The following is a 46,335-nucleotide window of genomic DNA, read 5'->3' as shown; positions in this document are numbered from 1 at the left end:
CTTGCACTGGGCGGAACAAGTGTGATCATCGATAATGACACTGTTCTTGATGTAGAAAGATTTATTGATGTTATTAAGACAGAGAAGGTAAATATGCTTGAAATCGTTCCTTCATATGCAGCAATGATGCTTGACTATATGAAGATGAACGGAGTAAGACTTACCGAATTACAAAATGTTCTCGTTACAGGTGAAGCTGTTAAGAAGGACATTATAGAAAAATGGTTCAGTCTCCAGGATACCAGAGTTATCAATGCTTACGGACCTGCCGAAGCATCTGATGACGTTGTGCAGTATGTTATGACAAAGGTTCCTGAAGAAGCTTCGATTCCAATCGGTAAACCTCTGAATAATAACAGTATTTATATAGTAGATAAGCATATGCAACTTTGTCCGATAGGCGTCGAAGGAGAAATCTGCGTAGCAGGTATCGGCGTCGGAAGAGGATATGTAAATCAGCCTGAAAAGACTGAAAAAGCCTTCATGATAAATCCATTTAATACGGATACTGAGGAAAGACTTTACAAGACAGGAGATATGGGAAAATGGCTTCCTGACGGGCGTATAGCGTTCGGCGGAAGAGAAGATTTCCAGGTTAAGATAAGAGGATTCAGAATCGAACTTGAAGAGATCGAGAACCAGCTTATTGCTATAGACGGTATAAGTGAAGCGGTTGTCGCACCTGTAGAAGGTCAGCTTCTTGCGGCTTACTATACAGTTAATGATAGTCAGGGCGTCGGACAGAACGACAGTCAGAATGACAGACAGGGCGTTGGACAGAGTGTAGGACAGATTACCGCACAGAACAACAGTCAGAACGACAATCGGGATGCCGGACAGGACGACAGTCAGAACAGCGCGAGCAAGACTCTCGATACAGAGATGATCAGAGCTGTCTTAAAGGACAAGCTTCCTGAATATATGGTTCCTTCGTTTTATGTTGAGATGGAAAGTCTTCCGCTCTCAGCAAATGGAAAGGTGGACAGAAAGAAACTTCCGAAGGTGGATATTTCAGAAATAAATATCTATGTTGCACCTGAAAATGAAACTGAAGAAGAGCTCTGTCATTTATTTGAAGAGATTCTCAAACTTCCTAAGATCGGAACGGAAGATGATTTCTTTATGAATGGAGGTCACAGCCTCAGAGCTACAAATCTTATCAATAAGATCGAGTATAAGTTTGGCGTTCGTCTCATGCTTAAGGATGTATTTGAAAATCCTACAGTTAAGAAGATTGCGGGCATGATAAATGATGCCCTTGCCGGAAAGAACAGTTCATCTGATAAGGGAAGTGATGGCGGTTATGAAGAGATAAGCAGGATTGAACCTTGCGAAGTTATGGATTATTATCCGCTTTCAGCAGCTCAGAGAAGAATGTTTATTCTTAATCAGTTGGCGAAAAATAGTATCAATTACAATATTCCTTTCATGTATCGTATCGAAGGTGACATTGATCCTGTAAAGGCAGAAGAAGCGCTTAGAACGATAGTGAAAAGACATGCATCCTTAAGAACAGGATTTGAAATGCTCGGTAGCGAGACTGTACAGAAGATTAAAGATGATCTTGTTTTTGAAATGCATTATGAGGATTCGGAAGATACAGAGGAAGCTATTAAAGATCTTGTCAGAAGATTTGTGAGACCATTTAAGCTTTCGGTTGCACCTTTATTTAGAGCGAAGCTGGCAAAACTTAAGGAGAAGACATATTTCCTTATGCTTGATATCCATCATATTATCTGCGACGGTATTTCGAATGAGATAATCATTGATGAATTCCTCAAACTTTACAGGGGCGAATCACTTTCTGATGTTCCTGTTCAGTATATTGATTATGCATGTTGGGAAGCAAAGGAGAAGGATAAGGCTTGGTACAAAAAACAGGAGAAATACTGGCTTGATAGATTTGAAGAGGAAGTGCCTAAATTAAGCATTCCTTCAACATATACCCGACCACTTATGCAGAGCTTTGAAGGAAGAAGCATTGATTTCGAGATAAGCGGCAGCTTGTATGAGAAGATTTCGGATGCTGTTAAGAAGAATCAGGTAACACTTCAGATGTTACTTATGGCAGTATATGACATCCTTCTTGCAAAATACAGTGTTTCAGACGATATCGTTGTTGGAAGCCCTGTTTCTGGAAGAAGCAGAGAAGAACTTTCCGGAGTTGTGGGAATGTTCGTAAATATGCTTGCTATAAGGAATAATCCTTCAGGAGATAAGAGCTTCACACAGTTCCTTAAGGAAGTGAAGAATAATTCCATCGATGCATATGAGAATCAGGATTATCCGTTTGATGAGCTTGTTGAAAAGCTTTCTCTTGCAAAGGATATAAGTCGAAATCCAATATTTGACACTGTCCTTAATGTTATAAATATCGACGAAGTCAGTGGAAAGTTCGGAGACCTTCAGGTTGACAGTTACATTCTCGGAGAAGTTACTTCTAAGTTTGATATGACTTGGACATTTGCTGAAAATGACGGAAAGCTTATGCTTGAAATTGAGTACTGCAACAAGATATTCAGCGAAGAAGATATCGAAAAGTATTATCAGAGTTACGTAAATATACTGGAAAAAGTTCTCAGTGAACCGGAGATAAAGATTTCCGATATCAGCGTGATGAGTAAGGAAGAGGAAAAACTTGTTACGGAAGGATTCAATGACAATAAGGTTGATTATCCAAATGATATACTCCTTCACGAATTATTCGAAGAGCAGGTTAGTAAGAATCCTCTTCAGAAGGCAGTCATCTACGAGGATAGTTATATAACATATGATGAAATGAATAAGAAGGCAAATTCTCTTGCAAATATGCTCAGAGATAAAGGCGTCGGACCGGATACCATCGTTGCGGTTATGCTTGAAAGAAGTCTTGAAATGGCTATTTCACTTATGGCTGTTCTTAAGTCGGGTGGTGCATATCTTCCGGTTGATCCATCTTATCCTGATGACAGAAAAGAGTACCTTCTTGAAGACAGTAAGGCAGAGGTTATTATCACTGACAGTTCATTTGCAGGTGCATATACAGAAGGAAGAAAATGTATCCTGATCGATAAGGACGATATCGATAGATTTGATAACAGCAATCCGGCAAGGATCAATGATTCAAGTGATCTGGCATATATCATTTATACCTCAGGTTCCACAGGAAAACCTAAGGGCGTAATGATAGAACATAGAAATATTGTAAATACACTTCTTTGGAGAAGAGAAGATTACGGCTTTGACAAGAACTCAGTTGCAATGCAGTTTTTCTCATTTGCATTTGACGGCTTTGTCAGCAGTTTCTTCACACCGCTTGTTTCCGGATCGACTACATTTATTCTCAGTGATGTGCATACCAGAGATGCGGTATACCTTGCGAAGAAGATCATTGAAGAGAAGGTTACTCATATGTTCCTTGTACCTGTTCTTTATAAGGGAATCCTTGCTACAGGACTTCTTTCTCAGGACAAGGTGAAACTTAAGACGGTAACCCTCGGCGGTGACAGACTTGATTCCGAACTTGCGGAAATGACGGCTTCTTATCTTCCTGAAGTTGAGATCGCAAATGAGTACGGTCCTACAGAAAATTCTGTAAACAGTACCTGCCTCAGAGATGTTATCCATAAGGATGTGATAACTATCGGAAAGCCTATCTCAAACTGCAGTGCTTACATAGTTGATAAAAATATGAAGCCTGTACCTGTTGGAGTAAAGGGTGAGATATGTGTTGCCGGACGAGGAGTTGCAAGAGGATATCTTGGAAGAGAAGAACTTACCAAAGAAAAATTCATCACATGGGATTATAACGGTGAAAGAATTTACAAAACAGGAGACATGGGAAGCTGGACTGAAAATGGTGAGATCGCATTTCTCGGAAGAATGGATAATCAGGTTAAGATCCGTGGTTACAGAATCGAGACAGGAGAAGTTGAAGAAGCAATGCTCCGTATTCCTGAGATAAATGAAAGCGTTGTCATCGTGAAGGAATTTGAAGGCGGAAGAAAAGAACTTCACGGATTCTATGTCAGCGATGAAGCTATGAATGAAAACGAGCTGAGAGCTAGACTCGGAAGTATCATTCCGAAATACATGGTTCCGTCGAGACTTATTCATTTTGCAGAAATGCCTGTAACACCGAATGGAAAGCTGGATCGAAAAGCGCTGGAAGCTTATGTTCCACCGAAGGAAGAGAAGATTGAGACAGATCCTCCTAAGAATGAGGAAGAGGCTGTTATAGCTAAACTTTTCAGTACCATCCTTCATATAGATGGTATCGGAAGACATGATGACTTCTTTGATCTTGGCGGAGATTCGCTTGGAATGATAGTGCTTCAGTCAAAGCTTCTTGAGCGAAATATTAAGCTTAGCATAGCTACATTATATGAAAACAGAACGGTTGAACAGATCGGAAAATGCATTAGGGGAGGTGCTTAAAGATGATTATTGATTATAGACCTGTGAATCTGGAGGACAGCCTGGTAGATTATCCGGATCATCTTGAACTGCCTGTAGTAATGCAGAGGGAGATGACAACATATCTTCACAGAAGTCTTCCGATGTGTATCATGCTCACAAATGATAATTACAGGGGCTGGTTTAATACCAATTTTGTTCAGATATTTTCAAATAAATTGGAGAATGGTGAGATCGAGCTTAACTATCTTACTCCAAGAGATGGTTACTGTGAGATAGCTGAGGTTATATCCCTCGGCTATCCACTGCTGGATCATGTGCCGGATTTTGTATCATACATGATCGAATGTATCAACAAAGGATATTATTTTGTAGTACATATCGATGAATTTTATATTCCTGATAAAGGGATGTACGAGGAAACTCATTTCGTTCACGCCTCTCTTTGTTATGGCTATGACATGACAAAAAGAGAGTTTTACGGCATCGGTTTCGATGAAGATATGACATTCAGAAAGATGACATTTTCATTTGATGCATTTAGAGAGGCTTATGAGGAAAGTAAGAGTAACTACATGCCGGAAGCTTTCTGGTGTGAATGGTCTGCAGTTCAGCTTATCAAGCCGAAAACACCGGATGTTGCATTTCCTTTTGATCTTAGAAGATTCACGGATGAACTTTCGGATTATCTTACTTCGAGAGCTGATATGTATAAATATTATTCATTTGAATTCGATGTGAAAAATGCCGTTTTCGGAATGGATGTATATAAGCTGGTTGAAGAAAAACTTGAGGAGATGAAGCAGGGGGATATTTATATTGATTATCGTGCGATACATCTTCTTGCAGAGAGGTCGAGAGGTCTTGTGGACAGATTCTCGTATATTTCAAAGTTATATAAAATTTCCGATGAATTAAAAAATGATTTTAAGAAGTATGAAGAAATAGGCGAAAGATTCAATAAAGTGAGACTTAGGTTTATGGCTGAATTCTCTCATGTGGAGAAGAGGGAACAGATAAATGAACATAAGAGAGAAGAGTTGGATTGGGCGATAAAAGAGCTGAGGGGACTATCGAAGGACGAGAAGGAAATTCTTGGAAAGATACATAGTGAATTGCTGCTTATAAAATAATGGAGGGTTAAAGTGTGATTAAGTATAGTTTTATTATTCCAACATATAATAACGCAAAACTTTTGAAGAATAGTCTGGAAGCTCTTAATTATCTTAGTGTTCCGGAAGGAATTGAATATGAAGCGATAGTTGTTGATGACGGTTCGGAATGCGATACATACAGTGTTATTTCCGGAATCAACAAAAAGTACGAGCTTCATTATATCTATCTTGAAAGATGTGAGAATTCAAGCCGTGCCAGAGCCAGAAATAAGGGAATCGAGAAGGCTAAGGGACAGATTGTTGTATTCATAGATGCGGATATAATAGTGAATAAAGATTATATCATGGAGCTTGAAAGGGCATATAGATTCGATGATGATATCATTGTGGTAGGAACAAGAAAGCTTCTTCAGAATGATGTTGATATTGAAGATATAAGAAATAAAAAGATCTTCGAGAAGGAATATCTTGAAAATGCACATGCTGAGCAGGAGTTCCGTAAAGATGTATTCCAGGATCTTTCTTATAATGCCGGAAATATGAATAATCCGTGCCTTTTCTGCTATACATGCAATCTCGCCATGCCGAGAAATAAGATCAATAAAGTACATGGATTTGCAGAAGAGCTTAAGAAATGGGGAGTTGAAGATGTTGAACTTTCCTACAGAGTTGCAAAGGAAAATGTAAAGATTGTTATTAACAGTAAAAATGAAGTGCTGCATCAGTTCCACGGAATAAGACAGGGTAAGTTTGTTAAGAAGGAACAGGTAAATGAAGTAGACTACAATGCAGAAGTATTTGCCAAGATGCATAAAGGAGCGTTTGGCCTTTCTGAAGATGGAATAAAGAAGCTTTTCAGAAGCATCGCAACAAGATATAAGGATCTTGAGCCGGATGATTCCGGAAGAAAGGACAGGATGATCCTTGAGATAAACAGCGATACAAATCAGGAAACCTTTAAGGGAATCATCGAGAAACTTCTTCCTCTAAAGGATGTGGAGATAATTGTCATAGATTATGTTGAAAATTCGGATATTGATATCTGGATTCAGCTGCTTGACTGCAGAAAAGGACATTTGAAATATTATCCGGCTTCCCAGACGGATGTTGAAAAAGTTCTTGCAAGTTAAAAATATAGACAAAATTGTCAGACACCTTTATAATCAAAAGTAGTAATTTTGCTTATTGATTATGTATATATTTCCAAAGGAGGTAAGTCTTGGATATCAGAGAAGCTATCAAAAACAGACATTCTGTAAGACAGTTTAAGAGCGATTCAATTGAACTCGAAAAACGTGATGAACTCGATATGCTTGCGGAAGAGTGCAATGGGCTGAGCGGATTGAATATTCAGGTAATCTATGATGATGCTGAATGTTTTGATACCCTTTTGGCACACTATGGCAAGTTCACAAATGTTAGAAATTATATAGCTATAGTCGGCGATAAGTCAATTGATGATCTTGAAGAATTGTCGGGATATTTTGGTGAGAAAATGGTTATCCGCGCTCAGCAGCTTGGTCTCAATACCTGCTGGGTTGGACTTACCTATGGTAAAGGAAAATGTAAAGCAGAGATTGGTAAAAATGAAAAATTGGTCTGTGTCATCGCACTCGGTTACGGAGAGACGGAGGGCACAGGCCATAAATCTAAATCTGTAAGAGAACTCTGCAATGTTGAACCAAATGACATGCCTATATGGTTCAAGAATGGTATGGTTTCAGCCATGAAGGCACCAACCGCAATGAATCAGCAGAAATTTTATATTACTTTAGGCGAAGATGGAGAAGTATCCATCGACGCCAAAAAAGGTTTTTTTGCTGAAGTAGATCTGGGAATCGTCAAATATCATTTTGAAGTCATAAGCGGACGAAAATGTAAAATCTAATCTAGCTTATCTTCTTCTTTATAAATAATACAAATTGATTGAAATGTATTAATTTCTTTATTAGTTCAATAATAACCGATAAGATAAAGCATATAACCAATGAAACTATCAAGAGCAGTGCAACACTGTCGATTTTGTCATGAAGCAGATCACACTTGATGACAAAAATATGCAGATAGAAGATATTTCCGGAATATTCTCCAAGAACTTCAAGTGGTTTAAGAAGAATATTCTTATGGAAGATAGAAACCAGCATGCATATTATTAAAGCGGCAAATGCAAAGCCAACCATATGTGTGCCTTTGTAATCAAATTTTGAGTAAGAAGCAGCTCTTTTAAAATACAAAAGTCCTAATAGAATTACAAAAAGAGAAAATGCTAAAATGTATTTATGCTTATATTTTAACTTATCAAACAGACATTCACTTGCGAATAAGCATCCCAGTATTGAGATAAAAATATAATTCACATAATCACCACCGAAGGAAGATACCATATTTCCCTTCAGTAATATCATAAGAATATATGCGAAAAACAGTGAGGCCTTTCCGTAATTTTCAATCATTTTACATACAACCGGTGTGAAAATGATGATTAACTGCGCAAGGAAGATATACCAGTTTATACCGGCAATCATTGGAGTTTTGAAGAAATCTCCCCATCCCATGAAATCAAAAAAGGCATATTTAAAACTATGTTTATAGATTGAGCCGATTGTATTTCCACGAAGGGTATAAGCCAGTAGAAGCTGGAAAGGATAAATGAACCATCTTGCAGACATGAGAATGATAAGTCTACTGCAGATGAATCTGAAAACAGACATTTCATTTTTCTTAGCGATATATATCTTTGCAGTTCCGAAGGCTGAGATAAATATAAATATAGGAACACAAATACGTGCAAGCACCGCCATGTCCACAACGATTCTTTGTGGCAAGATGCTCTTCATACTGTATGTTTTAAAGAAAGAATTCATAAAACATAGATGATGGAAAACAAGAAGTATTATTGCTATACCTTTGGCTTTGTTTGATTCGCTTTTGCCGAAGATAAATTTCTCGGCAACACGTGTTTTATTTGAACCGCTTGGTTTATCGGATTCATTTGTTTTATCTGATTCAAGTATCTTCTTGTTATCTATTGGTTTTAATGATTTTTCATCGCTTTTCATGTTGAATCCTCTCAATTGAATGGTATTATAAAGAAGAATATCGCAAATAAAACTATACAGTATTTTCCGGAAAACATCAAATTTTAGCTTGCAATATGCGGTCATTGGGCATGGATTTTGGTAAAAGAGGGATATAGCATAGCAGAGGCTCACGAAATAACTGAAAAGGTGTATAATTACGCAAAAGAGGTGGACGAATTCAATGGTAAGAATAGAAAAAATAAAAATAAAAAATAATATAATTGAGTGCGTCTTATTTCCAGAGGACAATAAAGATGGGTTTATATTGAAATACAATCCGGAGACGAGAGAAAAGGATTATCAATTACCTAAAGGATATGAGCATTGCGATGTTCATGTGACTATGGCTTGTGTTTATTTGAGAAATAATTACAAGAAGAATTTACCCGAATCAAAAGTCGTTATTTGGTATTAGGGGGTGTCGTAATGTTAAATAATATTCGTATTGAACATCACTCTCCTGAAGTCATAAAGGACCATAACCTATACTTCCCATCTTGGATGAGTTAATGGAAACGATACAAGTGCTGTTACCCAAACTATACTTTGCAACTATAGACAAGTTAAAATCTTAAGAAAGAGCAGGCTAAAAACCTGCTCTTTTTGGTTACATTTTGGTTACATTAGAGTCAAAATGGAGGCTTGGTTACACGTTGGTTACAATTGCTTATGCTTACATATAATTACTTTTTATTACTTTACAAACAAGAAAAAACAGCCAACAAACAACGTAAATGCGTTATATTGGCTGTTTTCTAGGCTTAAGCTTCTGATGGGACTCGAACCCACGACCTATTGATTACGAATCAATTGCTCTACCAACTGAGCCACAGAAGCAATTATAAATATAAATGTTAATTTTTATATAAAAAAACAAAAAACTAACGTCAGTTATTATACATTTTTTCATAATATAATTCAAGAACATCTTTATATATGTTTAATAGAAAAAAGCTAGTATTATCTGTTAACGAATGTTATCATTTAAGTAGTTCGATTCAAAAAATATTATGAGAGGAAGAGGGAAAATGATTAAATTATCTTGCGTAAAGAGAATCGTTTTAACTGGAGTATTCAGCATGACACTCCTTTTTGCCGGTACAGCAGTAGGTGCAAAAAAAGTATACGCGGCAACAGATGAAGTTAATCATGTTGAGGTTGAATCAGAAGAACATGATAACGAAGAATCATCAGATATTGATGATGATTCAAAAGCGAATGATACTGAAGCAGAAGAGGTATCTTCGACAGAATCAGAAAGCGAAACTTCAGAAGCTGAAGATGGTAAAACTGAAGAAGTAACTGATCCGGAGGAAAAAACAGAAGAAGCTTCAGAAGAGAAAAAAGATGAAGCTGAGGACGGTGTGGATGCACCAACAGAAACAGAAGAAAATGCAGATGCTGTTGAAGAAAAAGCAGCAGATGAAAAGACGGTTGAGGAGAAGAAAGTAGAAGTTGAAAAAGAATCTGCAAAAAGTATAGTCAAAGAAACTCAGCCGGAGAAGCTTGATAGTGTTGATGACACAAAAAATGTAAAAGAAACAAAAGACGTTAAAAAAGAAACAAATGATAAGAAAAAGCCTAACAAAAATGTAACAAAAAAGCCTACAGGACTTGTTAAAAACAATGGTGTTTGGAATTATGTAGTTGATGGTAAAGTGCAGAAGAATTTCACAGGAGTTAAGAGCAATCAGTACGGATACTGGTATGTTGAAAATGGTGCTGTAAACTTCGGTAAAAACGGTTTTGTTAAGGCTAAATTCAACAACAAAAATTCTTGGCTTTATATCGTAAATGGCGAAGTAATGACTAAGACTACAAGCGTTTTACAGGGAACTGTTAAAGGTGAAGATGCTTGGTGGTATGTTGAAAACGGAAAAGTTAATTTCACTGATACCATAGCAAAGAATGATTATGGTTGGTGGAGAATTAAAAATGGTAAGGTAGACTTCAGCTGTAATACAATCGAAAAGAACCAGTATGGATGGTTCAAGTGTAAGAACGGTAAAGTAGACTTTAGCTGTAATACAATTGAGCAGAACCAGTATGGATGGTTCAAGTGTAAAAACGGTAAAGTAGATTTCAGCTGTAACACAATCGAGAAGAATCAGTATGGATGGTTCAAGTGTAAGAATGGTAAAGTAGACTTTGATTGTAATACAATCGAGAAGAACCAGTATGGATGGTTCAAGTGTAAGAACGGTAAAGTAGACTTCAGCTGTAACACAATCGAGAAGAACCAGTATGGATGGTTCAAGTGTAAGAACGGTAAGGTTGATTTCAGCTGTAACACAATCGAAAAGAACCAGTACGGATGGTTCAAGTGTAAGAATGGTAAAGTAGACTTTGATTGTAATACAATCGAGAAGAACCAGTATGGATGGTTCAAGTGTAAGAATGGTAAAGTAGACTTTGATTGTAATACAATCGAGAAGAACCAGTATGGATGGTTCAAATGTAAGAACGGTAAGGTTGATTTTTCATTTAACGGAGTTGGTGAGAATCAGTATGGACGTTTTTATTGTAAAGACGGTAAGGTTGTATTCTACACTAACGGATATTTAGTTAAGGGTGGAAAGACATACAAATTCAATGGTAAGGGACATGTTATCGATGAGATAGACGGTCTCGTTCCTATGACAGAGATGCCTGGATTCTTTATCAGCAATATGTATGCAGGTAACCTCAATACAAGAGAAGAGAGAATCGAAGCTATGATCAAGAGAGCTTACGAGTATCTCAATACAGAATATGCTATCTGTAAGTCAGAAAGACCTGGTGAGCAGGTTGACTGTAGTGGACTTGTAATGCAGTGTCTCTATGCAGCCGGATTTGATCCATCACCTGCTAATCCGGAGCACCATTCACATCCTGAAAATGAATATGACTCAAGAACACTTTGGTCAAGCGTTCCTATGAAACATATCAATGTTTCTAAGGACGGATCGAAATACACAGAAAAGGGTAATGTTGATTACTCTAAGCTTAGAAGAGGAGATCTTATTTACTATAAGAGTCCTAATGCAGATATTATCAACCATGTAGCTATCTATCTTGGTGATGATAAGGTTATTGAAGCTGTTGCACCATATGTTATGGACTGGCTTGGACTTATCCATGAAGTTCACGGAACAATCTACGGAGTAACAAGACCTTTCGAATAAAATACATTTTACCTTAACTTAGAAGAGGTAATAAGGAAGAGAGCGCACTCACTATCATTTTGGCGGGTGTGCTCTCTTTTTGTAAAAATAAGTAGATATTGTTAAAAAAATTAAAAACAAAAAAAGGTATTTCGAAAGTTTTATAGAAGAATATATTGTGACACTTTATTCACAAGATATGAATTGGTGAGAAAATGACTGTAAGAGAAGAGATTGAAAAAAGAGAACATAAGATATTCAGTCCTTTTGCGGCATTTAGTGATGAGTCGAAGGGCAGAAAAGTATACGAAGAGCACTGTGATCTGAGAACTGTTTATCAAAGAGACAGGGACAGAATTCTGCACTGTAAGTCATTCAGAAGACTTAAGCATAAGACACAGGTATTTCTGTCACCTTACGGCGATCATTACAGAACAAGACTTACACATACTCTTGAGGTTTCGCAGATAGCAAGAACTATTGCCAGGAGCCTTAGATTAAATGAAGATCTGACGGAAGCCATAGCTCTCGGACACGATATAGGGCATACTCCATTTGGCCATGCCGGAGAGAGAGCACTTACGGAGGCGTTGAACAGACCATTTTTTCATAACGAGCAAAGTGTAAGAGTTCTTGAAAAACTTGAGAAAGAAGGAAAGGGACTTAATCTTACCCAGGAAGTACTTGACGGGATTCTTAATCATAAGACATCACTTATGCCATCGACACTTGAGGGAAAGATTGTAAGAATTTCCGATAAAGTGGCTTATATAAGTCATGATATAGATGACGGCATAAGGGCAGATATCCTTAAAGAAGAGGATATTCCGGCCGATATCAGTAGTATACTTGGCCACAGTACCAGAGACAGGATCAATAATCTGATACATGATGCCATAAATAATTCTATGGACAAAAATGATGTATCACTTTCGAAGGAGTATGAGGATGCACTTCTCAGACTTAGGGAGTTCATGTTCAAGAATCTTTATACCAACATGAAGGCCAAGAGCGAGGAAATAAAAGCTACTAAGATAATCCGTATACTGTTTGAACATTATATGGAACATACGGAGGAAATGAGTATTGAATTCCTTGCGATGATAGATGGTGGCGAGAGACAGGATACGGTAGTCTGTGATTACATAGCAGGTATGACTGATAATTATGCTATCATGAAATTTCAGGATATTTACGTTCCTCATTCATGGAACATTTTATAGATTATAATTTGGCTGAATTGGAGAGAATATGTTTTATTCCGAAGAATTGGTTGAAGAGATAAGAGAAAAAAATGACATAGTCGATGTTATCGGCAGTTTTGTCGGTCTGAAGAGGGCCGGTAATTCATATATGTGCTGCTGTCCGTTTCATAATGAAAAGACACCGTCATTTCACGTAAGCAGAACAAAGCAGATTTATCACTGTTTTGGTTGCGGTGTAGGCGGAAATGTTATTACATTTCTTATGCAGTACGAGAATTATACATTTGCGGAAGCTTTGAAATATCTTGCTGACAGAGCAGGCATACCTCTTCCGGAGAATGAGATGTCGCCGGAGCAGAAAAAGGTAGAAAACAGGAGAGAGCTTCTTAGAGAAGTAAGTAAGAGCGCAGCCGCATATTATCACTATATTCTCACTAAAACGGAAAATGGTATTAAAGGCCGGGATTATTTTATGGAAAAGCGTGGTTTCACGGAAGAGACCATAGCGAATTTCGGATTGGGATATGCGGACAAATACAGCGACGGCCTGTATAAATATCTTAAGAGCAGAGGTTACTCTGATGATCTTATGAGAGACAGCGGACTGGTGAACTTCACTGAAAAGTATGGTGCTCAGGACATTTTCTGGAACAGGGTAATGGTTCCGATAACAGATATAGGCGGAAAAGTCATAGCATTCGGTGGACGAGTGCTTGGAGATGCAAAACCTAAGTACCTCAATACCAAAGAAACCGACATCTTCAACAAGAGAAGAAATCTTTTCGCTATGAATATTGCGAAGAGAAGCCGGCGGCGAGGCATTATACTTTGCGAAGGATATATGGATGTTATTTCCATGCATCAGGCGGGATTCGATAATGCTGTTGCTTCCCTCGGAACTGCATTTACAGAAGAGCAGGCGCTGATCATAAAGAGATATACTTCAGAGGTTTATCTGGCATATGATAGTGACGGGGCCGGAAGGCAGGCAACGCTTAAAGCTATAGAAATACTTAGAAATGCTGATATGACTCAAAGAGTTATAGATATGAGTCCTTATAAGGATCCGGATGAATTTATCAAAGCATTGGGAGCGGAAGAATACGAACAGAGGATTAAGGATGCAAAACCGGGACTTCTGTTTGAAACCGAACTCCTTGCAAAAGAATATAAACAAAATGATCCTGAGGAAAGAACGGAATTTATAGGCAGAGTTGCAAGACTTCTGAAACCTATTGAAGATCCGGTCAGGATGAATAGTTATATTGAGATCATCAGCAATAAATATCAGATAGAAAAAGAATATTTACGAGGGGCTGTAGATACAACAGTACTTGTAGACAGTAGAGACAGTTCACCGGTAAATGATCCGGGAGTCAGGGACATTTCGCCTGATGGGGCAGCGGTTGAAAGTCAGAAACTTCTCCTTACCTGGATGGTAAATGAACCGGAGCTGTTCAAAAAACTTGAAAATGTCATTTCCGTGGAAGACTTCACTGATGATAATATAAATGCAGTTGCGAAGCTCCTTTATGAGCAGTATGAGAAGCAGGGAAAAGTCAGCCCGGCGGCTATAATAGACAGATTTGAAAGTCTTGAAAGTCAGCAGGTGGTTGCGGCGATAATGAATACCGAGCTTCCGAGAATGCTTGATGGAAATGAGAAAAATAAAGCATTTACAGAGATTGTAAAGCGTGTAAAGAGCAACAGTATAGAAAGTGCTCTTAAAAACAATAAAGATCCGCAAAAACTGATGGATCTTATACAAAGGAAAAAAAGTCTTGATAGACTGGAGGTAAAAATATAAATGGCAAGAAGAAAGAGTTTAGATGATGAAATGCAGTTCATTAGCAGTCGTGAGCTTGAGGCAGCAGCAGATATGCTCCTCAGAGAAGCGGATATGAAGGATAAGGCTGGTAAGAAAACCACAAAGAAATCCAAGGCTGATAAGGACTCAAAGACCGAAAAGGTTACAAAGACAAGAACAGTTAAAGTGCTTAAATCAGACAAGAGTGAAAAGACTGAGGAAGGAAATACTGCTGAAGGCGAAGAAAGCACAAAGGCAGAAGCTCAGAAGCTCAGTGAAGAAGATGAAAAGCTCTTTAATGATACACTTGAAAGACTTCTTGCTATAGCTAAAAGCAGAAAGAGTGTTATCGAAGATACAGAAATCATAGATGCATTTAAGAATAAGCAGGAATTCCTTACAGATGATAATATGAACAGAGTTATCGAATTCTTTGAGCAGAACAAAGTAGACGTGCTCACTATCACAGATGACGATGATGATGTTGAACCGAACGATCTTTTATTTGAACTTGATGACGAAGAAGAAATCGATATGGAACAGATTGATTTGAGTGTTCCTGACGGTGTAAGTATCGAAGATCCTGTTCGTATGTATCTTAAGGATATCGGTAAGGTTCCTCTTCTTACAGCAGAAGAAGAGATTGAACTTGCAAGAAAGATGGAAGATGACGGACCGGAAGGCCTTGCTGCTAAGAAGAAGCTTGCTGAGGCAAACTTACGACTTGTTGTAAGTATCGCCAAAAGATATGTAGGTCGTGGTATGCTCTTCCTTGATCTTATCCAGGAAGGTAACCTTGGTCTTATTAAGGCTGTAGAAAAGTTCGATTATACAAAGGGATATAAGTTCAGTACATATGCTACATGGTGGATCAGACAGGCTATCACAAGAGCTATTGCGGATCAGGCAAGAACTATAAGAATTCCTGTACATATGGTTGAAACTATCAATAAACTTATCAGAGTTTCAAGACAGCTTCTTCAGGAACTTGGACGTGAGCCATCTCCTGATGAAATCGCTGAAGAGATGAATCTTCCTGTAGAAAGAGTAAGAGAAATCTTAAAGATCAGCCAGGAGCCTGTTTCTCTCGAGACACCTATCGGTGAAGAGGAAGACAGCCACCTTGGAGACTTTATTCAGGATGAAAATGTACCTGTTCCGGCTGAAGCAGCAGCATTTACACTTCTTAAGGAACAGCTCGTTGAGGTGCTCGGAACCCTTACAGACAGGGAGCAGAAGGTATTAAGACTTCGTTTCGGTCTTGATGACGGAAGAGCAAGAACACTTGAAGAAGTAGGTAAAGAATTCAGCGTAACACGTGAAAGAATCAGACAGATAGAAGCTAAGGCTCTCAGAAAACTGAGACATCCTAGCAGAAGCAGAAAGCTTAAGGAATTCCTTGAGTAAGCAGGGAGTATAAATTTTGGCTAAAAGTGTTAAAGGAAGACTTTCTGACAGAATGCTCGCAGTTGCCGCCATGGCGAAGAGCTGCGGGCTTTTCTGTTATGATAAGGCTGATAAACCGAAGATAGTTGATATAGGATGCGATCATGCATTTATAAGTATTTTCCTTATTCAGGAGGATATAGCAGATAAGGTTTATGCTGTAGATATAAATGATGGTCCTCTTGAAATCGCAAAGAAAAATATCAGTGATTACGGACTTGGTGACAGTATAACCGTCAGAAAGTCGAATGGATTTGAGAATATAGAAAAAGGTGAAACCGACATGGCGGTTATAGCCGGAATGGGTGGATACCTTATAATAGATATAATTAAGAATGCAAAGTGCCTTGAAAAAGGTTACAAACTGGTTCTTTCTCCTCAGTCGGATATATATGAGGTTCGTAAATATCTAACGGAAAATGGTTTCAGGATTGTTGATGAGGATATGATGAAGGATGCCGGAAAATACTACAACATCATTTGCGCTGAGTATTGTGGGGATATTCAGGAAACAGCAGATGAGTTGAATCTTTTGTTTGGAGAGATACTTATGAAGAAGGGAAATGCAACCCTTAAAGAGTATCTGACCGGCAGGATAGTATCATATGAAAAGATCATTGATAAAATGAACAAAGAGGCGAAGGGGACAGCGGAGGATAAGAAATTACGGATAGAACAGGAACTTGAGAATTTCAGGTTCATTTTAGATAAATATTATCAGGAGGGTTAGCAATATGGAAAAGATCAATATAGAACTTGTTGCAGGAGACATTCGTAAATCCATAAGTGTTGATAAACATACAAGACTTGAATTCCTTACGGAATTTGCGCTTCCGGATTCAAAGCGTAAATATATAGCGGCTCTTGTAGACGGAAAGCTTAGAGAGTTGCGTTATCAGCTTGAAGGAAATTCTGTTGTAGAATTTGTGGGAATGGAGACTGTCATCGGTTTTGATATCTACAAAAGAGGACTTACACTTCTTATGCTTAAGGCATTCAAGGATGTTCTTGGTGAGAGAAATGATTATTACATCGATGTTATGTATTCCCTTGGAAAAGGATTTTTCTGCAGGATAGTAAGTGAAAATGTTAAGTGTACGGAAAAGCTTATATCAGAAGTAAAAGAGAAGATGTTCAGCCTTGTGAATGAAGATATTCCGATTAATAAGAATTCTGTAAGCACGGATGAAGCAAGAATCAAATTCGGTCTCGCCGGTCTTAAAGATAAGGAAAAGCTTCTTAAATACCGCCGTGTATCTAAGATAAATCTTTATCATCTTGGGGATTATTCTGATTATTTCTACGGATATATGCCGGCGTCTACAGGGTATCTCAGATATTTTGATCTTGTAACATATGATGACGGTTTCGTACTTGTAGTTCCGGACAATAAGCATCCGGAGCAAAAGATTGAATATACCGCTCCGGAAAAATTATATAAGGTTCTCAGAAAAGGTGAGGATTGGGGCGATATGATGGATGTTGAGTGCGTGGGCGACATAAATGATGTTGTTACAAACGGTGACATCAACGATCTTATGCTGGTTCAGGAAGCTCTTATGGAGAAGGAGATTGCTGAGATAGCATGCAGGATAATTGATGAGGATAAAAAGGTTGTTCTTATTGCAGGACCTTCGTCATCAGGAAAGACGACATTTTCACATAGACTCAGTATTCAGCTTAGAGCACATGGAATGCATCCGCATCCTATAGCTCTTGATAACTTCTTCAAGGATAGAGATGAAACTCCGAGAGATGAAGACGGAAATTTCGATTTTGAATGTCTTGAAGCTGTTGACCTTGAGCTGTTCAACAATAAGATTATAAGCCTTCTTAACGGAAATGAAGAAGAAATGCCTAAGTTTGATTTTACTATAGGTAAGAAAATGTATGACGGTAAGAAGATGAAGCTTGAGCCGGGTGATGTTCTTGTATGTGAAGGAATTCATGCGCTTAATCCTAAGATGTCAGTGGCGCTTCCTGATAAGGACAAATTCAAGATCTATATAAGTGCTCTCAACCTCTTAAATGTTGATGAACACAACAGAATCGCTACTACAGACGGCAGACTTCTTCGAAGGATAGTCAGAGATGCTAGAACAAGAGGAAATGATGCACAGCAGACCATAAATATGTGGCCTTCAGTAAGAAGGGGTGAGGAGAAGAATATCTTCCCGTTCCAGGAGGAAGCTGATGTAATGTTTAACTCAGCGCTTATTTATGAACTTTCGGCTATAAAGCAGTTTGTTGAGCCGCTTCTTTTCAGAGTGCCAAATGATTGCAAAGAATATTTTGAAGCAAAGAGACTTCTTAAATTCCTGGATTATTTCCTTGGATTTGATGTTTCCAACATCCCGCAGAATTCCATCATGAGAGAATTTATCGGTGGAGGCTGCTTCGATATATAAAAGTTTCAGCGGTCGGTCCGGAAAAAAGACAGATAATTTAGCATAAATATGCCGGCAGCTGATTGATAAATGCATTTGAAAAATAGAATAAAATAAAAAAATCAGCTGTGATTGTTCGAGTAAATCGATCAATTGCAGCTGTTTTGTTATGTAAGCAGAACGATAAGCCGGGTTATGTCGTGGGTAATCATCTATCTAGACCGTATGTTGCCACACGGTTCAAGCGACCTACCTGAAGTATGGCGGGCAGCCATATGGCTTCGTTTTGGTCTTGCTTCAGATGGGGTTTACACAGCCTCCTCTGTTACCAGAAGAGCGGTGAGCTCTTACCTCGCCTTTTCACCCTTACTGCCGAAGGCAGCGGTTATTTTCTGTTGCACTTTCCGAAAGTCACCTCTCCCGGACGTTATCCGGCATCCTGCCCTGTGAAGCCCGGACTTTCCTCATATGATATCATTTTCCCGATACAAAATCGGAAATGATATATCATCCGCGATTACCTGTCCTGCTTACAGAGTAGATGATAGCACAGGCAATATTTTTAAGCAATTTGAAATTATAACAATTTTTTAAAGAATTCCCATAAATTACAAAATATTAAACGTATATAAATATAAATACATCATCATTGATGAAAACATTTTTGTGTGATAGTATTAAAAACAGTGTAAGGTTAAATAATAATAGGCAAATTATATTTATATGGATGGGTGAAAAATTGAAAATTCAAAAACAAAACAAAAAAATAATTCTATTTACAATTATCTTATTCGCTATTATCAGCGTATTAATTTCTACCGGAAAAGTAAATGCAAAAGAGAATACAGGACGTGATAGTCAGCATACGGATGATGAAAAAATCAGCAGAATGGTCCAAAGATCTACTGAGGATGATGACGACGAAGACGAAGATGAAGGTGATGAAAATGTAGATCTGAGTGGTCGTAAATCATTTGATGTTAAACTTGATGTTACAGCAGATAGAGGTAAAGCAGTTTACGTTGTAGATGTAAAAGTGACCTGCGAATATGACTTCAACGGATATATCAGGCTGAAGACTAAACGAGAAGCTTCGGATACTATGACATATGATTATTATATAACATTGCCTGCAAGTACTGAGAAAAGCTTATCGATAAATGTTCCGTTTAGTGATGGCGATTATTTTGATACAAATAATCTTACAGTACAGATCGTAAATAAAAAAGATGTTGTTTTATTTTCGCAGAAACATAACGACATTTTCAGAGAAGCTTTATACAAATATATGTATATCGGAGCTTTATCAAACAGTTACAAAAAACTTTCTTACCTTGAGGCTACAGGCAGTAAGATCAACAGAATGTACAACATGTCTGAGAGTGAAGGTAAATTAGTGGAGATAACTCCTGATAATCTCATAAGTGAAATTTCTAAGCTTGATATGTTATTTATCGATGACTTTGATACATCAACTCTTTCTCCTGAACAGATATCAGCTATCGAAGATTATGTATATAAAGGCGGAAGTCTTGTTATAGGTACAGGAAAGAATCTTGATTCAGCTTTAAAAGGTTTCGGTAAAAGTTTTATAAAAGCTTCATGTTCCGGTTTGTCTTCAAGACAATACCAGTTTGCCGGTAAGGCAATACAAGCAGCGGATATAAGATTCGATACAGGATTCAAATCATTTGGTTCGGAATTTCAGGGCGCCGGAGATGAAAAGAGAAGAGGATATATTTATATTTCAAACTATAGCTTTTCGGATCCTGTTATAACCGGATCGGCATATGCACAGAGTTATATTGTTGACTTCTACAATATGCTTGATAGAACCGAAGCATATAGAATTTATGATGACGGTGTTATGTCAATAGATATGATAGAAGGTTTCTTCCGTAATATTGAAGGCTTAAGTAGTTTTGAGTCGGGCGGATTAAAGATCATCATAGTTTTATATGTACTTATTATAGGACCGGTTCTTTACCTGCTTTTGAAAAAGAGCAATAAAAGAGAATTTTTCTGGGTGGCGATTCCGGCGGTTACAGCTGTATTTATGGTAGGAATAATGATATATGGCCGTCGTTTTATGCTTGAAGATAAGAAAGCTGCTTCGGTTACGATTGCTTCAGCAAACGGAAGCGGACAGAGAGAGACATTTTTATCTGCTTATTCAACAAGAGACGGCAAGATTGAGTTCAAAACACGTAGTGATTTAAATGCTATTGATACTGTAGGATATGACTACTACGGAAGATACAACAGTAATAGAGCAGTATATAGAGCAGTTACAAACGGAGATGATGTAACTCTTATACATGAAGGAAAAGAGAAATTCGATAAAGGTTATTTCCACCTTAAATTAGATAATGAACAAGCAGGAAATATTCATGTAACTTATAATACCAGCTATGAACTTCTTAATGAGGCAAAGATTGAAAATAATACGAAATACGATTTCAAATATTTCCTTATTTTACGTAAGAATAAATTTATTATCGTTAATGGATGTAAGAAGGGCGGCGTTTCAGACGTTGCAAAAGATAAGGTATATACAGGAAATTATGTAAGAAGTCAGAGTGTACCATCATTTTTTGGTTCAGACACACTTGAAAAAAATCTTGATGTTATATCATGTCTTTATCTTGGAGCAAATGCCGTTTACGATGGACAGTCAAATTTTGTTATAGGTGTTACTGAGAATTACGAGAGAATTACAAAGGGTGACATAAGCGAAAACTCTTACGGAGTAATCTATGATACCGTTGACAATGCCAAAGACAAATAATTGATCAATTTATATTGAACAGATTGGAGTAAGATGCTTTATTTATCAAATTTAGTAAAATATTATAATGATTTCCTTGCAGTTGCAGGTATAAATCTTCACGTTCCAAAGGGTGATCTTTTTGGGTTCGTAGGACCTAACGGTGCAGGAAAAACAACAACTATAAGAATGACATGCGGGCTTCTTCAACCAACATCGGGAGGTATATGGATCAATGGTATATCTCAGGCGGCTCATGCTGATCTAATGAAGAAGCAGATTGGATACGTACCGGATTTCTTCGGAGTTTATGATAATCTTAAAGTTAGTGAATATATGGAATTTTATGGTTCACTTTACGGAATAGGATACAGAGAGATTAAAAATATGACAGCCGGTCTTTTGGAGCTTGTTAATCTGTCTGATAAGCTTGATGAAAATGTAGACTCTTTATCAAGAGGTATGAAGCAGAGGCTTTGTGTGGCAAGAGCACTTCTTCATAATCCGGAACTTCTCATATTGGACGAGCCTTCATCGGGTCTCGATCCAAGAGCAAGAATTGAAATGAAGGAACTTCTTATGAACCTTCAGAGTATGGGAAAAACCATCATAATCAGTTCGCATATTCTTTCTGAATTATCGGAAATGTGTAACAGTATAGGCATTATGAATAAAGGTAGGATAGTTGCTGCAGGAACTATCGATGATATTTTAGGAAGAGGAAGACAGGATACCAGAGTTATTATAGGAATAGCAAATGATATAGAAAAGGCTTCTATGATCGCAAAAGAGAATCCGGAAATACTTTTGGATTCGGTAAGAGAGAATCAGATAATCATAAGAAGCAGTGATGATACACTTATGAACAGATATGTAGGACAGCTTATTTCAAATGAAGTGATAGTTACAGGTATCATTAAAGAAGAGAACAGTCTTGAAACATTGTTTATGCAGTTAACAGGAGATAATGTGAATTATGCGAATCAATCCAATAACTAAAAAAGAGATAAAGATTACAGCAAGAGGTGCAAAGTTTTTTATTGAATTCTTTGTATACGAACTGATTCTTTTAATAGCTTTCCTTTTATCATTAAGAACAATAATGGGGAAAGAGAGAATTTATGTTACAGATTATCAAAAGCTCAGCGGACTTTTCCCTGTAGTTGCTATAACACAGTTATTTGTAATTACAATGATCATACCTGTTATGACAGGTGCAGCAATTGCCGGTGAAAAGGAAAAACAGACTTTTGATATTATGTTAACAACAGCTGTTAGCCCATTCCAGATTATCTGGGGGAAAATGCTTTCAGCAGTTGTAAGAGTAATGATGTTCATCATCGCAAGTATACCGCTTATGTCATTATCATTCCTTAGCGGAAGTATACAGTGGAAAATACTTTTCTTATTTGTACTCATGGCAACAGTTTATTCACTGTTCGTGGCAGCTATAGGTATTTTCACATCGAGTATATGTGCGAAAACCATTACATCGATCATTTTTTCATATGGTATCATTTTCTTCATATCGATTGGATCTTTGTTATGGAACGTGTTTGAAAGAGCGAGTATAGGCCGTTCAACATTCAGCGGTGTATTTCTTCTTTTCAATCCGATAGTTTACTTTGATGAACTTTTCTATGTATCATCTGACAAACATATTGTTTCATTTGTTGCAAATGGATTTTTGGATGATGCAAATGGTACGAAATGGATAATTTTATCTACACTTGCAATAGTAATTTTAAGTATTTTACTTGTTTTATTATCTGCAAGAAAGATTAACCCGTTGAAGAGGAAAAAGTAATAGTTTAGCGAGGTGAATCAATATGGAAGAAAGAGAGTATATAAAAAAATTAGTCAAAAAACATAAAGACAAGATGAATGCCGCAATACTTCTTAAATGGACGCTGACAGGAGTGTCCGCAGGACTTACTGCGGCACTTGTCGTATTAGGGATAGCTTTTATAGTTCCGTTTTATTATGCAAATCTTTTTGCAATAGCATTTGTGGCAGTGGGATTTATTGCCGGAATAGTGATAGGAATATGTAAAAGAACAACGAGCAGAAAAGCCGCCCTTGATATAGACAAAAGAGGTTTCAAGGAAAGAGTTATAACAGCGTTCGAAGCTGTTGATAAAGAAGATGCTGTTCATGTAATGCAGAGAAAAGATGCGATTAATCATCTGAGAGGAAGAGAAAAAAGCATCAAGGTTAAGGTTATACCAAAGCCAAGACTTATAGCAATCTTCTCACTGCTTTTACTGGCAGCGGTTGTGCTTGTATTTTTACCTTCGAAAACTAAGATCGAAGCAAGAGATACACATATAATTCATAAAGAAGCTGATAAAGATATAAAGAAAATACAGGATGTTATAGATGATATTAAAGAGATAAGAAAAGATCCTGAGAAGAAACTTACAGAAGATGAAAAGAAAAAGCTTGATGATATGCTGAAAAATCTTCAGGCTTCTAAAAAGGATCTTGAGAATGCAAAAGACAAAGATGGATTAAAGAATGCCAGGGATAAGGCTGATTTCAAATATGATAAGATTTCAGACAGCCTTAACAGGATGGCCAATGCCAGAGAACAGGTGAAGAATGATCCTGATAGTGCACAGAAAATGAGAGATGCGGCTCAGAAAGCTCAGGAGAATAAACAAGACAGCGGCCAGCAGGGTGGCCAGCAAGGTGGCCAGCAGGGCGGTCAGCAAGGCGGAGGCCAGCAGGGCGGTCAGCAAGGCGGAGGTCAGCAAGGCGGAGGCCAGCAAGGTGGCCAGCAAGGCGGAGGCCAGCAGGGCGGTCAGCAAGGAGGCCAGCAAGGAGGCCAGCAGGGCGGAGGTCAGCAAGGTGGAGGCCAGCAGGGCGGCCAGCAAGGCGGAGGCCAGCAGGGCGGTCAGCAGGGCGGTCAGCAGGGCGGCCAGCAAGGAGGCCAGCAAGGAGGCCAGCAAGGCGGAGGCCAGCAGGGCGGCCAGCAAGGAGGCCAGCAAGGCGGAGGCCAGCAGGGCGGCCAGCAAGGCGGCCAGCAAGGCGGAGGCCAGCAGGGCGGCCAGCAAGGCGGAGGCCAGCAGGGCGGTGGAGCAGGTAGAGGAACCGGCTCACAGAATGTTCAGCATGACTATATAAGTATTCCAACAAACGGAGACTTAAATATAAATGGTAAAGAAACCGGTCAGAACGGTGGTAACTCAGGCTTTGGTTCTACACAGGACGGTCCGGCATGGGCAGGCTATCATGTCAATCATGATGAAGTGATCGGACAGTATGAGAAGGAAGCTTATGAGGGTATAGAAAGTGGAAAATATCCTACAGGTATGGAGGATGTTATAAAAGATTATTTTGGGAATTTATCGGAGGAGTAGAATGGATATCAATTATTTACAGCAGAAGTTTATACAGTGTGAAGCAGAGATAGGTAAGGAGATCATTGGTCAGAAGGATACTGTAAGAACAGCTCTTCTTTCACTTGTTACAGGTGGAAATGTTCTTCTTGAAGGTATGCCGGGACTTGGAAAAACAAGACTCGTAAATACTATAAGTAAGGTTATCGGACTTCCTTTTAAGAGAATTCAGTTTACTCCCGATCTTATGCCGGGAGATATTACAGGTACAAATATCATAGAGCATAGCGATAGCGGAAACTCATTCAAGTTTGAACCGGGTCCGATCTTCGCAAATCTTATCCTTGCCGACGAGATTAACCGTGCCACTCCAAAGACACAGTCGGCACTTCTTGAGGCAATGCAGGAACATACTGTTACTGTGGGAAATACAAGCTATATGATTGATGAACCATTCTTCGTTATGGCTACAGAGAACCCTATTGAGCAGGAAGGAACATATCCTCTTCCTGAAGCTCAGCTGGATAGATTTATGTTCAAGATCCTTATTCCATTTCCAACTAAGGAAGAACTTAAAGGAATTGTAGGACTTACAGAAGGCGGATTTACAGCTGAAGCAACTAATGTTACCAACAGAGAAGAACTTCTGATGATCAGAGAAGCAGTTAAGACTGTACCTATTGCAGATGCTGTTCTCGACAGAATTATGGATATAATCATGGAGACACATGCAACCAACAAATATATCCGTGAAGGTGTCAGCCCAAGAGCTGCTCAGGCCATCATAAGAGGTGCAAGAGCCAGAGCATTTATGGAAGGCAGATATAATGTTTCATTTGAAGATGTTGAATATGTTGCATATCCGGCACTTAGACACAGACTGATCCTCAGCTTTGATGCTGTATCAGAAGGAATTAAGGAAGATGATGTTATAAAATCTATACTTAACGGAAAGCTTGGTTAATCTTTTATGAAAGACAGAAATTATTATGAGAAATTAAATAGATTTAAGATTGCTGTCAAAAAGAAAAGTACAAATATAATGCAGGGTGCAAGAAAATCCACGGCCAAAGGTTCATCTGCCGAATTCTCTGATTTCAGGGAATATATGCCGGGAGATGATATAAGAAGGATTGACTGGAATGCCTACGGAAGAACAGAAAGATTGTTCATCAAGGAATATGTTGAAGAGAGGGAGAGCAGTATAAGCATCCTTCTTGATACAAGTGCATCCATGGATTATGGCGATCCTATAAAATCCGAAGTGGCAAAGGAGATAGCATCGGCACTGAGTTATATCGTACTTTCGGGAAGTGATCATGTAAGGATATATGACCTTCAGCGTATCGATAAGCCTCTTTCTTTAAATGGCGGCATAAGAGTATTTCCAAGAGTCGGAGACTATCTCGATACATGTCAGTTTGAGGGTGATACGGATATATATATGACGCTTCGAAAGATGAAGCGTTCAGGAAGTGGTGTTACTATAATCATTTCTGATTTTATGGATGAAAGACTTGTTATTGGAGAGAACAGAACATCCAATCTTGAGAAGATATTCAAACTGCTTGAATACAACAAACAACAGGCTGTATTCGTTCATGTACTTGATAAGACGGAGAAAAATCCGGAGCTTATGGGAACACATAATCTTATTGATATGGAAGATAATTCCAGCAGAATTCGTGTAACTATGGACAGTAAGACCATAGATGAATACAAAACAGGTTTTGAAGATTTTTGTAAATCCTTTGAAAGAACAGCCAGGAAATACCATGCTTCATATATAAAAGTATTTACAAATGAAAGTATGGATAGAATATTATTTGAGGACTTGAGAGAAATCTATGACATTTAGTACTTTATTGCCACTTGGACTTTTGGTCCTTGTGCCTTATTTAATAATTTTATATTTTCTTAGACCAAGAGGAAAGGATACCAAGATATCCTCAAACCTTTTGTGGAAGCAGATTTTTGAAAGAACACAGAGCAGGACTAAGAGGTCACGTTTTGTAAGAGACCTGTTACTGCTGCTTCAGCTTTTGATTATTGCCATGCTTATTCTTTCACTTATGGGTCCACGTGTTCGTTCGAAGTATAAGAACGGAAGTAATATTCTTATTCTGATGGATACAAGTGCCGGAATGCAGCATAAGGACGGTGATAAGACAAGATTTGAAAAGGCGGTGGATGAAGCTGTAAATCTTGTTGATGATTCGGATGGGGCATCATTTACCGTTATTTCCTGTGGCGGAAATGTAGATATCAAAATATCAAATTCTAGGAACAGGACAAAAGTAAAAGAAATCCTTAAAGGATTAAAATGTACAGATGAAGCGTCGAATCTTACTTCTGCTTATGAAGTTGTAAAGACAATGAGAGAAACCGGTGGAGACGATCTTCTCCATGTAATCATTTTTACAGACGGAAGCGGAGCAGAGACTGCCGGAGAATATGTAAGTAATCTTGGGGCCGATGTAAAAGTATACGGCGGAGGCTCAAGCAATCTTTCAGCACAGATGCTTACATTTGCCAATTCAGACAAATCAACCGTGGAAAATCCTCTTTATGATTTTGCTGGTAGGATAATCAACTACAGTGATTCACAGGCAAGCTTTGAAGTTACTCTTTATGATGAGGACGGAACAGTTTGCGGCGTGCAGATTCTTAGCTGTGAAGGCGGCATTTCAGCAACAGCTATATTTAATGATGTAAGCTGGAACGGCAATAAAATGCATATTGAAATCTCCGACATCACATTTTCAAATGGCGGAGAAGACAGCTTAGAAAAAGATAATGAGACATACGTTGTTAAAGATAAAAAGAATACTATGTCAGGTGTTCTTATCGGACAGGGTAATATCTTTATAGAAAAGGCTTTTGAGGCAGTTACAAAGAAACCGCTGATTGTTTCTACCGATGAAACTGTGATCAAAGAGAAGAATGCCGGTATCATTATCTATGACAGCGGGTTTAAAGATAATTTTGATCCTGCCAAGAAGGCAGAACAAGGCGAGAATGTTACAGGTATCATGGAGTTTGGTATACCTGAAGATTCAGCGCGTATCGAGAAGAAACTTGAGGGAGTTTATATTGATTCAAAGACGACTGCGCTTACAAACGGACTTTCCAATTTTAATCTGGGTGTAAATGAAGCAGCGGTTCTTAAGGTTCCTGAATGGGCTGAAAGTTTTATGGATTACAACGGTGAATCTGTAGGATATTTCGGTGAGCATGATGGAATAAGATATATAGTTCTTGGTTTTGATATAAGGGAAACTGATTTCCCGCTTAATGCAGAATTTCCGATATTCATTGCAAACTCAATGAATTATCTTTCTGATTCGGGTATTCTTGTAAAAAATACATATACAGCAGGAGATGTTCTTCTTGTTAATCCGTCAGCTGATTATGATGCTGCAGTTTTATCAACAAAACTTACAGAAAGCGGTGTATTTGATATTACTGCAGGTAAAGATACAGAAAGTTATGTTGTAAGATTTCCTGGTTCAGAAGCAGATGGACGAGCTGTTTCAGAGGGAACGGTCAGTACGGGAGAGTATAAGAATTCTTTCGCAAAAAGGAATATCAGCGGACTGCTTGTAATAGCTGCAATAATCCTCTTACTCCTTGAGATGATCATTTATGTTAAGGAGATGAGATACAAAGGAAAGTTTTATTACATCCTTCGCGGAGCAATGGCAGCGCTTCTCATCCTGTCACAGCTTCACATAAGTATTCCTGTTAAAGCTGTTAAGCAGACAACAATATTTGTTGTAGATGTATCGGAAAGTAATAAAGATAATGTTGAGGAAATCAATAAATATATTTCCAAAGAAGTAAAGAAGATGAGCGGGAAAGACCGATTCGGTGTTGTTGCCTTCGGAGACGAATCGATAATCGACCAGTTCGTGACAAAGGATAAGTCATATGCCGGTGTCATGACAGAGGTTGATACGCAGTCAACGAATATTGAAGAGGCGGTAAGCCGAGGACTTTCTATGATCCCTCCTGAGAGTTCCGGAAGGATTGTTATTCTTACGGACGGTAAGGAAACGGAAGGTAATATAATGAATACAGCCTCAGCCGTAGTTGGCGGAGAGGTCGAACTATACGGCATCATTTTTGAGAAAGAAGAGCAAGATGATGTATATATTGAAAATGCTACTCTTCCGGAAAAAGTAAGCTGGAATGAAACTTTCAGTGTTAATGTCAATATCATGAGTAATTATGATACAGAAGCAGAAGTATTCCTTGAAGATGATAACGGAAATAAACAGAAGGCAGATATTCAGCTTGTTAAAGGAAATAACAGATATACATTCAAGAGTGCGGTTGATGAAGAATCAACAGGTAAGTATAAGATTACGGTAAATGCCAAGGGTGATGAAAATCTTGACAATAATGTATTTAATCTATTTACTGCTGTGGGCGATGAAGCCCCTGTACTTGTTGTTATCGGTGGAAATACACATGACGATGCATTTGAAAGCGTTCTTAAGGCAGCAGGTGTGAATTATGAAACAGTTTCAGCGTCTACTGCGCCTGACAATATCAATGAGCTTCTTGCTTATGAAAGTATTATTTTCGATAACGTATTTAAGAATGATCTGCCTGAAGGGTTCCTTGCAAATATAGAAAGCTACGTAAAAGATTATGGTCACGGCTTTATCTGCTGTGGTGGTGAGAACAGCTTTATGCTTGGTGGATATAAGGAAACTGTTCTTGAGAAGATCCTTCCGGTTAACATGAACATGCGCGGAATGGTTGAATATCCCGAAACCGCGGTTATCATGGTTATCGACCGCTCAGGAAGTATGGGCGGAAATATGGGAGGCGTAGATAACCTTGAAGTAGCTAAGAATGCTGCTATAGTTGCTGTTGATTCTCTTTCTCCATCGGACTATGTCGGTGTTGTAAGCTTCGATGATAAATTCACATGGGATGTTCCGATAACCAGAGTAAGTGAGAAAGAGTCAATAGTACAGGGGATTAAGAATATCGGCCTCGGAGGCGGAACAACAATACATCCTGCAGTCAGAGATGCTGTAAATGAAGCTATCGGACTTAATTGTAAGGTAAAACATATACTTCTTCTTACAGACGGTATGGGTGAAGGTGCTAATTATGACGATGTTATCCAGGATGTAAACGATAACAATATCACACTTTCAACTATCGCAATCGGAAATAGTGCAGATATCATGCTTCTGAGTGAACTTGCGGCAAAGTGCGGAGGTAGATATTATAACTCAACATCTGCCAAGGATATTCCGAGAATATTTACTCAGGAAGTATATCTCAGTATGAACAGTTATATACAGAATGGTGATTTCAGACTTGATGTATCGCCATCCCATGCTATAACAAAGGGACTGTTCAGTAGTGGTTGGCCGAGTATACTTGGTTATATTGCAGCGACACCGAAAGATATGGCTACAGTGCTGGCTGTCAGTGATCAGGATGATCCTATACTCAGTTGCTGGCAGTATGGACTTGGTAAGACCATAGCATGGAATACAGATGTCAGCGGAAAATGGTCTTCAAATCTTGAGGGCGAATCCGATTACGCAGCGCTGTGGAAGCGAATTGTTGATTTTTCTATAAATGACAGCATGAGCCTTAATGATAAGGTGGAAAGTCATGAAGAAGACGGAAAAATAGTAGTTACTTATACCACAAATGATTTTAATGATAAGACGGAGATTTCCGGAGGATATACCGGAGGTGAGGATAAAACAGGTGATATTACTTTCCAGATGATTGAACCGGGAGTATATCAGGCTGTACTTCCTGAAGATACTCAGGGTATATATAATCTCAATGTGGTAAGAAAAGATGACGGAAAGATAGTGAATTCCGTTCTCTCGGCTGCAGTACTTCAGTATCCGAAGGAATACAGATATGATATAAGTAACAGGAATTTTACTGATTATATCGAGAAGTACGGTAAGAATATAACAATGAATGATAATATCTGGAAATCTATGAATAAAAAGCATAGAGACAGACTTGATCTTACATGGATCATAGTTTTACTTTCATTACTTCTTTTTACCGCAGATGTAACACTTAGAAAATTTGGATTTATGTACTTCCCTCTTAAGAAAAAGAAGAAAGTCAAAACTAAAGTTAATTCTGTTGAGGCAGAAATCGCATCAAATGCAGCGGCTAATGCAGCAGGAGCGGTGGCCGGTACAGGAGCAGGCGGAAATGCAGCAAATACTGTGGACGGAAAACAGGAAGCACAAGCTCCTTCCGGAAATGCAGCAGGTGCAGTAAATTCTAAGAAAGTTAAAAAAGCTAAGAAAGAAAAGGATGTTAAGACTCAGACAACGGGTCTTGATATGTCAGAACTTCTCAAGAAAAAGAATGACAGAAATATGCAATAGTTATCGCTATTTTGTTGAAGAATCCTTCATTTTATGATAGTATATGAATGCTACTGTTAAGTGGATTTATGTAGTACCGATGAGACAATTTTTTGTTACGGAATGGTTATAAATGGAGGGTAACGATGGAATTAAAAGAAGCTATCAAAGAGAGAAGAAGCGTAAGAAGTTATACTGACAAGAAGGTCAGCCATGAGACAATGGAGAAGATCATTGATAGTGCAAGGATGGCACCTTCATGGAAGAATACACAGACAGCAAGATATATTGTTGTTGAAGATGAAGCAGTTAAGAACAAGATTGCTGAAGAAGCAGTTCTTGGATTTGCTCATAATACAGAGATCATTAAAGCATCAGCAAGTCTTGTAATACTTGCATCAGTTGCTAAGAGAAGCGGTTATGAGAGAGATGGTTCATTTACAACAGCCAAAGGTCAGGGATGGGAGATGTTTGATGCAGGTATCGCAGCTCAGACATTTTGTCTTGCGGCTCATGAAGAAGGCGTAGGAAGTGTTATCCTTGGTATATTTGATGATGCTAAAGTAGCTGAGATCATTGGTCTTCCTGAAGATCAGAACGTTTCAGCACTTATACCTGTCGGATATTCTGATAAAGAGCTTCCTCCTGTTCCACGTAAATCAGTTGAAGAGATACTTAGCTATAGATAGACTGTCTATAGATCAAAATGATTTTGAGAATATGTGTCAGAGGACGAATTGTTATGCCTGTGACACATATTTTTATGTTATGGATAATGGTAGCATGAAAGGAGAATACATTTAGTATTTTGAAGAAGCTGTTTATAGCCGAGAAGCCCAGCGTTGCACAGGAATTTGCAAAGGCTCTGGGAGTCAAAGGCCGTACGTCCAACGGATATATAGAAGATGATGAACATATAGTTACATGGTGTGTGGGTCATCTTGTGAGCATGAGTTATCCGGAAGCGTATGATATAAATTTGAAAAGATGGTCGATGGAAACGATACCATTTATTCCGGAAACCTATAAATATGATGTTATACCATCAGTTAAAAAACAATTTGATATAGTCAGCAAACTGTTAAACAGAGACGATGTAGATACTATTTATGTATGTACCGACTCCGGACGTGAAGGAGAGTATATATACAGACTTGTGGATATGCAGGCGAATGTCAGCGATGCCAAAGATAAGAGAAGAGTCTGGATTGATTCTCAGACTGAGGAAGAAATCCTTAGAGGTATAAGAGAAGCAAAGCCTTTGTCAGAATATGATAATCTCAGCACGGCAGCATATCTTAGAGCGAAGGAAGATTACCTTATGGGTATTAATTTCTCAAGAGCTCTTTCGCTTAAATATTCATATGTTGTAAAGCAGTATCTTGGCCTTGATAAATGTGTTATCGCAGTAGGACGAGTAATGACCTGTGTTCTCGGTATGATCGTTTCAAGGGAAAGAGAGATAAGGAATTTTGTTCCTACACCATTTTACAGAGTGCTTGCAAATGTCGGGAATGACGATGCTCGTTTCGAAGCAGAATGGAAATCCGAGAAGGGCAGTAAATATTTTGAAAGCCCGTTACTCTATAAGGAAAATGGTTTCAAAACCAAAGAGGATGCTGAGAAACTTGTCGAGGAGCTGTCGCAGCCTGAACCGGTAAATATGCTGGTTGAAAATGTTGAAAAGAAGGTGGAAAAGAAGAATCCGCCTATGCTTTATAACCTTGCGGAGCTTCAGAATGACTGTTCAAAGATATTCAAGATAAATCCTACCGACACCCTTAGTGTAGTTCAGGAATTATACGAGAAGAAGCTTGTTACTTATCCGAGAACCGATGCAAGAGTTTTATCTACAGCGGTTTCTAAAGAGATAGATAAAAATCTCAACGGTTTATGTCGTTACGAGCAGCTTGGTAATGTCGCACAGCATATCCTTACGCAGGGCGGATATAAGAATATAGCCAAGTCTAAATATGTAAATGATAAGCAGATAACAGACCACTATGCGATAATTCCGACAGGTCAGGGACTTGGTAATCTTTCGGCTCTCGATGGTGTGAAAAAAGGAGTATATGATCTTATAGTAAGAAGATTTTTATCAATATTCCTTCCACCTGCAGAGTATCAGAAAGTTGCTGTTAAAATGGACAGAAACGGAGAGAAGTTCTTTGCAAGTGCGAAGATTCTTTCTAAACCGGGTTATCTTGCAGTTGCGGACAGAAGATTCGGTCAGAAAAATGATACCGAAAAGAATGGCAGTGAAAATGACAATACTGCCGATGAAACCAAGAATAATGATAAAGACGGTGATTCAGGTCAGGTAGCCAATAGTGAAGAATTCATTGAGATGGTAAAGAGTCTTAAAAAAGGAAGTATTCTTAGCTGTAATGGATTCAATATCAAAGAAGGTGAGACATCGGCACCGAAGAGATATACATCGGGTACGCTTATCCTTGCTATGGAAAATGCAGGACAGCTTATAGAAGATGAGGAACTTCGTGCTCAGATCAAAGGAAGCGGTATAGGAACTTCAGCCACCAGAGACTCGATAATCACAAAGCTTATCAATAATAAATATATCGCTCTCAACAAGAAAACGCAGGTTGTTACACCTACATTTTTGGGAGAGATAATAAATGATGTTGTGCTTTATTCAGTAAACGGACTGCTTCGTGCGGACCTTACAGCAAGCTGGGAAAAGGGTCTGGATATGGTTGCAAGCGGTACGATTACCGAAGAAGAATATAGCAGTAAAATGTGCGACTATGTCAGAAAGTATACTAATTTTGTGAAGAGTATCAATAATCAGAACAATATGAGATTTATTTTCGACAAAGTTGCGGTATATTATACTAAAGAGAAAAAGGCCAAAAGTAAGAAGGCATAAGTAAAGGGAGGGTATACAAATGTCAAATCATGAATTACTTATGATCAAAAATCTTTATGATCTCGATCATACAGAAGCAAAGGGATTAATGGAGAAATTCGATTATCCTTGGGAGGTACTTCCGGAGATAGGATCCTTCATTAAGAAGCTTGGTGAGAAGATTGATAAGACATGTCCTGATGAGTATATCAAACGCGGTGATTCTGTATGGATCCACAAAAGTGCAAAAGTATGGGATAGTGTATTTTTCGGAGACAATGTGATCATCGGAGCTGATACAGAAGTAAGACAGTGTGCATTTATCAGAGGAAACGCTCTTGTCGGTAAAGGCTGTGTAGTAGGTAATTCCACAGAACTTAAGAATGTTATCCTTTTTGATAATGTTCAGGTTCCTCATTACAATTATGTAGGTGATTCAATCCTTGGATATAAATCACATATGGGTGCGGGTTCTATCACTTCAAATGTTAAGTCTGATAAGACTCTTGTAACTGTAAAAGGAAATGACGATTTAAGTGATATTCATATTGAGACAGGACTTAAGAAGTTCGGCGCTATGATTGGTGATCATGTTGAAGTCGGATGTAACAGCGTTCTTAATCCGGGTACTGTAATAGGCAGAAATACTAACATTTATCCTCTTTCACCTATCAGAGGGTTCATACCTGAGAAGAGTATTGTTAAGACAGGAAATGTTATCATTACCAAAAACGAAGAATAAGTTTGATTTTAAAATATAGGACTATTTATGTTTGATGAATATGATAAATGCACAGTCTGTCCGCGAAAGTGCGGAGTTAACAGAAAGATAAATAAAGGATACTGCAATGAAGGGGATACTCTTCATGTCAGCAGAGCGGCGCTTCATATGTGGGAAGAACCATGTATCTCCGGAACAAAAGGTTCCGGAACTGTATTCTTTTCAGGATGCAACATGGGATGCGTTTTCTGTCAGAATAAAGAAATCAGCAGAGGCCTTGTAGGCAAATATATCTCTGAAGAAAGACTTGTGGAAATATTCTTCATGCTTAAGGAGCAGGGTGCCAATAACATTAATCTTGTTACAGGCGATATATTTGTTCCTACTATCAGAAGATGTATAGAGAAAGCCAAAGACCAGGGCTTTGATCTACCTTTTTTGTTGAATACAAGTTCTTATATCGAGGAAGATACGGTGAAAAGTCTTGAAGGATTTATCGACATTTATCTTCCTGATATGAAATATATTCGCGATGATGAAGCAATCAGGTACAGTAATGCGCCGGGGTATGTTGAAATAGCGAAAAAGGCTATAGCCGAAATGGTTCGTCAGCAGCCGGTTCCTGTATTCTTTGATAACAGCAGTATCATGAAGAAGGGCGTTGTGGTAAGGCATCTTCTAATGCCCGGTATGCTTATTCAGGCAAAGCTTATAGTGAATTATCTATATCAGACTTATGGTGACAAAATATATATAAGCCTTATGAATCAATATACTCCGGATGAATTCGTTCTAAAGGATAAATATCCGGAGATAAACCGAAAGGTAACGGAATATGAATATAAAAGTCTCACCGATCATGCAGCAAATATCGGGGTGACAAATGGTTATATACAGGTAGGAGAAACTGCTGAGGAAAGCTTTATACCTGCATTTGATCTGACAGGAGTATAGATTTATGGAAAAAGTAAAGTGTAAATATTCAAAGAAATGCGGAGGATGTTCGCATATCGGTGAGATTTATGTGGATTATCTGGAAGATAAAGAGAAAAAGATAAATGGTTTTCTCGGACAATATCTTGGAGAAAGATTTGTAAATACAGTCAGATCCGAAAAGGATAAAGAAAGAACCGGTAAATGGATTTCAGTGATAGGGATGAAAAATCCTTATCATTATAGGCATAAAGTTAATGCGGCCTTTGGAAGAACAGCAAAGGGTGAGATCATTTCCGGAGTTTATGAAGAAGGAAGTCATAAGATTGTTGATATAGACAGCTGTCTTATCGAGAATGAAAAAGCTGACAGTATCATAAGAGATATCAAGGGAATGTTAAAATCCTTTAAGATCAAAATCTATGATGAAGATATTGGAAGCGGACTTCTTCGACATGTTATGGTAAGGATCAGCAGAAGTACCGGTGAGGCAATGGTAATACTTGTTGTTGCAGATCCTGTATTTCCATCAAAAAATAATTTTGTTAAGGCTTTGGTTAAGAAACATCCGGAGATAAGTACGGTTGTTCTTAATATCAATAAGAAACATACAAGTATGGTTCTTGGAGACAGAGATATAGTCATTTACGGAAAGGGAAAGATAAAGGATACGCTGTGCGATACAACATTTTTACTTTCGCCGCAATCATTTTTCCAGATCAATCCTGAGATGACTGAGAAAATATACAGAACTGCCATTGATTTTGCAAAGCTTAAGAAAGACACTTTGGTAATTGATGCTTATTCGGGAATCGGAACAATCTCGCTTATAGCAGCTAAGAAATCATCAAATGTCATTGGCGTGGAATTAAATAACGAAGCAGTGAAAGATGCCAGAGAAAATGCTATAATAAATAAGATCAGGAATGTCCGTTTCACCCAGGGTGATGCTGGAAGATTCATGGTCAATTCATCGGAAGATATAAAGAAAGAGGAATTTAAGGGCGAGAAGGTTGTATTTATGGATCCGCCTCGTTCCGGAAGCAGTGAAGAATTCCTGAATGCACTTGTTCAGTTTAATCCGAACAGGATAGTTTATATATCATGTAATCCGGAAACTCAGGCAAGAGACTTTGATTTTCTGACGAAAAAGGGTTATAGTGTAAGAAGAGGAATCGCATTTGATCAGTTCCCTTGGACTGATAATAGTGAATGTGTATGTCTTCTTGAGAAAAATGGCGATTAAGTGTATGAAAACGGCTTATTTACGATAGCCGGATTTGTATGCTGATGAAGGTTGTTAAACAGTGAACGGGCCGCCGGGGAACTTGCGGTTCATTGGTTATGTTAAAGGGGTAAAGTATGAAAAGTGAAAACAAACCAACGAAGGACTACGTTCTTATGCTGTTACATTGGGGGCTTATGCTCATCATTTGTTTCGGTAGTGTATTTATCCAGTATCTTTTTGTTTCTTATACAAAGAACAAAGAGGGCGCAATAATTAACGGAACCGAGATCTATAAGATCAATTATATCGTTTATATAATTGGTGTAGTTGTTGGAGTGATAGGATTTATCGGTTTATGGATAGCGCTTCTTCATAAAGACTGGCTGAAGATTGCTGGTTTAAGTTTCAAGTGGAGGTTCTTGTGTGTCATCACACAGATCATTGCAGCGGTATGCTCACTTGCTATTGCAGGTGTTGCAATAATCTTCTCTGCAAGTTTCGGACATGTAAAATGGTATGATATAGTATGTGATCCCGGAACACTTTGTACAGTAAGCTTCTTTATGTTTGCTGCTATGATGATAATCTTCTTGATCTACGAAGAGGTAGCAAGACCATTTTCAAAAAAAGCTAAAGATAATGATGATCATGATGATCATAAACAGAAATCAATCGTTGATTCGGTAGGAGAATACTCTGAAGAAGATTGATATATTGAACATGCCAAATATCCTTGGTGTGTATGTTTCAATAATATATAAACTGTGAAATTATGTTGGGAAACTGATATGAAAATACTTATAATTGGCGGGACGTATTTTCTCGGGAGAGAGTTTGCGAGAATAGCCGGTGAAAAAAAGGAAAATGAAATATTTTTCCTTAATCGGGGAAGCAGACTTTCGGAACTTCCGGAGGATATTAAGAATAAAACCATCGTGGCTGACAGACATGATGTTAGTAAGATTCGGGAGATTGATCACGGCTATTTTGATGTGGTCGTTGATTTTTGCGCCTATAGTGCTGGTGATATAAGGACTTTAGCTGAGAATTTGTCATCCGGTTTCGGTCAGTATATTTTCATCAGTACCACAGATGTTTATAAAAGAGGAAGCGGCAAAGTTATCACGGAAGAAGCAGATTTTGAAACTGTAGATTATGGTGGTGAAGCAGGTAGTTATATACTTGGCAAAGTCGCTTTAGAGAAAGAGATAAAAGAATTATCAGCCGATAGTGATCATAACTATACGGTTATCCGTCCGGCCTTTATCTATGGTCCGGATAATTATGCTCCACGAGAAGGAATTTATTTTAATTGGATCATTCGAGCCGGACAGATACTCAGTCCGGCTGATTCTGATGGCTTTTTTCAGATGTCATATGTATCTGATGTGGCAAAGGTCATTTATAAATGCTGCATGAATAAAGCCGCATATAATGAGGCATTTAATGTTTGTTGTGAAGAAAAAGAAACTTATAAAAGTTTTGAAAATTCACTGGAGGAAGCATCTCAAAAAGTATTTGGGAAGGATTTTGTAAAGGTTGATCTGTCTGTTAAAGATGTTGAAGAAAAGGGCATCATGCTTCCTTTCCCACTTAAGAAAGAAGAATCGGAATATTACAGTAATACTAAAGTTAAAGAAATTCTTGGGGCAGAATTTATACCGCTTAATGAAGGGCTGGTATATACAGCAAAAGAATATCTGTCATGATAAATTATTTCATTTTGGAGATTAGATAATGGCTAAGAAGATAATGATACAGGGAACTATGTCCAGCGCAGGTAAGAGTCTTATAGTTGCCGGCCTTTGCAGGATATTTAAGCAGGACGGTTATAAGGTTGCTCCTTTCAAGTCTCAGAATATGGCCCTTAATTCATTTATAACTGAAGACGGACTTGAGATGGGAAGAGCGCAGGTTATGCAGGCGGAAGCTGCAGGCATACTTCCTGAGGTTGAGATGAATCCAATCTTACTGAAACCTACAAGTGATAAAGGTTCTCAGATCATAATAAACGGAAAAGTCATGACTGATATGGATGCGAAGGAGTATTTCAAATATAAGACTAATCTTATTCCCGTTATAAAGGATGCATTTGCAAAGCTTGAGGAGAAATACGACATCATAGTTATTGAAGGTGCGGGAAGCCCTGCGGAGATTAATCTTAAGCAGAATGATATAGTAAATATGGGCGTTGCCAAGATGTTCGATTCAAATGTTCTTCTTGTGGGAGATATAGATAGAGGCGGTGTATTTGCTCAGCTTTTAGGGACTTTGATGCTCCTTGAAGAAGATGAAAATGAAAGGATCAAAGGTCTTATCATCAATAAGTTCAGAGGAGATAAAACTATCCTTGATCCGGGCATAGATATGCTTGTTGAAAAAGGCGGCAAGCCTGTCTGCGGAACTGTTCCATATATGAATGTCAGACTTGATGATGAGGACAGTCTGACTGAAAGATTCAGAAAAGAAGATAATTCACCGGATGTGATAGATATCGCGGTGATAAGATTACCTAAGATTTCAAACTTTACTGATTTCGATGTATTTGACTCAGTAAAAGGATGTAAGATAAGATATATTGATACGGCAGCTGAACTTAAAAATCCGGATATGATCATTATTCCGGGAAGTAAGAATACAGTCGAAGATCTGCTTTGGTTAAGAGAAAGCGGACTTGAAGCTGCAATTAAATATGCGTCTGTGCGTATTCCTGTATTTGGAATATGCGGCGGTCTCCAGATGCTTGGAGAGACAGTATCTGATGAGACAGGTGTTGATTCAGGCGGAAAGGTCTTGGGAAGTGTCAGAGGAATGGGACTTCTTCCGATAGACACCGTAATGAAAGATGAAAAAACAAGGAAACAGGTTCGGGGTAATATTCCGGAATTAACAGGAATATTCGAAGGATTATCAGGGAAAAAATATACAGGATATGAGATTCATATGGGCGAAAGCATTATCCGGAGAGGTGATGAGAGGTCTATAAATGAAAATTGCAGTAATGTAAATACCGGTGATTGTAATCAGGCCGGTGATAATGCTGCGAAATATGATTTCCCTGTGATAGTTCAATCAGGAAATATTTACGGAACTTATGTACATGGAATATTTGATGATTCGGATATAGCTTCTTCTCTTGTAAGGATAATTGCGGAAGAGAGAGGAATTAAAGATATAGAAGAGAGTAATATCACTTATAAAGAATATAAAGAAATGCAATATGATATTCTTGCTGATAAGCTTAGAGAAAGTCTGGATATGGAATATATTTATTCAGTCCTGAAGTAAGGAAATGACTTTGTGGGAAATGGCTTTGACGGAGGTTGGGAATGAGTAAAACTGATGATATCAGAGATATAATAAGAGATAATTTTGGAAGTCCGAAGGAACCGGACAGAGATATTGAAAAAGCAGTATCGGATAGGTTCGATAATATCGCTAAGCCTATTGACGGAATGGGCGAATTCGAGAAGATCATTGAGAAGATAGGTGCGATAACTGCCACTGAAGATATTGATATCTCAAAAAGAGCGGTTGTTATCATGATCGCCGATAATGGAATAGTTGAAGAAGGCGTCACACAGTCTGACAGCTCTGTTACAAGAGACGTCGCTAAACTTATGCGCGATGAGAGAAGTTCTGTGGGTGTTATAAGTAAGGTGGCGGACTGTGATACATTTCCGATAAATATAGGCATAAAAGGAAAGCCGATTGACGGCCTTATCGATATGAAGATTGCCGATGGAACCAACAATTTTTCTAAACTTCCTGCTATGAAGATCGATGATACGTTCAGAGCAATCATGACAGGTATAGATATGGTCAGATGCCTGAAAAATGATGGATATAAGATAATCGCAACAGGTGAGATGGGAATAGGTAATACTACATCAAGTTCTGCAATCATTGCGTCACTTCTTTTCAGAATGCCCGAAGAAATAGTCGGAAGAGGAGCTGGTTTATCAAATGAAAAGCTGCTTCACAAGATAAATGTAGTTAAAAATGCACTCAGATTCCATGAGCTTGATACAGGTATTGCAGATCCGATTGATGCTCTTTCTTCTGTGGGTGGACTTGATATTGCAGGACTTGCAGGTGTTTTCATAGGTGGTTCCATTTTCAGGATTCCTATCATAGTTGACGGACTTATAAGCGGAGCCGCAGCCCTTGTGGCCGAAAGAATAGTTCCGGGAGCTCGTGATTTTATGATTGCTTCTCATATCGGAAAAGAGCCGGGAATGAAATTCATTTTTGATGAGCTTGATCTTCATCCTGTTATAAATGCAGGAATGAAACTCGGAGAAGGAACAGGTGCGGTAATGCTTCTTCCGCTTCTTGATACAGCTCTTGCTTTATATAAAAACGGAACATTATTTAATGATATTAAGCTTAAAAAATATGAAAGATTTGAAGGGTTATAATACTGATGCTGAGATTTGTTATAGGCGGAAGCTCTTCCGGAAAGTCGGAATATGCTGAGAAGCTTATATTATCAATGGCCGATGGACAGGCTGTTGATTATATAGCTACCATGAAATGTTCTGATGAAGAGACGAAGGAACGTATAAAAAGGCATAAGGACAGACGAGTTGGAAGTAATTATATCACCATAGAGAAGACTTCCCGAGTTGCTGAAATGATAGGTGAAAAACATAGTGATTTTGCCATGCTGGAATGTGTTTCAAATCTTCTTGCCAATGAGATGTATTCGGCAGATCCAAGGAATAATCCTTCACTCATAGCTGAAGAAATCATCAGTCTTTCGAAAGAATATAAGGAATTCGTGGTTGTCAGTAATGACATTTTCGGAGAGGACGGCTTATATGATGATTCGGTTGAAGAATATATAATAAACCTTGGAGAGATCAATAAAATACTTGTGGAAAAGGCTGACACGGCAACAGAAGTTGTTTACGGTATTCCTGTGGAGATAAAGTAATGAAAGGTTTTATAGTTGCATTTTCAATTTATTCAAAGATACCTATGCCTCAAAGTGAATGGAAGGATGAAGATATGAAATATTCTTTATGCTTCTTTCCTTTTGTCGGGGTTGTGATAGCGGCTTTAATGGTGGGCTGGCATGCACTGGCTATGGAACTTTCAGTGGGATATATTTTCAGGCTTTGTGTGATGGCAGCTATTCCAATCCTTGTAACAGGCGGCTTTCATGTTGATGGATATATGGACTATATGGATGCCATGCATTCATACAAAAGTAAAGAAAATAAATTAAAGATCCTGAACGATCCTCACATAGGAGCATTTTCGGTGATCATGCTGGTGTTGTATTATATTTTATTCATCGGCACAGTGTCGGAAGTAAATGATCATAAGAAGGTTCTTCTTCTGGGCGGAGGATTTGTACTCTCAAGAATATTCAGCGCTTTCATGGTAATTCATTTGAAACCGGCAAAGGAAAGCGGGATGTTTAGATATTTCAGCGATACTGCAAGTAAGAATAAGGTTACGGGAATTCTGGTGGCAGAATTCATTATACTTACCTCTTTGATGTCTATATTTGTATCGGTTTATTTCCTTTTTGAGGTTCTCGCTGTTTTACTTTTCTCAATATATTATAGATATAAATGCTATAAAGAATTAGGCGGAGTTACAGGAGATACGGCAGGATTTTTTGTGACTATGGCAGAACTTTTGGCAGCATTAACTATTATCTGGTGAGGTATTTAATGGAATTATATATCGGAGGACATGCGGCAGGAAAATGGCAGCTTGTCAGCAAAAAATATGAAGATCAAATAAGCGAAGGAAAGTGCCGCGTTATCAATAAATTTCATATAGAGGTTCGTGAGAAACTCTGTAAGTTATGTGAAGAAAAGGGCGGTACTGCTGAGCTGAATAAAGTGATGAGTGTCGATGAGATAGTTGATATTATCTGGAATGATATCTTCGGGAAATGTGATATTTCCGGAGAAGATGGACTTCTTATCATTTCGGATGATGTAGGATGCGGCCTTGTTCCGATGGATCCGTTTGACAGATTATGGAGAGATGTGAACGGCAAAATCCTTATAAGAATCGCAAGTAAGGCCAAGAATGTTTATAGAATTATTTGTGGAATAGAGCAAAAGATTAAGTAAAAGACAGGACTGAAATGAAAATAAATATCTATCTTATCAGACATGGTAAAACCAAAGAAAATGAAGAAAAGCGCTATGTCGGGATTACCGATACTCCTCTTTCTGATACAGGCAGAGAGAAGATAGCCAAGAATAAAGAAAGTGGAATTTATCCGGCTGATCCGGATATTATTTTTGTGTCGCCGATGAAAAGATGCATGGAGACAGCTGAGATAATTTATCCGGGCAGAGAGATAGTATATGTCGATGACTTTAAGGAGATAAATTTCGGATTGTTCGAGGGTAAGAATTATCAGGAATTAAACGGTGATAAACGTTATCAGGAATGGATAGACAGTAATGGGAAAGCGCCATTTCCTGAGGGTGAATCATTGGAAGGCTTCTCAGAGAGGATCATGAAGGGCTTCGAGTTTCTAAAGGATTATTGCAGAGATTTTTATACGAATTCTCAGGATAGTGATGAAAGAATAGTCGCGGTAGTGGCTCACGGCGGAACCGTAATGGCCATAAAGTCTTCGGTAGAAGGTGGGGAATATTTTGATCATATGATAGATAACGGCATGTTCAGCAGGGTAGAGATATGTATTTGAAAATAGCTTTTTTACTTGGATTTTTATTAGACTGTATTTTGGGTGATCCGCATAGTTTTCCGCATCCTGTAAAGGCAATGGGAAGGCTTATCGGATGGCTGGACCGTAAACTGAATAAGGGCGACGACAGAAAGATGAAAGGTCTTCTTATGGTGATAATAGTCCTTGCTGTCACAGGAGGCGTTTCGTACGGAATCATTTATCTTGCTTATAAATGTCATGTCATCCTTGGTGTTGCGGTTGAAACTATAATGATATATCAGTGTCTTGCGGCAAAGCAGCTGAGAGTCGAGAGTATGAAAGTTTATATGGCTCTCAAGACACTTGGACTTAATGAAGGCCGAAAGGCTGTTTCCATGATAGTCGGAAGAGATACTGAAAACCTTGATGAAGAAGGTGTTATAAAAGCTGCTGTTGAGACAGTAGCCGAGAATACTTCGGATGGTGTCATAGCACCTATGATATATATCGCTTTAGGAGGCCCGGTGCTCGGTATGATCTATAAAGCGGTAAATACAATGGATTCCATGGTCGGATATAAGAATGATAAATATCTTTTGTTTGGATTTTTTCCGGCAAAGATTGATGATATATTTAATTTTATTCCGTCAAGATTTTCGGCATTGATGATGATCTCGGCGTGCGGAAGTAACTTTTTATTTGATAAGAAAAACGCATACAGGATTTGGAAAAGAGATCGTCTCAAGCATGCAAGTCCTAATTCAGCTCAGACAGAATCTGTAACTGCAGGCGCTCTCCATGTACAGCTTGCAGGAGATGCTGTTTATTTTGGAAAGGTTCATCATAAAGATACGATTGGTGATCCTGACAGGGCTGTCGAATTGGAAGATATCAAGAGGGCAAATGATCTTATGTTTGCAACGGCGGTTCTTTCTGTGATAGCGATGCTGGGTGTTATGTTCTTGATGGGTTTTATAACAATGTAAGTTTTGAGAGGAAATAAAAATGTCTCACGGCGGAGATATCTATCGAAATAATGTAAAACTTGATATGTCAGTCAATATTAATCCGGTAAGAAGACCGGAGGCTGTTGATAAAGCCATGCTTAGAGGACTTGAAAAAGCAGATTGTTATCCGGATATCATCTATGAGGCTTTAAGAAATGATCTTGCAAATACAGAAGGTCTGCAACCGGAAAATGTCATAGTCGGTAATGGTGCATCGGAACTTATTACCGCAGTGATAAGGGCTTTCAGAGGCCATAAGGTAGCAATGACAGCACCTTCATTTACAGGATATGAGGCGGCTGCGGACTGTGCTGAAGTTGAGAAAGTTTTTATAGATTTAAAGCCGGAAGACGATTTTGATATTTCAGCTGTTAAGGAAGGCCTGAATAAACTATCAAGCGGCGACTTGCTTATACTTACGGATCCCAATAATCCGAACGGAAGGCTGATTGAAAAAAGTGAACTTGAAAGCATTTTGAAAGAAACAGAAGAAAGAGGAATTTATGTCCTATTGGATGAATGCTTTATAAGTCTCACAAGAGAAGGAGTAAAGGCGGGAGGAAGAGAATTCCTTAGAAAAGGACAGAAGAAACTTATGGTGATAGATGCAATCACAAAGAGTTTTGCTGTTCCGGGAATAAGACTCGGATTTCTTTTTACGATTGAGATGTCGCTGGCAAAGAAGATTGAAGCCCTGCTTCCCGAATGGAATGTTTCAAGTGTTGCCGAAGAAACAGGAAGGGCAGCGCTGAAGGAGAAAGATTATCTGGAAGAAAGTGCACTCTTCATCTCCGAAGAGAGAGAAAGAGTGATTGAAAAGATAGAAGATATAGCCTGCAAAACAGGCGTGAAAATAAGAATTTTCAAGAGTGATGTGAATTTTGTCCTGCTAAAATGTCATATAAATCTGTATAAAAAAATGCTTGATGAAGGTATACTCATTAGAGACTGCAGTGAATATCATGGGTTAGGTGAGGGATACTTTAGGATTGCAATTAGAAGCAAAGAAAAAAATGATATTTTTTTAAAGACATTCGAAAGCGTTATCACAGAAAAGCTCCCTACTTAAGATATATTCATTGCATGATAATATCAGTTGGGAGTTTTTTTATGTCTAACAAGATTATTGTAAATGATAATGAATCGATCAGATTCAATAATAAAGTTGATTTCTGTGTAGGTACAGGAAGACTTGGACTTGCGCTCACATCCGAGTATCTTGATGAACTTGAATTTGTTCAGAGAGAGATTGGTTTCAAATATATCAGAGGACATGGTCTTTTTACGGATGATGTAGCAATCTATCATGAGTATGAAGAAGACGGCGTCACAAAGGTTGAATATAACTATACATATGTAGACCGTATTTTTGATAAATATATAGAGCTTGGTATCCGTCCTTTCCTTGAGCTTGGATTTATGCCAAAGGCAATGGCAAGTGGTACACAGACTATTTTCTACTGGGAAGGAAATACAACACCTCCAAAGGATTATAAGCTTTGGACAGATATGGTTGTAAACCTTCTTAAGCATTTAAGAGCCCGTTACGGTGAAGAGGTTCTTACATGGCCAATAGAAGTTTGGAATGAGCCAAATCTTCCGGGATTCTGGTATAAGGCTGATATGCCTGAATATTTCAAGCTTTTCAAGGAAACATTCCTTGCTATTAAAGCTTATGATGAACGTTTTCAGGTTGGCGGACCTGCAATATGCGGTGTAAATGATGAAGAGTGGATCCGTTCATTCCTTGTTTTCTGTAAGGAGAATAATATTAAACCGGATTCGGTTACAAGACATCATTATACAGTTGAATTTCCTGAATATGATGGACAGTATGCATATTCAAAACTTGAAGATGCACAGATGAGATTTGA

General features: G+C 38.3%; 35 protein-coding genes, 1 tRNA gene and 1 other RNA gene (1 of these 37 cut by a window edge). 34 read left to right on the top strand and 3 right to left on the bottom strand.

Annotated features, from left to right (window positions below; genetic code table 11):
* Window positions 1-6: 6 nt before the first annotated feature.
* From B5D25_RS01475 to B5D25_RS01460, 4 genes are all read left to right on the top strand, one after another.
* Window positions 7-4,416: an amino acid adenylation domain-containing protein gene (locus B5D25_RS01475; protein WP_278286298.1), complete on the top strand. Its 4,410-nt coding sequence runs from the start codon at window positions 7-9 to the stop codon at window positions 4,414-4,416.
* Window positions 4,417-4,418: 2 nt separating this feature from the next.
* On the top strand, window positions 4,419-5,528 hold the full coding sequence (locus B5D25_RS01470; RefSeq protein ID WP_078785964.1) for a hypothetical protein: 1,110 nt from the start codon (window positions 4,419-4,421) through the stop codon (window positions 5,526-5,528).
* A gap of 14 nt (window positions 5,529-5,542) precedes the next feature.
* Window positions 5,543-6,640 (top strand): glycosyltransferase family 2 protein, encoded by a 1,098-nt coding sequence (locus B5D25_RS01465; RefSeq protein ID WP_078785963.1) that lies wholly within the window; start codon window positions 5,543-5,545, stop codon window positions 6,638-6,640.
* Between the two features lie 89 nt (window positions 6,641-6,729).
* On the top strand, window positions 6,730-7,398 hold the full coding sequence (locus B5D25_RS01460; RefSeq protein ID WP_078785962.1) for a nitroreductase family protein: 669 nt from the start codon (window positions 6,730-6,732) through the stop codon (window positions 7,396-7,398).
* A 1-nt stretch (window position 7,399) separates the two neighbouring features.
* Here the strand turns inward: B5D25_RS01460 and B5D25_RS01455 are convergent, their stop codons facing one another.
* On the bottom strand, window positions 7,400-8,569 hold the full coding sequence (locus B5D25_RS01455) for an acyltransferase family protein (protein WP_159444047.1): 1,170 nt from the start codon (window positions 8,567-8,569) through the stop codon (window positions 7,400-7,402).
* A 202-nt stretch (window positions 8,570-8,771) separates the two neighbouring features.
* Between B5D25_RS01455 and B5D25_RS01450 the strand changes: the two genes are divergently transcribed.
* The gene (locus B5D25_RS01450; RefSeq protein WP_078785960.1) at window positions 8,772-9,005 is read left to right on the top strand and encodes a hypothetical protein; all 234 of its coding nucleotides are present in this window, start codon (window positions 8,772-8,774) and stop codon (window positions 9,003-9,005) included.
* Window positions 9,006-9,354: 349 nt separating this feature from the next.
* Here the strand turns inward: B5D25_RS01450 and B5D25_RS01445 are convergent.
* Window positions 9,355-9,427 (bottom strand) — tRNA-Thr (locus tag B5D25_RS01445).
* A 191-nt stretch (window positions 9,428-9,618) separates the two neighbouring features.
* On the opposite strand from B5D25_RS01445, the gene B5D25_RS01440 reads away from it, so the two are divergent.
* The 6 genes from B5D25_RS01440 to B5D25_RS01415 all read left to right on the top strand — a co-directional run bounded on the left by B5D25_RS01440 (window position 9,619) and on the right by B5D25_RS01415 (window position 18,599).
* Window positions 9,619-11,754, top strand: a complete 2,136-nt coding sequence (locus B5D25_RS01440; protein WP_159444046.1) for an NlpC/P60 family protein — start codon at window positions 9,619-9,621, stop codon at window positions 11,752-11,754.
* A gap of 194 nt (window positions 11,755-11,948) precedes the next feature.
* Window positions 11,949-12,956 carry a deoxyguanosinetriphosphate triphosphohydrolase gene (locus B5D25_RS01435; protein ID WP_078785958.1) on the top strand — a complete coding sequence of 336 codons (1,008 nt, stop codon included), beginning with the start codon at window positions 11,949-11,951 and terminating at the stop codon, window positions 12,954-12,956.
* A gap of 28 nt (window positions 12,957-12,984) precedes the next feature.
* On the top strand, window positions 12,985-14,745 hold the full coding sequence (dnaG, locus tag B5D25_RS01430; RefSeq protein ID WP_078785957.1) for a DNA primase: 1,761 nt from the start codon (window positions 12,985-12,987) through the stop codon (window positions 14,743-14,745).
* On the top strand, window positions 14,746-16,152 hold the full coding sequence (rpoD, locus tag B5D25_RS01425; RefSeq protein ID WP_242870143.1) for an RNA polymerase sigma factor RpoD: 1,407 nt from the start codon (window positions 14,746-14,748) through the stop codon (window positions 16,150-16,152). It abuts the gene before it with no gap.
* Between the two features lie 16 nt (window positions 16,153-16,168).
* Complete coding sequence (locus B5D25_RS01420) at window positions 16,169-16,921, top strand: tRNA (adenine(22)-N(1))-methyltransferase (RefSeq protein ID WP_078785956.1); 753 nt, start codon at window positions 16,169-16,171, stop codon at window positions 16,919-16,921.
* 4 nt (window positions 16,922-16,925) lie between these two features.
* Window positions 16,926-18,599, top strand: coding sequence for a nucleoside kinase (locus B5D25_RS01415; RefSeq protein WP_078785955.1), 1,674 nt, complete (start codon window positions 16,926-16,928; stop codon window positions 18,597-18,599).
* A gap of 147 nt (window positions 18,600-18,746) precedes the next feature.
* On the opposite strand, the gene rnpB is transcribed toward B5D25_RS01415, so the two are convergent.
* Window positions 18,747-19,111, bottom strand: an RNA gene (gene rnpB, locus B5D25_RS01410) — RNase P RNA component class A.
* A 206-nt stretch (window positions 19,112-19,317) separates the two neighbouring features.
* Here rnpB and B5D25_RS01405 point away from each other — a divergent pair.
* From B5D25_RS01405 to B5D25_RS01295, 23 genes are all read left to right on the top strand, one after another.
* Window positions 19,318-21,366, top strand: coding sequence for a hypothetical protein (locus B5D25_RS01405; protein WP_143000625.1), 2,049 nt, complete (start codon window positions 19,318-19,320; stop codon window positions 21,364-21,366).
* Between the two features lie 33 nt (window positions 21,367-21,399).
* A complete protein-coding gene (locus tag B5D25_RS01400; RefSeq protein ID WP_078785953.1) occupies window positions 21,400-22,344 on the top strand; it encodes an ABC transporter ATP-binding protein in 945 nt (314 codons plus the stop codon).
* Window positions 22,322-23,152, top strand: a complete 831-nt coding sequence (locus B5D25_RS01395; RefSeq protein WP_078785952.1) for an ABC transporter permease — start codon at window positions 22,322-22,324, stop codon at window positions 23,150-23,152. Before B5D25_RS01400 ends, B5D25_RS01395 begins: the two co-directional genes overlap by 23 nt.
* A gap of 22 nt (window positions 23,153-23,174) precedes the next feature.
* Window positions 23,175-24,707 carry a hypothetical protein gene (locus B5D25_RS12970; RefSeq protein WP_176755051.1) on the top strand — a complete coding sequence of 511 codons (1,533 nt, stop codon included), beginning with the start codon at window positions 23,175-23,177 and terminating at the stop codon, window positions 24,705-24,707.
* A gap of 1 nt (window position 24,708) precedes the next feature.
* Window positions 24,709-25,650, top strand: a complete 942-nt coding sequence (locus B5D25_RS01385) for an AAA family ATPase (protein WP_078785951.1) — start codon at window positions 24,709-24,711, stop codon at window positions 25,648-25,650.
* A 6-nt stretch (window positions 25,651-25,656) separates the two neighbouring features.
* Window positions 25,657-26,544 (top strand): DUF58 domain-containing protein, encoded by an 888-nt coding sequence (locus B5D25_RS01380; RefSeq protein WP_078785950.1) that lies wholly within the window; start codon window positions 25,657-25,659, stop codon window positions 26,542-26,544.
* The gene (locus B5D25_RS01375; protein WP_078785949.1) at window positions 26,534-31,078 is read left to right on the top strand and encodes a VWA domain-containing protein; all 4,545 of its coding nucleotides are present in this window, start codon (window positions 26,534-26,536) and stop codon (window positions 31,076-31,078) included. Before B5D25_RS01380 ends, B5D25_RS01375 begins: the two co-directional genes overlap by 11 nt.
* Window positions 31,079-31,203: 125 nt before the next feature.
* A complete protein-coding gene (locus B5D25_RS01370) occupies window positions 31,204-31,746 on the top strand; it encodes a nitroreductase family protein (protein ID WP_078785948.1) in 543 nt (180 codons plus the stop codon).
* A gap of 116 nt (window positions 31,747-31,862) precedes the next feature.
* A complete protein-coding gene (locus B5D25_RS01365; RefSeq protein ID WP_078785947.1) occupies window positions 31,863-33,944 on the top strand; it encodes a DNA topoisomerase in 2,082 nt (693 codons plus the stop codon).
* A 19-nt stretch (window positions 33,945-33,963) separates the two neighbouring features.
* Window positions 33,964-34,665: an LbetaH domain-containing protein gene (locus B5D25_RS01360; protein ID WP_078785946.1), complete on the top strand. Its 702-nt coding sequence runs from the start codon at window positions 33,964-33,966 to the stop codon at window positions 34,663-34,665.
* A gap of 27 nt (window positions 34,666-34,692) precedes the next feature.
* Window positions 34,693-35,598: a radical SAM protein gene (locus tag B5D25_RS01355; protein ID WP_078785945.1), complete on the top strand. Its 906-nt coding sequence runs from the start codon at window positions 34,693-34,695 to the stop codon at window positions 35,596-35,598.
* A gap of 4 nt (window positions 35,599-35,602) precedes the next feature.
* Window positions 35,603-36,823: a 23S rRNA (uracil(1939)-C(5))-methyltransferase RlmD gene (gene rlmD, locus B5D25_RS01350; protein ID WP_078785944.1), complete on the top strand. Its 1,221-nt coding sequence runs from the start codon at window positions 35,603-35,605 to the stop codon at window positions 36,821-36,823.
* Window positions 36,824-36,939: 116 nt separating this feature from the next.
* Window positions 36,940-37,515 (top strand): hypothetical protein, encoded by a 576-nt coding sequence (locus tag B5D25_RS01345; RefSeq protein ID WP_078785943.1) that lies wholly within the window; start codon window positions 36,940-36,942, stop codon window positions 37,513-37,515.
* Window positions 37,516-37,593: 78 nt separating this feature from the next.
* Window positions 37,594-38,514 carry an NAD-dependent epimerase/dehydratase family protein gene (locus tag B5D25_RS01340; protein WP_078785942.1) on the top strand — a complete coding sequence of 307 codons (921 nt, stop codon included), beginning with the start codon at window positions 37,594-37,596 and terminating at the stop codon, window positions 38,512-38,514.
* Window positions 38,515-38,542: 28 nt separating this feature from the next.
* Window positions 38,543-40,093 carry a cobyric acid synthase gene (locus B5D25_RS01335; protein ID WP_078785941.1) on the top strand — a complete coding sequence of 517 codons (1,551 nt, stop codon included), beginning with the start codon at window positions 38,543-38,545 and terminating at the stop codon, window positions 40,091-40,093.
* 41 nt (window positions 40,094-40,134) lie between these two features.
* Window positions 40,135-41,226 (top strand): nicotinate-nucleotide--dimethylbenzimidazole phosphoribosyltransferase, encoded by a 1,092-nt coding sequence (locus B5D25_RS01330; RefSeq protein ID WP_078785940.1) that lies wholly within the window; start codon window positions 40,135-40,137, stop codon window positions 41,224-41,226.
* Window positions 41,227-41,231: 5 nt separating this feature from the next.
* Window positions 41,232-41,744: a bifunctional adenosylcobinamide kinase/adenosylcobinamide-phosphate guanylyltransferase gene (locus tag B5D25_RS01325; RefSeq protein WP_078785939.1), complete on the top strand. Its 513-nt coding sequence runs from the start codon at window positions 41,232-41,234 to the stop codon at window positions 41,742-41,744.
* Complete coding sequence (locus B5D25_RS01320) at window positions 41,744-42,484, top strand: adenosylcobinamide-GDP ribazoletransferase (protein ID WP_078785938.1); 741 nt, start codon at window positions 41,744-41,746, stop codon at window positions 42,482-42,484. The genes B5D25_RS01325 and B5D25_RS01320 overlap by 1 nt, the downstream gene beginning before the upstream one ends.
* Before the next feature lie 8 nt (window positions 42,485-42,492).
* A complete protein-coding gene (locus B5D25_RS01315; RefSeq protein ID WP_078785937.1) occupies window positions 42,493-42,903 on the top strand; it encodes a bifunctional adenosylcobinamide kinase/adenosylcobinamide-phosphate guanylyltransferase in 411 nt (136 codons plus the stop codon).
* Between the two features lie 14 nt (window positions 42,904-42,917).
* On the top strand, window positions 42,918-43,493 hold the full coding sequence (locus B5D25_RS01310; RefSeq protein ID WP_078785936.1) for a histidine phosphatase family protein: 576 nt from the start codon (window positions 42,918-42,920) through the stop codon (window positions 43,491-43,493).
* A complete protein-coding gene (gene cbiB, locus B5D25_RS01305) occupies window positions 43,484-44,440 on the top strand; it encodes an adenosylcobinamide-phosphate synthase CbiB (protein WP_078785935.1) in 957 nt (318 codons plus the stop codon). The genes B5D25_RS01310 and cbiB overlap by 10 nt, the downstream gene beginning before the upstream one ends.
* Window positions 44,441-44,459: 19 nt before the next feature.
* Window positions 44,460-45,530 carry a pyridoxal phosphate-dependent aminotransferase gene (locus B5D25_RS01300; RefSeq protein ID WP_078785934.1) on the top strand — a complete coding sequence of 357 codons (1,071 nt, stop codon included), beginning with the start codon at window positions 44,460-44,462 and terminating at the stop codon, window positions 45,528-45,530.
* Window positions 45,531-45,571: 41 nt separating this feature from the next.
* Window positions 45,572-46,335: the 5' portion of a GH39 family glycosyl hydrolase gene (locus B5D25_RS01295; RefSeq protein WP_242870144.1), read on the top strand. It continues 733 nt past the right edge of the window; the window shows 764 of its 1,497 coding nt (coding positions 1-764); its start codon is at window positions 45,572-45,574; the stop codon falls past the right edge of the window.

It is taken from the genome of Eubacterium ruminantium (assembly GCF_900167085.1).
Taxonomy (GTDB): Bacteria; Bacillota; Clostridia; order Lachnospirales; family Lachnospiraceae; genus Eubacterium_Q; species Eubacterium_Q ruminantium.
This window is presented reverse-complemented; position numbering and strand designations above follow the sequence as displayed.

Coding starts and splice junctions, on each gene's coding strand:
- B5D25_RS01470 (WP_078785964.1), top strand. CDS start 4,419: ATGATTATTGATTATAGACCTGTGAATCTGGAGGACAGCCTGGTAGAT.
- B5D25_RS01455 (WP_159444047.1), bottom strand. CDS start 8,569: ATGAAAAGCGATGAAAAATCATTAAAACCAATAGATAACAAGAAGATA.
- B5D25_RS01450 (WP_078785960.1), top strand. CDS start 8,772: ATGGTAAGAATAGAAAAAATAAAAATAAAAAATAATATAATTGAGTGC.
- B5D25_RS01440 (WP_159444046.1), top strand. CDS start 9,619: ATGATTAAATTATCTTGCGTAAAGAGAATCGTTTTAACTGGAGTATTC.
- B5D25_RS01435 (WP_078785958.1), top strand. CDS start 11,949: ATGACTGTAAGAGAAGAGATTGAAAAAAGAGAACATAAGATATTCAGT.
- dnaG (WP_078785957.1), top strand. CDS start 12,985: ATGTTTTATTCCGAAGAATTGGTTGAAGAGATAAGAGAAAAAAATGAC.
- rpoD (WP_242870143.1), top strand. CDS start 14,746: ATGGCAAGAAGAAAGAGTTTAGATGATGAAATGCAGTTCATTAGCAGT.
- B5D25_RS01415 (WP_078785955.1), top strand. CDS start 16,926: ATGGAAAAGATCAATATAGAACTTGTTGCAGGAGACATTCGTAAATCC.
- B5D25_RS01400 (WP_078785953.1), top strand. CDS start 21,400: ATGCTTTATTTATCAAATTTAGTAAAATATTATAATGATTTCCTTGCA.
- B5D25_RS01395 (WP_078785952.1), top strand. CDS start 22,322: ATGCGAATCAATCCAATAACTAAAAAAGAGATAAAGATTACAGCAAGA.
- B5D25_RS12970 (WP_176755051.1), top strand. CDS start 23,175: ATGGAAGAAAGAGAGTATATAAAAAAATTAGTCAAAAAACATAAAGAC.
- B5D25_RS01385 (WP_078785951.1), top strand. CDS start 24,709: ATGGATATCAATTATTTACAGCAGAAGTTTATACAGTGTGAAGCAGAG.
- B5D25_RS01380 (WP_078785950.1), top strand. CDS start 25,657: ATGAAAGACAGAAATTATTATGAGAAATTAAATAGATTTAAGATTGCT.
- B5D25_RS01375 (WP_078785949.1), top strand. CDS start 26,534: ATGACATTTAGTACTTTATTGCCACTTGGACTTTTGGTCCTTGTGCCT.
- B5D25_RS01370 (WP_078785948.1), top strand. CDS start 31,204: ATGGAATTAAAAGAAGCTATCAAAGAGAGAAGAAGCGTAAGAAGTTAT.
- B5D25_RS01360 (WP_078785946.1), top strand. CDS start 33,964: ATGTCAAATCATGAATTACTTATGATCAAAAATCTTTATGATCTCGAT.
- B5D25_RS01355 (WP_078785945.1), top strand. CDS start 34,693: ATGTTTGATGAATATGATAAATGCACAGTCTGTCCGCGAAAGTGCGGA.
- rlmD (WP_078785944.1), top strand. CDS start 35,603: ATGGAAAAAGTAAAGTGTAAATATTCAAAGAAATGCGGAGGATGTTCG.
- B5D25_RS01345 (WP_078785943.1), top strand. CDS start 36,940: ATGAAAAGTGAAAACAAACCAACGAAGGACTACGTTCTTATGCTGTTA.
- B5D25_RS01340 (WP_078785942.1), top strand. CDS start 37,594: ATGAAAATACTTATAATTGGCGGGACGTATTTTCTCGGGAGAGAGTTT.
- B5D25_RS01335 (WP_078785941.1), top strand. CDS start 38,543: ATGGCTAAGAAGATAATGATACAGGGAACTATGTCCAGCGCAGGTAAG.
- B5D25_RS01330 (WP_078785940.1), top strand. CDS start 40,135: ATGAGTAAAACTGATGATATCAGAGATATAATAAGAGATAATTTTGGA.
- B5D25_RS01325 (WP_078785939.1), top strand. CDS start 41,232: ATGCTGAGATTTGTTATAGGCGGAAGCTCTTCCGGAAAGTCGGAATAT.
- B5D25_RS01320 (WP_078785938.1), top strand. CDS start 41,744: ATGAAAGGTTTTATAGTTGCATTTTCAATTTATTCAAAGATACCTATG.
- B5D25_RS01315 (WP_078785937.1), top strand. CDS start 42,493: ATGGAATTATATATCGGAGGACATGCGGCAGGAAAATGGCAGCTTGTC.
- B5D25_RS01310 (WP_078785936.1), top strand. CDS start 42,918: ATGAAAATAAATATCTATCTTATCAGACATGGTAAAACCAAAGAAAAT.
- cbiB (WP_078785935.1), top strand. CDS start 43,484: ATGTATTTGAAAATAGCTTTTTTACTTGGATTTTTATTAGACTGTATT.
- B5D25_RS01300 (WP_078785934.1), top strand. CDS start 44,460: ATGTCTCACGGCGGAGATATCTATCGAAATAATGTAAAACTTGATATG.